We start from the raw sequence: 57671 nt of genomic DNA, 5'->3' as shown, positions 1-57671 counted from the left end.
TTGAAAGTCTTCAAATGTCCCAAAAAAAGGATTTGTTCTTTTAAAATCACGAGCCCAATATCCATGATATGAAGTACTTCCTACCAAATCATTTATTGGAGTAAAGATATTTTCTACCGGTTGAGATATCCATAATGACGTCACACCTAGTTCAGTAAAATAATTTGTATTTAATTTTTCAATAATCCCTATCCAATCTCCACCAAAGTATTTCTTTTTATTTTTCCTAGATTCATCATATAATCCCCCTTTGGGATTATATGATGGGCATCCATTATGGAATCTGTCCGTTACAATTTGATAGATTATATCTTTAGAAAAATTAACGTTGTTCCCATTCACCTTAAGCTTATCTTTTTCTTTCAAATGACAACCTCCATCCCATAGAAGCATTTACCAGCTATTTTCAAACGTTTAGCACTCTACCCTTAAGTACTATTTGAAAAATAGTTAAAATATATTTCGCCTCCTAACTAGTAACTCATGTTTCGATTCAATTTTTCATACAAAATAATGTCTACAAGTGGGTTCTATATTTGTCCTATAAACTGTACCATTTGATTTATGTCGAAGTAAGGGAAAAAATGTCATTATATAGGGGGGATAAATATAGAAAATTCTTACATAGAATTATGCTTACAAAATATAGCCCCAATAAAATACATAGACAAAACATTTTTTATTTGGTAATATTCACCTGAAAATATTTGGTAAAACTTTATGCGGAGAGGAGTATTAAAAATAAATACTAGATTATTAATAAAAATACTATTTATACTACTAATACCAATCTTATATTCCAAAATAAACTATAAAATATAAATATAGCTTTCGATCTTACAAATATTAAAAACCTAGGGAAAAGCTGTAAAGAAATTTCAAAATAATCTGGAGAAATATTTTATTTGTAAAAATCTTATATAAAATTTAAAACCGTATTGTACAGTTAAAATGTTCCTTCCTAAATGCTATTTAAAATTTTCTTAATTAAAGATGTACTTCTACAAATTTAATAATGCCATTAGTAGATATTTTCTCGTAATTTAATTTCATAACAATTTAAATCCACTTACATTCTAAGATTTCTATGGTCAATTTATATTGCGTTTTATTTTTCCAACATGTATGTACTTAAATCCATTTCATACCTACCGTTTTTACCTCAAAATAACAATATCTTATATTAATATAGCTATTTTACAATTAGATTCCATTTTATTAATCATCTAATTAACTTGATTACTAAAGTTCACCACTATTAGTTTGCAAACAAATTTTTATAAATTAGATACTTAAATTTGTGAGGTGACAATACTATGCAACAACAGGTCGAATTAGATTCCGCTCTTGCTGTTTCTTCGAAAAAGACATTATGGAAAAATCGTACATTTACTTTTGTATTTACAGGTTATACCTTATCAATGTTCGGAAATTCATTTCACAGTATTGCTTTAAACCTTTGGGTACTACAAGCAACAGGAAGTGCCAAATTAATGTCTACAATTGCCATAACTCATATGGTCATGAGCATGTTGTTTTCTTCCATTGCAGGTACTGTTGCAGATAGGGTAGATCGCAGAAAACTAATGTGGATAACAGATATAATAAGAAGTCTTTTAATACTAAGCATCGCATTTTGTATTGCAATACCCGGTACCCCCTTTATTCTTATTATTATCTTAACCGCTCTTACTTCTTGTGCAGGATTATTTCAGTCTCCTGCATTCCATGCTTCCTTAGTTGATATTGTAGGAAAAGACAAAGTTCAACAAGCTACTGGAGTATTAAATGTAGCAGATAATGTATCTCGTATTTCGGGGCTAGCAATAGGAGGAGTTGTAGTTGCAGCATTTGGTGGTAGCATTGCTATCTCAGTTGACGCAGTTACTTTTATGTTATCCGCTATTTTAGTGTTATTAAGTGGAAAGTTTCCTAATTCTACAAAGAAAACAGGAATCAAAAATTCATTTCAGGAGGACCTTGTTGCAGGCTTCAAGTATATATGGCAGAACCCTTTTGCTAAATCTGTTATTATACTCTCGCCTACTTTAATCACATTTTTCACTGCTTCATTAATGCTTATTCAAGTAATGTCTGTAAAAGTGTGGAAGGCAAATCCGATTGAATTTGGGATAATTGAATCTAGCATTCCAATAGGTTATATGTTAGGCGCAGGCATTATTATCTTTTTTGATAATAAGTTACATCGACGGGGTTGGTGGATAATCCTTAGTATGGTTTTACTAGCTCCAATCTTTGTAGGGCTATCTTTTGCTCCATCTGTTCTTTATGCAGTACCATTAATTCTCCTCTTAGGAATACTTTTTTCATTTTGTACATTGCTTGTCAATGTGATTATTAAAGTTGAGGTAGATCCTGAGTTACAGGGAAGGACTTTTGGAACACTTGGTTCTCTTACGAGTATTGCATCACCAGTTGCTTTAGCAATTTCCTCATTTTTCGCTGACATATATGGTCCACCATTAATCTTATTAATAAATGGGGTCTTATTATTTATTTCAGGACTAATTGTACTGTTCTTTCTTAAATCAATTAGATCATATAAATGATTCTTTTTCGTTATAAAAAACATTAAGTATCCAAACTTGAAAAATGCCGAAATTGTTAAGGATATCAACTCTTTCGGCATTTTTCCTATATCACTTAAGGAGGGATTTTATGCCAAAGAAAATACTTATACTCGGAACCTTTCTGATAGCGGCTAGCCTGTTAGGTTGCACAAATATAGAACACAAAGATACTCTCAACAAATTAGAAGCAACCGAAAAAGAACCAGTGGATGTAAAAGAAAAAGTTGCGCTTAAACATATGACAGCAGAAGAATATTTAAAGAACTATAATAAAATTAAGAGTAATTTATCAACACAAGGTATTGAAATTCTTCCATTTAATCTTGAACTAGAAAAGCAATCCAATACATATAGGTTTTATTACCCTAAAAAAGTAGATAAATCAGATCAAGATATGAAATGGGTAAGTGTTATGTTAGGAGAAAGCGGAAAAGTAATTGATGGAATTATGTATACTGGCTATGCAGATATACCTACGATTAAAGCAATGATTCAAGCTACTAACATTACATGGACTAATGAATTAGACCAGTTAATTGGTTCAATAGGAAATGAAGATTTTTCAAAAACAATGGAAATTGAAAAAGTGAAACTATCTGTTAAAGGTAATTCGAAAAATATTAAAGTTATGATAGATTCAATGAAATTAGATCCACCTCAATCCCTTTAAAACAAATATAGTCCCAAATTCCTATTTAATTTCTTTAATTTTACACTATATAGAAATTTATTTAGCTTTTAATAATTAAGTCTAGCTATGAGACTTTAAAAAAAAATCGTCAGCGCTTTTAAAAAGCAACTGAGGATTTTTTTATTCTCTTACATTTTTATTTAAATTGGCATCAACAATTTGACTCTGTCTATTTATTTAATTCTAACTTTCAAAACATTATTCTATAATTTCAAAAAGGTTATTGCCATTATTACCACCCGGTAATATAAATTTCACATGTTGATCTGCTGGAATAGTTATATAATGATATTGATCAGGTTTAGTTAATTTGGTTGTACTTTTCCAAGTTCCTAAAGTCCAGTACGTTACTTGTGAAAAAAATGCTAGTGGCGGGAATTTCTCTGGATCGGTTGACTTATCATTTTCTGATATAATTTCAGGCTTAATTCTAATTTTCTTTCCTGCCGCATTTTTAAATTGAAAATCATAAACAATTCCATAGTTCCCTTCAAGTGTCGGGTTAGAATTTTCTAGATACCATATAGGTGCTTCGTATTCATTAATACCAACACGAGGTTGAGGATATGCTTTACTTGTCTTTGAACCTACATAAAAGGTACTTGTTGTTACATTATCAATAACAGCATACCTCTCATCGTAATTATAATTAGCAGTTGAAGTAGTTTTATTATAATTTTTAACCTGTGTTATTTTTATAGGATCAAAAATTTCTGCTGGGCTAGAGAACTGTCCATCTGGTTTTTTCTTTGAAACAAATTGACGTAGGGTTAATTTTGCGTTCGAAATAAACTTAATTTTTCCATTAACTGCAAAAGTATCTTCTACATCTTTTTCTAATATAAATACATGTCCATCTGCTGGAATAGTAATAACTTGATCATTGTTACTATTTCCATATTGAACTATAGTACTAGATGTAATGCCCATTATATCCCATGAACCATCAGAACTAACCGGATATGCTGCATTTACAGCACTATTTTTAATTCTTATAGTTTGCGGTTGACGATCTTCATTGTGTATAGCATATCCAAATTTCAATTGACCTCCAGTATAATTTCGATTAAAAAATTCAGCACTATACTCTTGATTTGCTTCTAATATTCTTTCATTTGTGTAGTAAGCATACTTACCAGCTTCAAAATTTGATCCCATATTTGGATTATCGTATACACTTTCTGGTGCATTTGTATATATGTACTTTGCCCCTCCTTGTTTATACTTTATTTGTGTAATCATAGAAGCCTCTACTCCTCCTGAGCCAGTTACCCCTAAAAACAAAAGTGACGATAGTAAAACTGAAGAAAAAACTTTTCTGTTCAAAAACACAGCTCCCTTCCATTCATTACAACTAAATCTAGCATACGCCTTACATACAATAAATGTAAATGGGATGTATAGCTGTTGTTATTGAGAAATACTGATCCAACAAAACATACTCTTAATGATTATATATAGTAACAACGAACTCTTATAAAGTGATCTGTCTCCTTTATAAAAGACATTAAAGAAGCTAGGCAACATCAAAAAACTATTTCTGTATTCAATAGTTTCACCTTTTTTGAATTCCATTGACATCTATAATAATTATGTATGTTATATATTTCTTAATCTCTTGTTTTAATTAAATAACAGATTCGCTATGCGAACCGAACAAACAATCTCTTATTTCTCCACGATTCTACAAATGTGCTTTAAATTTTAGACAACTTGAAACTGACCCGCCAATGTCATCTTTATTTGATGAGGCCTTTTCTATTTCTAAATCATAGTGCTTTTAATATAGTTTCTTTCATGATTTCGTTTCGATTTCTCTTTTGTTTCCATTGTTCTTGAAATGAAATTGAAAATTAATTATAGTATCCCACATGGTATACACAAGCTATTTCACACAAATGATTGACCATATTCCTTAAATTGTATTTAACCATTAATTTTTGAATTACCAATAATATTTTTCTGGGTTATTACATTAAAGTTAATATTGTGATATATTTATATTCGAAATAATTATATTTTACATTTAAAGGGAGAATTTTAATGGATAACCTACTATTGAAAAAGGACTTAACAACGGATCAAATGGTTCTTGTTACTTCAGAGTTTGAGAAAAAGAAAAAATCAAAAGGACTTGCTTACCTAATTTGGTTTTTTCTAGGCGGACTTGGTGGTCACCGCTACTACGCACGTGACTTTGGTATGGCAATTGCCATGACACTGACTCTTGGCGGACTTGGTTTCTGGGCTTTAATCGATGTTTTCTTTATTGGAAGCCGAATTGGTAAGAAAAATGAAATGTTAGAACGTGAAATTATTATGAAAGTTAAAAAGATGACTGCTTCAAAACGTTTATCTTCATAAAAAACCTCCTTTGGGAGGTTTTTTATACAAACACTTCAATTTATGTTTTCACTAAATACTTTTTCCAATAACAAGTATCCTCCCCCCATAACATGTAGCCATCAATACATCATACACGTTTCTAATTCTTGTTTCTCACTGCGTGTAATCATATTCAATTTTACGTAACTTGTCCTTACTTCTCTTTTTATGTATTTTTATGTTTTAAGAAAATGACTCCACCAACTAGTAACAACAATGCTCCCACTGAGATAGACTTGAGGCTAGTATGGAATTGGTACTGCAGATATTTCAATGCAAAATTGCATTTTTAATTCAGATATATTGATGTATACTAAAAATGAACTACTCAACATTTTTATTTTAAGTTAGTATATCAAACCCTAACTACCTAAAGAACTCAAGTAAACGTATTTTATGTTTTAGAATTCCTCGATTTAAAAGATATGGATTCATATTCATTTCAGAAGAAGATTTTGAAAACAGAAAAGGATTTGACCTTTAAGGCCAAATCCTTTTTATTATTTCGCAGCAAGTTTTTCTTTCACTCTTGCAGGAAGCTCATCCTGGTTCACTTCTTCCCAATTGGATTTATTATTAAATACGGTACATGAAATTACCAATAATAAAAAAAACTCTCAAATAGGAGCATATTACATTTTCTCATTCTGTGAGATTAATCTAATGTGAACTACCCCCACTTTCACTATTAAGCTCCATTTTTGAGGAATGGTACTTCTATCCAAAAAATAAAAGAATCTTTTAATTTTGCATGGGAACATGTATATATCGTTTGGATCGGCATGTGTATTCAGCTTGCAAATTAGTCCTTGTGAGCTATCACTTTTTTAAAGAGCACATATGTATCTGTGTTTATTTATTTAATTTTGTTTACACACTTAAGAGAAACAAGCATATGATATTATATACTAATCCAAAAACCATATAGTATACTTTCTAAGAGCACTGATCTGTGTTCTTTTTTTCTGATAACGCTTTTGTTCAATTTGTTGCTTCATTTTTAAAACATTTATTACCCTTAACAAATCCTTTTAAAAATTATTACATATAAATTTGATTTTTAAAATTTTCTAGTTGCCCGGGATATCCATTAATACTATCGAAAACTTAAGCCTTGTATTTCATCCTATTCAAATATCATTCAGCACAACCCCATGTACTCGTTATTTCTCACCTTATAATTCCGATTTATACTATTTGGACCATGAATTAGCTAGCAAATAAATTATACGATATATCATTCAAAAACCTTCTGACCATAATGTATTTTTTAACTCTGAGTATTGTAGGGTTGAATAGTTTTCAAATTGATTATGAAAGGATAAAGCCGAGAAGTGACTTCTATTAGTCCAAACACTTCACATTACTATCACATACACTATAAAATGTTTGGACTTTATTATTTCAATCAAAACTTAAAGTTAGGAGGATTTAATGTGGCTGATTGTACAGGTTTAGCTTGTTTTCTATTCTCTTCATGGCCAACAGGAACAATTGTTACAGTTACTACTCGATCAGGTCAAATTATTGGACCTGCTACTTTTTCACTGTTCTTTCCAAATATCTGTGCAGTAGTATTGGTAGAAGATGATGTGATAACCCCCTCTTCTACCAATACTATATTTATAAGTTGTGAAGATATAGAAAGTGTTACTTTAACCACTCCTTAAGATAATTCATATTGTTCTCACTTAATCCATATTTAAGACATTCCAATGAATGTCTTTTTTTATGTGAAATCTAGTCAGTATACCCTAAAATGTATCATTCTATTGGACCTATTCTTTTAATAAGTTGCTTTCGTTTAAATTTTTTCTCTTTTAAAGGTTACTTGTCTACACATCATTCTACAAACTTTCATATGATATAGTATATTGTTTAAAGGAGGGATAAATTTGTTCTTATGTAATTTATTTGGTTGTTCAGGTGGAGTATGTAGTATTTTTAAAAATTTACAACCGGGTGAAGTCGTTACTGTAACTGGTAAATCTGGGAATATTATTGGACCTGCTATTTTTACAAATTTCAATCCTAATACTTGTATCGTCACATTAGAAGAGGAAAATTCAGTTACTCCTCCAACTACAAGTATAACTAAGATTAGTTGTAAAGAAATAGAAAGTGTCACGTTTATTTCATAATATATTTTAAACCTAAAGCAGGGATTGAAATATGAAACTCTTATACATTACTTCTGGTTACTCAAAAATCTATCAATATCTAGATAATAGCATACTGGAAACACTTATCGATAAAAATTTCGAATGGTTAGCAGTACAGCCAAGTGAATTAATACAGCAATTGGATTTCATTACAACAACGTTTCATCCCGATATTGTATTCACCTTATTAGGTAATCATCTACCACAAAAAGCAATTCAATATTTTAAAAAAAGGAACATTAAATTAGCTGTTTGGTTAACTGAGGATCCATTTTATATAGATACTTCTCTTCTTCTATTAAATAACTTCGATTTTATATTTACTATTGATAGCGAAGCACTTAAATATTACACAGCTTTAGGATATACCAATGTATATCACTTACCATTAGCAACTAATATAGAGGTATTTAAACCTAATCTAAAAAATCCAAAATATAAAAGTGAAGTATTGTTTATTGGATATCCTTATCCTAACCGAGTAAAATTGATACAATTTCTCTTGGAAAAAACGCCTTATCACTATACTATTATTGGTCAACACTGGAGAAATAAGTTATTAAAAAAATGGAAGAATCACCGAAGAATTAAGATTATAGAAGGATGGATTCCACCTCAAGAAGTTGCACTCTATTATAATAATGCTAATCTTATTTTAAATCCTCATCGTAGTTATCTATTTCCACAGAATAAAAATAAAAATAAAGTGAAAAATAATACCATTAATAATCGTACTTTTGATATTGCTGCTTGCCAAGGCTTTCAAATTATTGAAGAAAAATCTGACCTTTCATCTTTCTTCAATAAAGATGAAATTGTATCCTATAACAGTTTTGAAGACTGCTTAAACAAAGTATCTTTTTATTTAAATGATACGATTTCGAAAAGAGTAATGGTCGAAAAAATTCATGCAAGAGTTATTAGCCAGCATACTTTTCATGAGAGGATTCATTTTATAACGACTACTATACAATCACACATACATTAATTTATTAAATTAATAATATCTTTTCTTCTATACTCATTCTTAATAAATTAAAATGTTTTTTCAACTTTATGAAGAGGCATTTTAATTTGTTTTTTCCCGATAGAAATCAACCACAATTTTCCTGAATATGCAATTGCACCTTCAATAAGAATAGAGGATAAATACCGTTTGGATTAATTTAACAAGTTTGCTACTACATTTTTAGTATTAAGGATTTTTATATGAGCATTTCGTATCAGTGTATTCTAGTTAATTTTAGCTATTATTGAAAATGACATATCAGCGATATTTTCTTTTTTTATAGTTGTTAGCAGATTTGTTTGCAAACTTGTTAATACTTTTTTATATTTATTCTATTACATCCACCTTCACAAACGTATTGTACTTAAGTGCTAACTCTTCAAGTTTTTTTGTATTTGGCAGCCGTAAAAAATGAATCACTGTTATTTTACCGTACTATTTCTGCTTATATATTTGATGAACTCTTCGTACTTTTTTAATTTCACTTCATTTATTAAGAGCAATCTACCTCAACTGCATGAAGTATCCCTTCTTTATAGAGATAATACACGTATTCTTTGCCTAGCATTGTTTTACTCCCATTCCGCTTCAAATTTCCTAAAATACGATGAAAAACTTTATTAAAAGCGCTACTCCTACATTTCCTGTTGCATATCTTATTCCAAAAGTTATCAAATTGCATATAGAGGGTATTGGGTATGAAGAGATAGAATAGTGTTAAGCTGGTTATACTCATACTGAGGTGAATTGTATGATTTGGGCTATCATTTCATTAGTCATCGTTTTTGGATTAGGAATAATACTTAAAGCATCCGAGGTCTCTGAAGAAGAAATTCGCATGAAATACTTAAGAGAACAAGCAAATCGTGAATATTTAGAAAAAATGGACCTGCGAAAGTTTGAATATTTAATCGCTGACTTGTTTAATTCTCGAGGATACCAAGCGTAAGTTATACCCGGTTCTAATGATGGAGGAATAGACATTATTCTTTGGAAAGATGATGAAGTGAAATTTGTTGAAGTAAAAAGATATATAAAAGAATCTATTGGACGACCATACATTCAAAAGCTACATAGTGCCATCATCGATGGAGAAGCTACAGGAGGATACTTTGTTACGTTAAGTCATTTCATTGAACTACCCCCACTTTCACTTTGTTTAGAAGTGAGGGATTCCTAAGTAAAGAGTTCTATCGAACTCTAATTGATTAGGCTAACCCCGCAGTCCTTGCGGTTAGAAGCCTTATCGCTTCATGCTTTAGATTGATACTTGCGTTAATATCCCTATCATGGTTTGTACGACAAGAGGGACAGTCCCATTCACGTAGGTTTAGATTTTTAACGTCTTTATTTTGATATCCACAACAAGAACATAACTGGCTGGAAGCAAATGTTTTCGATACGACAATGACTTGTTTGCCATACCATTTTGCTTTGTATTCTAACATGGATCGAAATTGCGACCATGATACTTCACTAATTGCTTTTGCTAACTTATGATTCTTTAACATATTCGATACTTGCAAATCCTCTATACCGATAACATCGTGGTTTTTGATGATTTCAGTTGAAATTTTGTCCAAGTAATCTTTTCTAGCATTTGATATGTATTCATGAATTCTAGCTATCTTTACTCGTTGTTTATTCCAGCGAGAAGACCCTTTCATTCTTCTAGAAAGAACACGCTGTGCTTTCGCCAACGTATCTTCTAATGATCGGAAAAACTTCGGATTTTTATAGTATGTTCCATCTGACAAGATAGCGAAATCTTTTAGTCCTACATCTATTCCAATGTAAGAATGTGTTTTCGGAAGTTCTTGTACTTCTGTTTCAACTAATAGTGACACAAAATATCTACCAGAAGGGTTCCGTCTAACTGTAGCATTGACAATACGCCCCTCTACTTCGCGACTTTTGGCAAATCGAACCAGGCCTAGTTTCGGCAACTTTATTTTGTTCCCTACAACGGCAATGTTTTCATTTGTTTGTTTTGTGGTATAAGATTGTACGTTGTTCTTCTTAGATTTAAAGCGCGGTGCGCTGTTTTGTTTTTTGAAAAAGCGCGTATAAGCATCTGCAAGGTTGCGAACAGACGACTGAATCGCAATACTATCCACTTCTTTTAGCCAAACAAGCTCTTTCTTCATGGCAGGTAGTTTGGCAGAGCATGTACCATAGATCAAGCCTTTTCCTGTCTCTTTGTATGCGTGATCCCATAGGGATAGGAAATGATTGAATACAAAGCGAGAACAACCTATCGTTTTGTTAATTAGAATTGCTTGTGCTTGATTTGGATAGATACGAAACTTATAGGCTTTATTAATTATCATTTGATTCACCTCCATTTCGGTATATGACTATTATATACCGAACGTACATTCGATAGATAGTGAAGTAACACTTTATGTATGTCGAACAATTAAGATGGCTCCTTGCCATCCCTTGTTCAAAGCCAATTCATCTCCCACCTACTCACTTCGCGTTCCTTGAGGAAGGATTCTTCTTGGCTAAAATGATAAAACTAAACATTCCGTCAATACTAAAGATAGGCGAAAGCCAGAACTCATTTAACCGTCCCTGTAGTTCTTCTCTTTTCTGTATTAAGCAGCTAGTTTTCACTAGCTGCTATTTTATTTACACATATCATAAAACTTCGAATATATTATGTTTGAAAGTGCTCTGTTTTATCAAAAGGCAATTCAGCGACGATTGCCTTTTTATTTCTCAACACCAAGTACATGATATCAAAATCCCAATAATGGTAATATAAAGGTACCTTCAGTTGTTGAATGTCTTGCCCTTTTAAAAGGCGCTGTTTTTAGACAGGGCCTTTTAAATTTATCTCCTACTAAAATAGCATTTTCATTATAAACCTTTCTATAAACGGTCTAATTTCCTCGGTATCAAATTAAATCCCATGAAACAGGCGTCCCTTTTTCTATATCCTTACTCGCTTTTTTCCCGATAATTTTGGATAAGTGTTTTGGTAATAAGCCATTCCCTGGTCTAATAGCTTTAACATTTTCATTTGTAAAGACTTCTCCCGCTTTTATGTTTTCTACTACATATAATGATCTTCTAAATTTTAAAGAATTTTTTTCTATATCAGTAGGTCCATAATATACATTCCCCAAAGATTCCCATGCTTTTTCAGTTTCGCTTACTAATAATTTAAATTCAGCTGGTTCCATTGAAAATTTAGCATCAACTCCTCCATCCGACCTTGAGAGCGTTAAATGTTTCTCAATTACTGTAGCTCCCAAGGCAACACTTGCTACAGATACCCCTACTCCCAGTGTATGATCGGATAAACCCACCTGACATTTAAATAACTCCTTCATATGAGGTATGGTAACAATATTTGTAGATTTTGGAGATGCAGGATACGTACTTGTACATTTTAATAGAATTAATTCTTTACACCCTTCTTCTCTCGCAGCCCTTACTGTTTCATCTAGTTCAGCAATTGAAGCCATTCCTGTCGAAATGATTATTGGTTTTCCTGTTGCGGCTACTTTACGTATGAGGGGAATATCAGTATTTTCAAAAGATGCGATTTTATAACATGAAACATTTAATGTCTCTAGAAAGTCTACAGCTGTTTCATCAAACGGCGTACTAAATGGTATCATTCCTAACTCTATACAGCGATCAAAAATTGGTTTATGCCACTCCCAGGGTGTATATGCTTCTTTATATAAATGATAAAGTGATTTTCCTTTCCATAAACTTTTTGTATCGTGAATTAAAAAATCACCATTTTCTATATTTAAAGTCATTGTATCTGGTGTATATGTTTGAATTTTAAATCCTTGTGCCCCAGCCTCCGCAGCTGCTTCTACAATTTTCAACGCCCTATCTAATGATTGATTATGATTTCCTGACATTTCTGCAATAATAAATGGTGGCAAACTATTGCCAATCTCTCTACCTCCGATATATACATTACTCATTTTTTTCACCTTCAAGCTCTTTTTTTATAGATTCTTTTCTTTCCTCCCATTGTTCACGGGACAAGGTCATTGTAATGACATCAACATAATCATTGCCCCTATAAATATAATTTTCATATCTTCCCTCTTCTAGGAAACCAAGTTTCTGATGGAATTTTAAACTAATACGGTTTGATTCTATTATTTCTGCACATACTTTGTGTATGTCTTTGATTTCAAAAATAAAGTCTAATGCTAATAAACCTAATACAGTTCCGGCACGTCTTACACTTTGTTTTTCACCTATATAAAATCCCCAATAACAAGTTCGATCCATTTTATCTATTTTTGTAAAATTAACAAATCCAATTGGTTTTTCTTTATATGTTAATAATCTTGCAATCTTTGTATCATCCATTACGAGTTTTTCATACCACTTTAAATGTTCGTCTATTGTTATTTGATGATTTTCATACATAACCGAGCGAATTTCTTTTGTATTCCGCCACTTTAAAATAAGTTCTAAATCTTTCTTTTTTAACCTTTCCAATTGAAAATCCCCAATATCTAACATACTATCCTCCTAAAATAATTTTTGCTATTTCATTTGTATTACTAGCACACTGTATAGAAAGAGCTTTATTAGACATTTCTTTCACTATGTTAGAATCTGATAAAAGTTTGTTTAGACATTTCGTAATTGCTTTATCCGAAACACTTTCAGCTGTACCAATATTCCATGTAGCTCCAACCTTCGCTACAGCCTTGGTTACTTCAATTTGATTTTGGGCAGTTGTAATTGTTATAGAAGGTAATCCAAGAAAGCATCGTTCCCATGTGGTTGTGCCCCCAGCTCCTATCCCTAAATCCGCTCTTACGAGAAGCTCTTCCATATTCTCTATTTGACAATAATATGAAGCGTTAGTAACACTCTTACAATAAGTTTGAATATCCTCTTTATGAGGATTTTGGCTACCTACCACAACATCTATTTTTAAGTTATCTTTGTTTATATTTTGTAAAGCTCTTAATGTTTTTAATGTCTCATTTGTTACATCATGGCCACCAAAAAAAATAAAAATCCTCTCAATTTTCCCTGTTCTTTTTCGTGAAATCTTCTTAACTGAATGAAACTCTGGTCTTAATATAGCGTATTTAGGCCCCAATTTTACTAATGAGTGCTCTGGTATTAAATCTTTATAGCGATCATTGAGGTTATCGTATAAATTTTGGTCTAGTAACAAATCACAATCATGTATTCGATTTGCAAGATCATCGATTACCATAATTTTTCTTACACTTTTTCTTAAAGCAGACTCCCACTTATTATCTAATCCATAATGATCAACAATTAACCAATCACACTTGGGAAGTTGCGACAAAATCTCATTGGTCTGCTGCGCATCAACAAACCAATGAGATTTTAGCCAATTTAAATAACTCCCGTTTTTTGCACTTAAGAAATTCGTATTTTCACCATCTCCATCTAATACATACACATGAAATCCTTTATTTAAAATATATTGATGCAAATCACCTTGCAGCTTACGACAAATGAAATATACTTGAGCACCTTTATTTCGCAATTCTTGGGCCAGTGTTAAACAACGCATAATATGACCGGTACCTATTTCAATAGATGCGTCGGCGCGAAAGGCAATTTTTTTTTCAAGCAAGATACTCCCTCCTCACTAAAAGCACTATAACTTATTAACTTATAATTTCGTTTCTCTATTTAGCTCATCTACTAATGATTGTTGATTTGCCCATTTCAATTTCACATGATTATTCATTTCAATAAGTTCAGGATTTTGAAGGATATAATCTTTTATTTGATAAAAAAATAAAGGTTTAGATTTTACATTCAGACCTTTATAAAGTTCATTGAACATATCTAAATCCGGTTGTTCATCTAATGTTAACCTCCAAGTAGGGTAACAAAATGGTGGGGGAAGTTTCACTATATTGATACGAAATAAATGTGGATTATTAATAAAATAAAACGGAAGGTATTCTGCATAGGTTAAAGGTTTTGGGGTTTGTAGTAGTCGTTCAATTGCCTCTAATGTAAAAATATCGCCTGCTGTTCCGACAGGTAACGTACTTAACTCTGCCTGTGTATAATCTGCACCGATTTTCAAATGTTCATCTAGTAAAAAAGTATTAATTTCTGGTGACACAGCTGGGCAATCTCCTGTAATCCGTATGACAATGTTTGCACTTTCTTGTTTTGCAGCTTGGAACATGCGATCAGCGGTATTTTCTGGATCACCTCTGAAAATTTTTACTTTCCCATTTAAATCAAACTTTTCCAAAGGATCATCTTGTGCAATATCTGACGTAGCAAGTACGACCTGGTGCTTCCCTGGAATAGCTAATGTATTTATAAGACATCGTTCAATGGAAGGAACACCTTGTATTGGCAATATTGCCTTTAAAGGTAACCTAGTAGATTTTAACCGGCAAAGCACAATTATTACTACCTTTGGAGGTTCAATAACCTCTTTTGTTAATGGGGTACCTGCAGGCAAACTATATACAGCTACCTGAGGTAATAATTCCTCTGCTTCAAGCTCGTTCAGCGCATTTTCTATTACGTTTAATTCCATTGTTACTTTATTAGCTGTAATAATCTCTCCTTTTTTAATGTCAAATTTTGTAACTGCTCTTAACAATTTCTGATTTTGCAATTTTATTAACCCCCCTTTCATTTAATTTTTAGCAACACTATAAAACAAAAGAACTTTTCTCACAGCTTGTATTACATCCCACACATCAGCTTCTGTCATTTTAGGAAATAGAGGCAGCGTAATAATTTCCTCATATACGTTTTCTGCTTGCGGACAAATACCTTTTTCATAACCTAATTTTTGATAAAACGGTTGTAAATGTACGGGTATATAGTGCACATTCACACCGATATTTTCTCCTTGTAACGCTTCGTAAAATTCTTTTCGATTACATTTTAATAACTTAGTATTTAATCGAATAATATAAAGGTGCCAGCTCGAACTGGTTTGAGGCAATTGCTTTGGTATGATGATTTCAGATAAACAACTAAATTCTTTACTATAGATGTCTACATATTTCTTTCGAATCCTAATAAAAGAGTCTAATTTACTTAACTGTGATAAACCAAGAGCAGCTTGTATATCCGTAATTCTATAGTTGTAACCTAAGAATTGCATTTCATAATACCAAGGTCCATGATTTTCAAGAAGTTTTTGGGGGTTCCTTTCAATTCCATGTGTACGGAATTGAACAAGTTTTTCATAAAAAAGAGGATTATTTGTGGTAATTACTCCGCCCTCTCCGGTAGTAATATGTTTCACCGGATGAAAGCTAAACATTGTCATATCACCAATTGAACCAATCTTTTTATTTTTATAAGTGGCTCCTAATGCGTGGGCTGCATCTTCAATGATAATCAAATCATTTTTTTTTGCTATTTTTTTTATTGCTTCTAACTCTACAGGCTGTCCAGTAAAGTGTACGGGAATAATGGCTTTTGTTTTGTTTGTAATCTTTTCCTCTATAGATTTAGGACTAATGTTATATGTTTCATTGTCAATATCGGCGAATACCGGCTTTGCACCCTGGTATAAGATACAATTTGCACTTGCTACAAATGTCATTGGAGTTGTAATTACTTCATCTCCCTCAGTTATGCCAGCTGCATAGCAGGCAGCATGCAATGCAGCTGTACCATTTGAAAAGGAAACAGCGTATTTTGCTCCCACATATTTTGCTATAGCCTCCTCAAATTGTTGAACCATAGGTCCTGTTGTTAAAAAATCCCCTTTTAATACGTCTACAACAGCCTGAATGTCATATTTATCAATTTGTTGCTGACCATATGGTAAATAAGTTTCTCTAACAGGCTTTCCTCCATGAATACCGAGAATCCCCCTTACCATTACTCTTTCTCCTTAGGGTTAATTTTTAAAGATTTAATCCACTCTTCTGTTTTAATAACTCCATCTTCTAAAGAAACTTTCGGTTCCCAGTTTAATATTGTTTTTGCTTTTTCATAGTTACATAATAATTTTTGGATTTCACTTTGCGGATGGATATGAGTTACATGTTGAATACTTACTTTATTTCCCGAAATCAATTCTGCTAATTTATTAATGGATATATCTTGTCCTGTTCCAGCGTTGATAATATGACCATTTGCTTTTGCAGAGTATCCTGCTGCCACAACAAAATCTGCACAATCTTCAACGTATAAAAGGTCTCTCGTTTGTTTTCCATCCCCATATATATTCAATGGTACATTATCTAATTTATTATTTATAAAAATGGCAACAACCCCACCTTCCCCACCTGTTTTCTGGAATGGACCATACGTATTAAATGGGCGAATAACCACTACAGGTAGCTTATAAGCATAATAGTAAGATAAAACCATGTTTTCAGCAGCAATTTTTGATCCAGCATATGGAGAAGCTGGTTTAATCGGGTCTAATTCTGATATCCCTTGTATATTAGTAGCTTTATCATATACCATACAAGTACTCATAAAGACCATTTTGACGTCATACTTAAGACATTGTTCTAACAAATTAAAAGTACCTATTGTATCATTTTCAAAAGTTGATCTAGCATCATCTATACTATCTTGAACATTGATACTCGCTGCTAAATGATAACAAAGGTCAAATGAATTATTTTTAAATAATTCAGCAACTAATTTTTTATCTTTAATATCTCCTTGAATGCATTGCTTTAAATTTAGATCGTGTGCAAACTCGGTGATATTTGCAGTAGTTGAATTTGCTAAGTTGTCTAATATCCATACTTCATGCTTATCCTGCAATAATCTCTTTACAACCCACCTACCAATAAAACCTGCACCACCAGTTACTAATATTTTCATAGTTTCTCCCCTCCTGTTAATAGTTGCTGGTTTAATATTAAATTTCTAAGCTCTTCTTTTGAAATCGCATTTTGATGATCAGAACGGTAAAACCCAACCTTCGCCCTTTTTGCATTTTCATATTGAGTTCCCTTTTTTAAGGGGCTAGGAATGATAAACATATCTGGTAATTCAAAAGCCTGTAAAGATTCATCATGCGTCATAAGTTCTTCATACATTTTTTCACCAGGTTTTAAGCCAATTTCTTCAATTTTTATATTCTCCTTGGGCAACCCATATAACTTTGTAACTTCTTCTATCATCACTTCACTTAAATCTTTTAATGAAATAACTGGCATTTTTAATATAAAAGTTTCACCACCCTTTGCTATTTTCATTGCTTCAATTGTTAACATAGTTGCTTGATTTAGTGTCATCATAAATCTACTCATACTAAGATCTGTTACAGTTATTTTTTGGTTTTCTTTAATTTGGTTTTCAAATAAAGGAATGACAGAGCCTCTTGACCCCATCACATTTCCGAAACGAACACTTGCAAATATTGTTTCACTTGAACCTTTTGAATATTCCGCTGATGTAATCAATCTTTCAGCAGTCAATTTTGTTGCACCGTAATTATTTGTTGGTGAAATCGCTTTATCAGAGCTTGTAAAAACTACCTTTTTTACTTTCTGAGCAATTGCCGCTTTTATTACATTTTGTGTTCCAAAAATATTGGTCAAAACTGCTTCAAACGGATTATATTCACAAAAAGAAACATGCTTCATCGCGGCCACATGAAATACATAATCAATATTTTCCATCGCACTAAATACTCGATCATAATTGCGTATATCCCCAATTAAATAACGAATATTTTGACTTTTATCCCTGAATTCTTCTTGTAATAAAAATTGATTATATTCACTTCTACTAAAAACCCTTACCACTTTTGGCTTTTCCTGTAGAACATTAGAAAGAATACTTTTTCCAATTGTTCCTGTTCCACCAATAATTAAAACGTTTTTATCTTTAAAAAACATGAAAATATATACCTCCTCATATTAAAAAATTAATTTTAGCCAAGAAAAACCTCTCTTCAATTTGTGTGTAGTTCCATTAGCAAGCCATTTGTTGAGAGATAAACTGGTTTATCGGATATTAAAACACACGTTTCCATTGCAAGTTTAAGATACATATTAATCATTGAAAACTGAGGATATAATCTTTTACTTCAAATATTTATAAATGGTGAGGAGTTTAATCTTTTTCACCTTGAATTAAATTTATTAATCTTTTTGTACATGCTTCTTGCGGATAGTTTTCATTAATAAATTTTTTTCTTAATTCTTTTGCTAATTTAGATTGTAAAGGATCATGTAGAACCTTTTTAATCGTACTAGTCACATCCTCCATAGAATGGTTTACAAGCCAATCTAGCGTATCGTAATATTTATAATCCCTTTCCTCTAATAAAGATTTATAAACAACTACAGGTATGTCTAATAACATTGCCTCTAATCCTACTGTTGAATTTGAGATAACCACAAGATTTGCATGTAAAATAACATCATACATGTTCACTTCATTTGTTATATATTTAACATTAGGATATAAGTTACTTAACTTAATATATTCTCCCACTAAGTTACGCCCTTTTTCCCAAGGATGAGGCTTTATAATAACCGTAATATTTTTGTCTTTTACTAACTTTTCTGTCAGTTCAGTATAAAATAAAGTTTTAAATGGCTGGGTTGCAATAAAAACTACTTTTGTAGAGGGGTCTATTTTTAATTTATTAAATAAATTCTTTTTATCCATATATACCCTATCAAAGATTTCGTCATATCTAGGGTGCCCTAGTATTTCAATTTGAGATTCACTGACCCCTTTTTGAAGGTACCAAGCTTCTTCATATTTCCCATATACGACCTGTTTTGTTGCAAAAACCGGAAAATATGCTTCTTCTCCCATTATTGCACCATGTTGCAGACATAAACTTGGTATACCCTCACTACCAGAAAGAAAAGTAAGTGCTCTACTTGTTATGTCTTCCGTAGTACCAACAACCACACCAGAAATATCTTGTTCTTTAAAAATAAAATGAGCCATGTTAAGCTTCTCAATCATGATAGGAAGGTCGCTGAGTAATTTTTTTTGAAAAAACGTGTTTGATAGTAGTGGGTGTTTATTAAACCTTAAAAAGATTTCTTTAGCTTTTTCTATATAAACATTCGCGTTATTAGGGGCTTTATTTATATAATCTGGTGTACAAACTGTAGGAAGACCATAAAGTTCTGGCTTTTTTGATCTTGTTAATATCTTAGTTTGATTTGGATGAAAGTGGGTAAAATTACTTACTGAAAAACGGAGATAATCTGAATTTAGCAGGATTGTTCCATCTTTATTTTTTCTTTTTATTTTTGATTGAAATGCAGAAATTATTTTTTCAAACTCCAACTGTAACTGTTTTTCCGCTATTGGTTCAATTGACAATTGCTTGTAAAACTTATCATCTTTCATTTTATTTTTTATATCTTCATCTAAATATTGATAAAAATTACTGAGTAATGGCAAAGGAATGTTATGATGCTTTAACTCTGAAAAAATATTTATATAATCTAAATTTAATAGCCAGTAATTTTTTAAATAAATGTCACTCAATTTTTCACCCTCTTTTTCTTCTTAGATCTTCTCTTAATTCTTTGCATGTTCTTTGTGGTGGTAATAATTGCACAAATTCATTTTTTTCTTCTGCAAATAACTGTGCATGTATTGAATGAGGAGTAATATAATTGATATCTAAAATTTCATCTAAGGGATAAAAATCCCAATAATGATTTAATCTCCAAAAGAAGCGTGCATCTCCTATCCGGTAAAACTGAGGATCTTCATCCCAGTAAGAATTCCATCTTTTTTCAAGAATTGGTAAAACTGATGCTCTATGCATAATAGAACAATGATCAATGGTACATGGAGCATTATTTGTAATTTTTTTGGCAGGTCTTTCAACCGTTTTAATAGGCATATCTGATTCATCTATATGAATCGTTTTTGATGCAGAGTAAATAATTTGAACATCTTCATTCTCATCAAGATAACTAGACATCTTTTTCAGGCGTTCTTCTTCATATTGATTATCATCTGTAATATAAGTTATATATTCCCCTTTAGCATGCTTAAGTGCTTCATTAATTAAAGCCGCATATCTGACTTTTTTTGTCCTTTCAGAAATATGAGCTACATTACTTTTATAAAAATGTACATTTTCCTTATTTATAAATGGTTGAATCACCTTCTGGGTTATTTCATCTGAATCATCATCCATTATAAAAAGCTCGAAATCTTGAAAAGTTTGGTTTAATACACTTAATATCGATTTTTTAACAAACGCAGGCTTATTGTAACTTGTCATTATAACTGAAATTTTAGGCAAATATCCCTCTCCTCCTTATCAACAAATACAAAAACAGTTACGTTATTATATAAATAGAAAGGACAAACCGTTCCGATAATTTTAAAAAAGATTTCTTTATCTGTAAAAAATTAATAGCAGTATTTATATTCACCTATATCCTTTTTTCTCCACTATAGTCCATACCATATCTATGAAAAAGTAATAAACTACTTAAAATAAAAAAGAAAGTGTTGATAAGGCTTTAATTATTATATTTCACTAGAAAAAACACATTCAATATTCTTAATAGAGGTGAAGACTTTGCAACCCAAAATATCAATTATCCTTACTAGCTATAATAAGCCGTCATTAATTAATCAAGTTATTGAAAGTGTTCTAAAGCAAACTTATAAAGAATGGGAACTTTTTATTATGGATGATAATTCCTGTCCAGAAACTATAAATGTCATAAAAAATTATCTAGAGGACCCTCGAATTACTTATAAGAATAGTTTTATACAAGATGGTGAACGATATAAAACTACAAGATATGCAACACTTATCAATGAGGCACTTCCATTAACATGTGGGGATTATATTTGCTATCTAACGGATGATACTATATACCTTCCAAACAGATTAGCTGAAATGTTATCTTTCTTAGAAAAACATCCTGAAATTGATGTAGTGTACTCTTCCCAATACGTAAAACATGTTGATTATAACTTAAAACCTACAAATGAATTTGTGAGAGAAGCTTCGAAAATTTTATATACAGCTGCTAACGTTGTAGATCACTGTTCAGTTATGCATACTAAAAGAATATTAGTAAAAGTCTATGAAAAGTACCGTGGATATTGGGATACAAATCCTTTATATTGGTTTGTTGGAGATGCGATGTTTTGGAAACGCCTAAATACATTCCAACCTTTTTATCCCATTAACAAAGTTCTTGATATTACTTTTAAAACACCATTCTCTTTCCAAAACCTATATGCTAACCTCCCTTCTAAAGATTTAAATGGTATTTTGTTTAGTAATTCACACGGTGAAGTATTTTTAATTGATAACTTTAAACGCAGGCTTATTTCGAAAGACATGCTTTCTTACTTCAAATATAATCAAAATGAAATTGTCTTAATTCCCGATCCATTTATCTACAAATATACAGATGGTCCTCCCATAACCCTTACAGATTCAATTCCAAATCTACGGGTTGTACAAAACGAAAAAAAAGAGTTATTTTATATAGAAAATAATCAAAAACGTCCTTTCATTAACAAGATAGCATTTCGCAAGTTTAAATTTACAGTTCAAGAAATCATTAATGTTTCACAAAATAGTTTAGATCATTTTTCGGATGGACCACCTATTCATCCAAATCTATCCAATCAAACAATCCTCCCTGAAGGAAAAGTATTTATTTATCATCACAATTATTTTATTATGACAAATCACATGCTTCATCCAATAGATAAAGACATTTTACAAAAACTTTACTTATTAAAGAACTGTATACCAATTTCAAAGAGCAATTTATCCCACTTTAAGATCGGTCCTCCTATCACATCATATCCCTCTCACTTAGCTGAAAAATACAGAGAAGAATGACAGGAATTTTATAATTGAACTACCCCCACTTTCACTTCGTTTAGAAGTGAAAGTGGGGGTAGTTCAATTGCCCTCATTAAGAAACGTTTAGATAAAAAAGAAAGAAATCTTTATCAGTTATGTTTTCCACCACTACTCACAATACAAATACATCACAATAACTCCAAAACAAACGGCATACTACTGGCCAAAAAAGCGTTCACAGCCTTGCCATATTTCCTGAACTAACAAATCGTAATTAATCAGCGTTCTCCAACACTTTTCTCATCTTTAAAAACACCCTATGTCTTTATTAAACTCTTTTTCTTCATCTCACTCTTGTATTTCTTCATACATTCGCTGCCTTTCTTTGTTAACATCTCTAACTTGATCGTAATCGTAGTCAATCGATTCCCTTTCTTCTGTTCTACGTTGTATTTCTTCGTACATACGCTGCTGCTCCTTGTAAGCTGCATCCCCCTGATCGTAATCAATTAATTCCTGTTCTTCGCCCCTAATTTGTCTTTTTCGCTCTTCTCTCTTTTGTTGTAGTTGATATCTTCTATATGCCTTTTTATCAGTAATTTTTTCACAGTCGTGCGCTAGCTCCTTCGTTTCGTCATGTCCATGTCCGCAAAAATCGTTTGGAATTATAACACTAGATTTCTTAACAGATTCAGGATTAGGGTCTTCATGTTCTTTGCTAGCCTTCTCATCTTTAACTGCAGTATTGCTAAGACCATCTTGCTCTTTGTTCGTTACATTTCTATTAGAATCAAACTTTATAGTCATCGAACCGTGTCCACCGTGACCTAAATATATGTAGATAGAGAACAATTTAGTTGTTTCGCTGGATCCAGGCTTTCCTGCTATCTCTATGACTTTGTCCGCAGACATTCCAACCTTGATTTGATTATACTGTTCTAGTGATACTGTTGATGCGTCCTCATTTACATCTTTATAATGCGGATATTTGTCATTAATTTCCTCATCTTTATTCTTAGATTCCTCCACTTGTTGTACCTTTTTTTTCTTCTTATGTTCTTCCGTACCCTCTTCGATCTTAGGCGGATTGGACTTCTCCTCTTCTCCCTTTGCAACTTCTATAGAGTCTTGTTTCTTATATGGCTTGTAATCCCCATCTTCCTTTGCAGAGCAGGCACTGAAAATTGATAAAGACGTTGCGCTTAATAAAAGTAATTTCTTTAATAATTTCGTATTAAATTTCATGATATTATTCCTCCGTTACATATATTGAATTGAACCCTCATGCATCCTCCTATAAAAGTTATCCTTTCCCTTCACATATACATTCTCATATAACTTTGCATAAGCCACTTCGTTATTTAACTTACTCCAGTAATCTTCGGCTAAGCTTTTAATTATTAATATGTAAAATTTTTCATCTTTTTATTACATTAATAGATATATATTACATTATAATAATATCTCTTTCTCTTTTTAGCAAATTTTGTTAATTATTTCGACATTGATTTAAAAGGGGGAGTAAAAAATGAATAAGTTGCATTTTTTAGGAGTAAAGATAAAATTTCGTTTGCGAATTAACATAATTTTCATACATTAAAACTCAACATGTTAATAATAGTTATATAATGAGGCCAAACCTTAAGTAAGATCGTTTCCCTGTTACGAGTAATGAGATAGTTTGTTTCATCTTTTTGCTTTTTTATAGAGATTACTTATATTCTAAGCACATTCGACATAAATTGATTATTTTTTATGAATTTTCTTGAAAAATATTGTAAAATCACTCCATTTTTCCTTCTATTTTGCTATGATAGTTACAATTAAATAGGATTAGGATATTTCTATAGGATGGGGGCGTATATTATGAGTGTCTCAGTAAAAGAAAATGAGCAGTTAACCGCTCTATTGAACGACTGGTATCGATCTATGCTATCTCAACAAGTTATAAAAGCTACTAATCTAAAAAAGAAAATTGATGAAAAAATCAGCAAATTAAGTACTGAGCCAAATCAAGAACATCAAGATCAAAATTTGTTACTATATTACTCACTACTTGAATTCCGTTACAATGTCTTAACAGATAGCCTAGGTATCCAACAAAATAGCTTTGATGCTATTAGCGACTATGATATGCCTGCAGACCATTTTCTACGCTTCTATTATCACTTTTTTAAATCCATTCATTCCACTTTTATATCAAATTATACTGAGGCAGAGGAACATTATAAACTGGCAGAAAAGATATTAGTAGACATACCAGATGAACTTGAACAAGCTGAATTCTACTATAGAATTGCTACTTTTTATCATCATACCTATAACATGCTTGCTTCTATCGAATACGCAAATAAATCGAGAGCAATCTTTTCAAAGTATGAAGGCTATGAAGTAAAAACAGCCTTTTGTAATAGTTTGTTAGGTGGTTGCTGCATCTATTTAAAACAGTACGAACAAGCTGAAGAATATTTACAAAGTGCAATTGATTTACTACAAAAGAATAAGGAAGAAGATTCTTTGTTATACGTAAAAAGTACTATGGGGTGGCTGTACTCTGATCAAAGTATGTCTACTTTAGCTATTCGTCACCTTTCAGAAGTAACAGAGAAAATCTCTACACACTTCAAGGCTATCTTCCTACAAGCTAAGGAACATTATAAATTAGGAGAACAATCAACGGCTAGCAAACTCATTGTTAAGGGATTAAAGATCTGCAGAGAAATCCATAACGAAGAATATCTACATCACTTCTTTATTTTAAAAAGATTAAACGAAAACATTCCATTGGAAGAATTAGAAAAAATCATTCAAGAAGGAATCTTATACTTTGAGAAAGAAGAGTTATGGGAATATGTTGTCGAATACGCTGAATTATTTGCCACAAAATGTAGACAATTAGAGAACCACAAAAAAGTAAGTGACTATTTCCATATTTGTTATCAAGCAAGGCGAAAATTAATCGAAAAAGGAGTATTAAAATAATGAAAAAAATCAGTTTATTATTATCAGGCATTGCTTTCATTGGGACGTTAATGGTGGGAATTTCTCAGTTTTCTAAAACAGATCAGCTTGCTACTCATGGGCATTATCCTACTCCTTCATATAGTGTTGGCGATTATGGTGGTGCACCACCACAAATTTAATGTACATGTATTTAAAAACCCTCCAAATGGAGGGTTTTTAAATGGCTTATCTGCCTGTTCAATACGCATAGAGAGTACAATACTTATTTACTATGTTATAAGATTTTTCATTTCCACTCTGTAACAAGATTCTAACATTCTCTCCTAGAATCTCAACTTAAATCTTAAATCCACCAATTAACTCTTGAAGTTCTTCCGCCATCTGTGCTAATTGTATTGCTGAAGAATTTATCTCTTCCATTTAATACTTATATTTAACTGCCTTTAACATTTCTAATTGTATTACTTCTTTGATTTATCTATTTATTACAACCACTTTTGTTTTAGTGAATCACTAAAACATAAATACTAAATAGGAGAATAAAATAAATTAGAGAATTACATTGTAACATGTATATATGAGTTTTTAATATTAAAATTTAAAACTTTACTATTTTTCATATGCAATATTACATGCGAAAAGCCTTATTTTTTTGTTATACTATGCATGTGGATTTTTCATCCAAAAATCTACCCAAACGCATATTTATCTATATGCCACCCTAATTGATGAGAGTGAGAAGAATGTTTATCATTTTTCTCACTTTTTTATATTTTAAACGTTTGTACAAAAATTCTTTAGATTTTTTAATAATCCACACATGTAAATAAAATTATAAAAATAAACTTAAAAAGGGAATTGCAACTCCAAATTTAACCTTTTGAATCATTTATTTTCTAAAAAACAATTCCACATCTTTATCAACTCATTTTAGAATATTTAAACAATAATTTTATATACATTCCCTGCATAAATTATTCATTTTCTTTTATATAACACCTACTTTTTTACTTCTAATAAATTATTAAACATTGGATTATTATACATACCCCCAAAAACATGAGGTATTTTGTAGAAATTTGTCTATCAATATGTATGTACACCCTTTTGTAGTGGATATAGACTGTGAGGTGTAAGGAGATACCTTACAAAATAATAAAAAGGAGATTATAGAATGAGTAGATTAACAAAATTCTCAAAGTTAGCATTTGCAACTTTAATCGTGGGAAGTAGTTTAAGCACCTTTGTTTCGTCACACAGTGTACAAGCTGACACCTTAGATACTAATTACCAAGATTCTGTAAAATTCATACCACCTTCTAGTGCTAGGCCAACATTGGAACAAAAAAACACTATTGTTCCAGAAGCAAAAGTTGTTAAAAACCATTATGTAAAGTACTCTAAAGCACATTTCCAAACTAAAGAAAGTATACCAAAAGAGATTTATTATTCTTCAGAAGGCTTTAAGGGCTATATACAGGCAAGTACCGTTTGGGATATGGGAGATCATTTCGCAACACTATATTCCGGAACCGTTATTCGATGTTAGACTTTTAATCCATTCTTTCCTAATGCTTAAAATGATCAATAGCTCACTGCCAATACTGTAATATCTATTGTTCATAAAATAAACCACAAAATCTTTCGATTTCATGGTTTATCAAATATAAAGATAATGCTAAACGAATACTCTAACATTACCTTCCCCAAAGTTAATTATAGAGTATTTTCAAAAAAAAGACACTCTTGTAGTGTCTTTTTTATAGTATTTTTCAAAAAATTCCGCCTACTAACACGCTATGGTTGCGGCTATTCATTCATTTCTATATGATACTTTTCCATCTCGTATATGCAATAGACAATGATAGCTAAACTCCAACTGACACCATAATAATCATGTGTGTAGAAGTCATATCCCGCCTTAATACCTTTCTCTATTACAACCAATGTAAATCCTAAAGCCACCCATTTGTTAATTTTCATCTTTATAAACGTTAAAGAGATAATGATTAAAAATAAAATATTTGTAAGATAATTTATCATTAGCTCATATTTTTGAATGTATACTGTCATTATACAAGCAACGCTATTAGTCGCAATACCAAAGGCAACCACCGTTCTCCAAATCCTGTCCGAAAGTCCCACTCCTGAGTCAGTCCCTTCCTAAACAAATATCCCTTTCTTTAATTCGTTCCTACACCCTATTCAAGATATGCTAAATTATCCTTGTCTGATGAATATCTATTTATCTTTTCATATAGAGCAAACAAAATTTCTACTCATAATTTTTTCTTTATTAGACAAACTATGTCTAAGCCGTTTGAACTAGCGGCTTCACTCTTCTGGTAATGGGATAGCACAATTTATTGAATTGACTAACTCATTCAACCCACTGGCACCAGCAGACAACAAAATAGTTGTCTGCCATTTTTATGTATACTTTTTCTAATTTCATTACAAACCAAGTGTGTGCTGTACTGATTTCAAAAAGGACGGAATTTCATTTTTGAAAATGTAAAAAAGATAAGATCCTGTCTACTGTTGGTATAGGACTTTTTCTTTTCACATATACTATTTTTGAACCTGTTTACCAATACGTGTCCTAATGGTGTCTTGAATTCCTCCTAATAAGGGCTGCAGATACAAATGCATGCCCTTTTTATTTACGTTGCTGCTCTATATTCCATAAAATCATTAAAAACTAAAAATGTATTATTACATATTTTTTCTGTTCAGATTATGTTAAAATTTACTTCATAGTCGAATTATGGTTTCGTATCTAATTTAGCAATATGTGAACTGTTTACCTAAAGAAAAGACACCTAAAAGGTGTCTTTTCTTCTTTTCATCTAAAAAACATTTTTCCTTTTCTGTAAGATCCAATTATCCCTCTAATCTAAACCTCATATTTAAAGGCAATTCGATTACGGTACTCAAGATCTTTCATCTATTTCAATATGCTTATACCTTAATTCTAAATTAAATTTCCAGCACTATATTTGCTTTTTTACAGATTTTCTGTCTTGTTCTTAATTTTGTCAAAATCCTCATATAACTATACCAAAAATACATGCTATTATGGTTTTAAGAAACTATGCGTTCCCTTAACCCTGTATCCGGCCCTGTATTTTTACAGGGCCTTTGTTTATGCAATTTATTTATATTTTGCTTATAACAACTAATCATATCCGCTTTCATTTTAAATTATTTAAATGTCTATTATATTTCCAATGGATTTTTTTACTTGTTTTGTAATATAACAAACTCCAAATTGGAATTATTATTGGGTATCTAAATAAATACTGCTCTAAACAAACCTTAACACTATATACATAGTGTTAAGGTTGTTAATTGAATATTAGTAATAGTAAGTATAAATATTATCAATTTACTATATCTTACATTTATGTAAAAATAGATTTATGTTAAGCTTTTTCTAAATCTTTCCCCTAATAAAGATTCGAAAGTAGCATTTCATGATTCTCCTTACTGTTAATATGCCAGGAAAAAGAACCCGATAGGGTTCTTTTTCTGTTCATTACAACCTATTTCTACGTAATACTACTATCTTACGTATCGCTATGCATATCTTGGGCAATTCCTTTCACCTCAAATCGATAATCTATATTATGTAAAAAAGTATTTCTATTAATACATCTTGATTCATTTAATCGTTATACATAAAATTATAGTTATATTCATCTAGCTAATCTACATTCAAATAGATTCTCATTTTACCATGACATAATTTCATTAAATATATAGGAGTTTAATATGACTGAAACTACATACAATTTATACGAATACAAAGATTACTGGAATAATTTTGAGATCCGTGAATACTTAGAGTTTCTAGATCTATTTAAAGCAAGATTAAAGTTCTACTGTGATTGTGGGTTTTACATTGGTATAGATACAAATTTAATTATGGATTTCCCCGTTATTTTAGATTTAATAAGATCAAAAGATAAGTTATTAATTAGCCGCAAAGTATATGATAAGTTAGATGGTTTGAAAAAATCCAGCATTGAACTTCCCCCACTTTCACTTCGTTTAGAAGTGAGGGATTCCTAAGTAAAGAGTTCTATCGAACTCTAATTTGTTAGGCTATCCCCGCAGTCCTTGCGGTTAGAAGCCTTATCGCTTCATGCTTTAGATTGATACTTGCGTTAATATCCCTATCATGGTGTGTACGACAAGAAGGACAGTCCCATTTACGTAGGTTTAGATTTTTAACGTCTTTATTTTGATATCCACAACAAGAACATAATTGGCTGGAAGCAAATGTTTTCGATACGACAATGACTTGTTTGCCATACCATTTTGCTTTGTATTCTAACATTGATCGAAATTGCGACCAAGATACCTCATTAATTGCTTTTGCTAACTTATGATTCTTTAACATATTCGATACTTGCAAATCCTCTATACCGATAACATCGTGGTTTTTGATGATTTCAGTTGAAATTTTGTCCAAGTAATCTTTTCTAGTATTTGATATGTATTCATGAATTCTAGCTACCTTTACTCGTTGTTTATTCCAGCGAGAAGATCCTTTCATTCTTCTAGAAAGAACACGCTGTGCTTTCGCCAACTTATCTTCTAATGATCGGAAAAACTTCGGGTTTTCATAGTGTGTTCCATCTGACAAAATAGCGAAATCTTTTAGTCCTACATCTATTCCAATGTAAGAACTTGTTTTCGGAAGTTCTTGTACTTCAGTTTCAACTAACAATGACACAAAGTATCTGCCAGAAGGGTTACGTCTAACCGTAGCATTTACAATACGCCCCTCTACTTCGCGACTTTTGGCAAATCGAACAAGACCTAGTTTCGGCAACTTTATTTTGTTCCCTACAACGGCAATGTTTTCATTTGTTTGTTTTGTGGTATAAGATTGTACGTTGTTCTTCTTAGATTTAAAGCGCGGTGCGCGGTTTTGTTTTTTGAAAAAGCGTGTATACGCATCCGCAAGGTTGCGAACAGACGACTGCATCGCAATACTATCCACTTCTTTTAGCCAAACAAAATCTTTCTTCATGGCAGGAAGTTTGGCAGAGCATGTACCATATGTTAAACCTTTCCCAGTTTCTTTGTATGCGTGATCCCATAGGGATAGGAAATGATTGAATACAAAGCGAGAACAACCTATCGTTTTGTTAATTAGAATTGCTTGTGCTTGATTTGGATAGATACGAAACTTATAGGCTTTATTAATTATCATTTGATTCACCTCCATTTCGATATATGACTATTATATACCAAACGTACATTCGATAGATAGTGAAGTAACACTTTATGTATGTCGAACAATTAAGATGGCTCCTTGCCATCCCTTGTTCAAAGCCAATTCATCTCCCACCTACTCACTTCGCGTTCCTTGAGGAAGGAGTCTTCTTGGCTAAAATGATAAAAAGCATGTTTAGCTTATCTCACAAAAAATCTCTTTTATCCTTTCCACTCTCATGATATACAAATCAATTAATTCATTTGTTCTTTCCCCTAAACAAAATTTCTTTTTTTATTTGTTATAGTAAAAACAACTCGATGTTCTGATCTATTTGAAACCAAATAAAAAAAGCTTCCCTAAGTCGATTAATTATGCACATAGCAAAATAAGCTATTTACACTAATCGGCTCAAAGAAGCCCTCTCAAAATTAAAGTAAGAACAGAACTTACTTTTACAACTCAACCATTACACAAGGTATGGGAATAAACGGAATCAAATAAACTGACTTTACAACTATATATTACGTTATAATATTATCGTTTTCAAGCGTATTGTATTAATTCCTATAGCGATTCTACTGTAGGAATATCAGCTGGCGCCCAATATAAATTATTTAAATCTTTAACACGAACCCATTTTAACTCTGTATGCTCAAGAGCTTTAGGTATACCTTCAAGGATTTGCGCTTTATATGTAGTAAGATGAACAATTATAGTTTCATACTCGTATTCAATTTCCTCTACTTTCTCATCTACAGTAATACTACATCCCAGCTCCTCTTTAATCTCACGAACCAGTGCTACTTGCGGCTCTTCACCGTTCTTTATCTTACCACCTGGAAATTTCCGGTAATTCGGTAAGGTCATTGTAGGAGAACGTAATGCACATAAGACTTCATTGTTTTCATTAAAAATCACCGCACCAACAACTGATATCCTTCTCTTCATAATTACTTATTCACTTCCTTATACAATTTAGTTAATACTCAATATCTTATTTGGATTAGGATTTTTGAGAAATAACTTTAGTGATACATTAATTCTTCTACTAGTAGATACTTGAAACAAACCATTTTAAAAGTTGAAGCAGCTGGAACATCTCTTCATATTAGCGTACCATCCTTTAGAAAAGAATAAATGCGATTATTAGATATTATACACAATGCTTTAGCAAAGAACATAGACTAACTATTTTTTAAGAATCACAATCAATGTTTTATATTAAAAATATAACCTTATAATTGAATTATAAGGTTATAAACCATATTTAAATTTAACTACTAAGTTTACTCCATGTGAACGACTCCCCACATAGCAAAGGTTGATGTCAGAGCTTCTCAGTTCCACGACGAAAGTAACCTTTCGTCTCCCTGAGTGTTAATGCTGATTGTTCCACTCCTAAATGTACAACGCTTTGACGCTCTTTTGGTACGGTTGGTATTTTAGGAAACTTTTACGTATTACTAACCTACAGCCCTAAAATTTCTACAATCTGACGAGCTTTAGTATTATCAATATAATAATGCATCTCTAACCCCTTTCTTTCTGCACGGAGTACGATTCCTCTTAACTTTCCTAAATGTTGTGAAACGGTGGATTGTGGAAGTTTTAATACTTCTGTTAACTGTGTTACATTGCACATTTTATGATTCATTAATTCACTTATGATTTTTAATCGAACCGGATGTGCCATTACCCTTATTACATCTACATCTTCTTCGCGAATTTTAGCTAGATCATTATTAGATATTACTGTTAACATTTCACATTCTCCTTTATTATTAATTTCTATTTTCCTATTATCCTTATAAGTAATACTTATAGATAATTACAATTTGTCCTGTTGAGAAAATATATTCTTCCTCAATACAAAAAAGACACCTATTCCGAAAACAGTTTTTACTGTTCCAATGAATTGGTGTCTTATAATTTTTTGACCAAACTATATTTATTCATATTATAATCTATACATGATTTTGAATGATGCTTTCTAAGAAAAAATAATACTTCCACTCCTCGTTTCAAGATAACTTTAATCGAGATATTTTCTTTCTCATATTGCTAAACCTATAAGAACCCTCTACTCATCTCACCTTTTACATCATATATTATTTATTTCTCAACACAAAAATATGGAATAAAAATCCCAATAATGGTAATGTAAAGGTATCTTCAGTTGTTAACTGTCATCCCTTTTTAAAAGCCCTGTCTTTAAAAACAGGGCTTTTAAATTTACTCAATTAAAAATATCCTCGAACTAAACTGGCTATTAATTATAAACCTAAAACTTCAATAAGCTGATACTATAGTAGATATAGGCTTTCACCATCCAAGTGTTCGTTAAAAGTGTATTTAACGAACACTTGGATGGATTTCATAGAATTGAGTATAGTAGAGGTATCAATCATATATTGATACCTCTCTTCTTTTTCAAAACTAGTATGGTATCCATATATGTAATCAAGCTATTTATTAAAATAGTATTCTAGCTCAAAAATTTGAATAGTTAGTTTAAATATCGGTTTAAGTATTGGTTTAAAAATTATTTTACATTATTTGATTTGAGGTGTACAACATGAGTAACCAAGAAAAAGAAAAGTTTAAAATACTAATAGATAAACATAAAAGTAAAATGCCCTGGTATATCATAGAGTATGCAGAAATGAAAACAGCCCTCTCCCCCGCTACATTGTATGCTTACATTACTGAATTTGAAAAGTTTCTAAAATGGCTTATAAGTAATCGATTAGCCGTTGAAAACGGTAAGGTGGTCACTAATATATGTGATGTACCAATTACAACACTAGAAAATCTACCATTAAATGAAGCTAGAACTTTTCAAAGATATCTCCAGGGAGAAGGTATTGAGACAAGAGCTATTAACAGAACTTTCTCTGCTTTAAAATCCCTATTCAAGTACTTAGCTCAAAATACAGAGAATGAACATGGGGAAAATTACATCTCACGTAATGTAATGGAGAAAATTGAACTGCATAAGGAGAAAGTAGATGCAGCAGCAAGAGCAGATGACGTTGCAAATATGATATTTAATGAAAAAGATGATGTAGCTTTTCTTCAATTTCTAGCAAATGATTATGGTGAAATGTTGAAAGATATATCACCAAAAAAATATAGTTTTTTCCAGCGTGATAAAGAAAGAGACATAGCTATTATAAGCCTCATTTTAGGCACTGGGCTTCGAGTTTCTGAGGTAGCTAGTCTTACTATATCTAGTATAAACTTCCGTCAGGGGAAAGTAAAAGTGACGCGTAAAGGTAATAAGAGATCTTCCGTATTAGCTACTCGCTCTTGCTTAGATGATATTCAGGAGTACATTAAGGTTCGCCCTAATAAATATAACTGCCCTCAAGATGAAGACTTACTTTTTGTAACAAACTATAAAGGGAAGTATACGCAGCTAACTGTTAGAGCTATACAGAAGTTATGTGACAAATATTCAAGTGCATTTGATGAGAAGCGTAGCCCTCATAAACTACGACACACATATGCAACAAACCATTATAAAGAAAACAAGGATCTTGTATTGCTGCGAGATCAACTTGGCCACACCTCTGTAGAAGTTACTAGTATCTATACGAACATCAATAATGAGAAGAAACGTGAGGCGATTGAACGTTTAGAAAGAAGACAATTTGAATAGTATCAACTCATCAATTTTTATTAATAAAACTTTCATATTTTACGTAATACGAAACGTATGTTACAATGTCTTCTTCATCACTAATTAACTAGGGCTTTTATATATTTAGAAAACCATCGTAGAGAAAATCACGATGGTTTTCTTATATTTTATCATTTTCCGATATTAGGTGTTGGTTTGGAATAAAGATTAATCAAAAAGCGTGGGTTTAATTTTCTATTGTTTGCTCTACTAAAGGTAAATCATAAAATGTGTCACAGTGAATAAATTTTATATATTGTTCAATTATGCCTAATTGAGTCAATTTATCTCTAAAATTTTCAATATCATTCTCAATGTAATAATAAACATGCCATTCTGTATTTTCATTAACTCGTTTCTTAACTTCTTTAAAATATGGCAAATCCACATCACCTAAAGAATGTCCAATTATAATTACTCTTTCAACAGCATCAAAGTTCAATGAAGATAGTTTATATATATAATCATTTACATTTTTATATGTTTTAGAACAATAGTCAGTTAAGACATTATATATTGGTGCCATTTGTTCATCTAATCTATTTTGATAATCTATATACTTTTTGTTAAAGTAATCTATTCTAGACGAATTTGAATGCCCTAACACTAATTCATTATCTGAATCTACTACACCGTGTATATGTAAAACATTTCGTCTTGAAATATTGTAAATATCCTCCAAAGTAGTAGTGTAATTAAAGTTTATAAATATATCTTGATGGCTTTCGTTGATTAAAGATGTCCTTCTATTTACACCGTCCAACACTTGATTTACTACTTCAATCCATTCTTTTAAATAGATAGTTAATTCTTCAATGTACTTAAATTCGTCTTCGAAGTAATAATTCAAAGTTTCTTCTATACCAATATCCCCACTTTCCAGCCCTAAATCCGTACTTTGAAACATTTGTTCAGTCAATACAATTTCATCAATATTAGCTAAATTAAATTCTAAATTATTCCACAGACAAGTTTGTAACTCTTCTCCCCAGAAATAATATTTCTCTTCGAAATCCCTCAAGAAGTCTCCTCGATGTTCTTCTAAATAGCAACGAAAATTCCAATACCTCGTACGTAAACCATGTCCTAAATCAAATCCATTCCCAACAATATACAAATCCACTTATAACACCATCCCAATTAAAAATCTGTAATAAAATTAAAATAAAACGTACAAATTACGTAAAAAAAACAACTTGAACGTTTACAAACGGTTTATAATTTACTCCGCGCCCTTTTCCTCGTCCTTCTTTTAGCCACTTATCAATTTTAGATGTTCTAGTTCTTTTAGACAATCCTATCTAAAGGGGTAAAACGGTACGACTTTATTTTAAATCCACATTAGGATTATAAAATCACTAATTTCCGAAGAATTCCTCGAGCTCTCTAGATAAGACATTCTTCCTATAGTTATTTACTAACTCAGGGAGAGTTGATTGTATAAATAACCAAAATGATTCAACATGCGCTGCTACAATTTGATTACCTTTAGAATGTACACAATCGTTTCTCAAAGTCCTCCAATATTCCATTTGATTAATTATCGATTCGCTAAATTCAAAATAACCACTATGTGATTTTCCTGTAGTAATTAAGTCGAATACTTTTCTTTCCCAGAATTCATCGTTTGAAATTTCGTCTGTTTTCTTCTTCCGTTCTATACCATACCCAATAAGAGCATATGAACTTTCTAATTCTCTGTGCTTCACTACACTTAAGAAAAAAAATATGACATGATATACGCTGACCTATAAGCTCCTGCTTTATAACATAATATCCCCTCTTCAATAAGACTCATAGCAGCTTCCGGAAATTCCATTTCACTAATAAACTTTTCAATCTCTAATTTCATTTTCTTTTCTCCTTTAAATTTTTCATCATCTGAACAACATTTATATAAGTTTCCCTTTATAAAAATATCAAGAATATAGGATACTAATATGACAACTCATCTTTTAGCTCTTCAAGATATACATTCCTAACTAATTTACAGAAACCTATATATTCTCCGAAATAATCGCTAAATTGCTTTATAAACCCTTCTCTTTCTTCTGTAAAATGAGACCATATTGACATACTCCCCATCAATTCACCTGGCGATATACCTTGTGGGTAATCATTAAACCATTCCAACCAATCTGCAAGTAGCTCCTCCACAGTGGATACTCCGGATTCTGAGCAGAAATCAAATTCCCTTTTTCCAGTTGTAATAAATATGTCTAAATCATTTAAAATTAGACGGATTATATATGAAGTACTCACACTTCCGATACTATGTTTCATATGTTCTCCTCCTTTTCATTTTTTTCTTCTAATGAAATATGTTTGTTATACCATTTATTTATTTTTCCTTTGTAATACTTTTCGACCTCGTAATCCGGAATCCAAATTTCACGATCACAGATTTTACTCATAACGCTATCTAAAACATCCTCATGTTCTCTCGGTTTCAATCTACGGTTATGAACCTTAATCTTTTCTATCATGCCTTTCGAGAGGACTCCCACCTCTAAACGTAAGTGAAGGTGGTGAGGTGAATCGAAAGAAATATTTTATTTTCAAGAAAAGAGCAGAAACATACGTTCTCTTTCTGCTATAATATCCTTAACAAGGAGGTGAATAAAATGACAAAGGAAAATCCATCAAACTATAAAACTCTTCAAATCTGGATTAAAAAAGGGCATCGTATGTATTCTTATTTTCAAGAATGTTGTCATAACGCTAAGAATATGTACAACACCACAAACTTTTATATACGCCAGGTGTACACTGGATTAACACAAGAAAAAGAGTTGCAGCCTTTGCAAAAAGAAGTTCTGGATAATATTCATAAAAATATTGGTAAGATGAATGACACACAACTTCTTGCCTATCAGAAGAAATTGGAAAAAGAGAAATTAAAGCCTAAAAAAGAACAGAAAGAGATTAAATGTAATTTGTTTTCAGAACCTAATTTTAAAAAACCTTATGTAGATTACAACTTTCTAGATGCACTATTTAAGGCTATGATTCAAAATGATTATCGAGCTTTGCCTACGCAATGTAGCCAGTCAATCATGAAAGGTTTGTTCCAAAATTGGAAATCTTTTTTTGCTAGTTTAAAAGACTATAAAAAGAATCCAAACAAATATGCTGGAATGCCTAGGATTCCAAAGTATATTCGTTCTTCTGAAAAAGAGATTCTGTATACAAACCAAGATTGCATCATTAAAAACGGTAGATTTTTAAAGTTTCCAAAGACGAAATTGCAATTAAATATTGGGAAACTAGGTTTCACTGAAGGTAAACTGAAACAAGTTCGTGTGATTCCAAAATACAATGAATATGTAGTGGAATTGGTAATTGATGTTCCTTCTGAACAACAAATTATTGAAGAGAATGCTCGTTATATGAGTATTGATTTAGGGATTGATAACCTTGCAACCATCGTAACAAACACAGGTATGAAACCTGTCCTTGTTAAGGGCAAACATGTCAAAAGCATAAATCAATATTACAATAAAATGAAGAGTCATTTTACAAGCATTCTTAGAAATGGAAAACAAACGAATGAAGGACCTTTTACTTCTAAAGGGATAGAAAAACTTCATCAAAAACGTTACTTGAAAATAAAAGACGTCTTCCATAAAGTTAGTCACCATATCGTGAAACTAGCTCAAGAAGAAGAAGTTTGTAAAATCGTTATTGGTCAAAACAAAAATTGGAAACAAGAAACGAATATGGGAAAAAGAAATAACCAATCGTTTTATCATATCCCACATAGTTTACTGATTCAAATGATTACATACAAAGCAAATGCTGTAGGCATTCAAGTTGTTGTAACTGAAGAATCATATACATCGAAAGCAAGTTTTCTGGATAACGACTTCATTCCAACGTATGGAGAAAATGACCAAAATACAATTTTTTCAGGAAAACGAATAGAGCGCGGCATATATCGTTCAGCAAATAAAACTTTAATTCATGCAGATGTAAATGCTGCGGCTAACATTTTACGAAAAGTAATCCCAAATGCATGGACAAATGGGATAGAGGGGTTAGGCGTGAAACAGCTCGCTAATGTGTTAACTCCCCTGACGTTAATCGTCCGTTAGGTCGAAACGTTAGAAACCCCCACTTCAAGCTTTGCTAAGCGGGGGAGTGTTCATATAAGCCTCTCTCAGCCAATTTGATATGGTTTCACGCTGTTTTTGCTTTAGGTGAGACCATTTCTTATTTGTTTGTAGTAATTGACCTTTAGAATTCTTTATGTGATTCTTCATTGATCGCTACCTCCCCTATTTTGTTTACTTCTTATTCGAACCGAAAACACAGCGCATTCCAAATCGAGTTACAGCATATGTAGTGCCAATTTTACGGATTGAGCCTTTTGGGAAATCATTTATTCTTTTACGTAATGTTGATGATTCAATTCCCCACTCTTCTATTGTATCCGTACTACTCATAATTTCGTTATCCAATAGGTTAAGGTCTCCCCAATCAACATCTTCAAAATTAAATCCATCCATCTCTAACTGCTGCAGCATGTCTCTTTCGTCCTCTTTCACCTCAAATAAATTATGATCCTCTCCCTTATGGACTTCTTCTAATACTCCTACATTTAGCTAATCATGTTCAGTTGCCTCAATTGTACTATTCTCAGATATATATTAATAGATATCTTCTTTTAAAATATAAGTGGGCTGCATTTATTAACTTATTTTTCTGAATTTTGTTGAAAAATAAATATAAAATAGTTAAATACAAAGGTGGTTTTGTTACAATGGTAATATATAACATTAGCATACTTCTATAGGATGGGGGAATATATAATGATTGTTTCAGTAAAGGGGAACGAGCAAGTTACCAAAATGTTAAATGACTGGTATATAGAGATACGTGCCAGACATGTAGGAAAGGCACATAATTTAAAACTTGAGATTGATCAAAAAATACATAACATTGAAGAAGATCAAAACCTACTTTTATATTATGCTCTTTTAGACTTTCGTCATCAATATATGCTTGATAGTTTAAGTATTGGAAAAGATAGTTTTGATAAAGTAGATTCATTGGGTGTACCTGCAGATCAGTTTCTACAATACTACTACCACTTCTTTAAAGCTATTCATTCAAATATTACAGGTGATTTCACATGTGCAAAAGAACATTATAATCAAGCTGAATTACTCTTAAAACACATTCCAGATGAAATTGAACATGCTGAATTCTATTATAAATTATCAACTTTCCATTATCATATTTATAAACCTCTTGCTGCAATCAAAGAAGCTACCAAAGCAAAGGATATCTTTAAAAAGCATGCAGGATATGAAACTAATATTGGATTATGTGATAATTTAATTGGATTAGCTTGTACTCATTTAAAACAATTTGAGGAAGCTGAAGAACATTTCATTACAGCTATTAATACATTCAAAAAATCTGGTGAAGAAAAGAATATCACGTTTGTACGCCATAACTTAGGTTTAATGTATTCAGGTCAAAATTTATCTGAACTAGCAATACGATACCTCTCTGAAGTAACACAAGAACTCCCTAAAGATTATAAAGCAATTTTTATTAAAGCTAGGGAGCATATGAAAATCGGTGAGTCCAAAGAAACTTCTAACCTTATAGTGAAAGGCTTAGAGATTTGTAAAGAGCTAAAGAATGAAGAATACGAACATCACTTTTTAATTTTAGAAAAATTAAATCAAAAGGTCTCAGCTGACGAATTAGAGAAGACAATTAAAACAGGAATCTCTTATTTTGAGAGAGAAAACCTACATGAGTACGTACAGGAATACGCTAAAAAATTAGCAGTTTTATTCCACCAAGAAAATAACCGTTCAAAAGCAAGCGATTATTTTTATCTTAGCCATCAAGCAGAAGAAAAAAACTTTGAAATGGAGGCTTTAAAATGAAAAAAGTAATGTCTAGCTTAATTGGATTAACAGCCGTATTCACGTTTATGTTTAACGCTAGCAATGTAACTGATACACAAAAAGCTCTTAGCGAGGATAAAATCGTACAATATGCTCACGGTCATACTGGTGGATAATAAAAAAACAAAAGTCTTCACTTCATTGTGAAGACTTTTGTTTTTATATGGGGTCCTCTTGTAAGAATAACAAAATATTAAAATCATAAAATTTTAATATATCGAAAACGTTATAATTAAACCGTTTTTTTTTGCATCCATAAGAAGGATCTAAAAAGATTAGAACATTTAAAGAGAGGAAGAAACTATTAATGCATACACAAGAAGATTTTTATAAGAAGTTAATAGAGGGAAAAAGATTAGTAACGATATTTTTAATAAACGGAATAAGAGTGCCAGGAATCATTATCGGTGTTGATAAATTTTCTGTGCTAGTTTCTAGTCATGGAAAGCAACAATTCATTTACAAACAGGCTATTTCAACAGTTTCTTTATGAATTAGTTAAAAATAAAAAAGGAATCCTAAGTAAAAGGATTCACCCCAGGAAATATGCATAAATAAAAAGAACTAAGTTGATTATAATATAAAAGTAAACAAAGCATATTGAGAAAAAATAAGGTTGATGTAGCTTTGAAATAAAGTTTGATCAAAAATACCTCGCAATCCAAAGTTTTACGATAAATAAAAAGAATCCATTTTGAAAAAGATTGATCAAAATGGATTCTTCCCCAGCAGATTTAAGTTTGGTTTTTATAAAAAAGTTTAATCATTTCTACCTATGTTGTTCAACAATCACGCCCGTTTGTGAAATTGGCAAAGGCAGTCTAATTATCGAATAGCCCTCTTCCTCTCAGATTTGCTGAAACAGGCTCCTTTCCTATTTCACGTGCCCATATAGATAACTGGCCAATATGGTGGATTTCGTGGACAATGACATGACGTATGATCTCTCCGTGTGTACATTCAATGACTCGGCGCCTGATTGGTGCGTCTCTAGAGCTAATCGGTTCTTCATTGAAATCAGTTTCTGAAAGTTTCCGAGAATCCATTTCATTTGTCCAAGATGTCACAAATGGCTTCACTTTCTCATGGTATTGAGCTGAAAGATTTTTCAATTTTTGTAAGCTAGCATAATCCTCAAACAATGGCTCCTCAGGTACTGGCTCACCTCGCAAACCTAAGATCCACATATATTCCACATCTACAATGTGAAATAGGGTATGTAGTATACTGCCGAACCCACCGACCCGTTTCTTTAATAGTTCTTCATCTGGTATGTCTTCGCACAATGTAAACCAATCATCACGAACTTGCCAGTTATATTGAAACAGTTTCAACATCACAACAACCTCTATCTTTTATAGATTTAATATTTAATTTTCACCAAAAGACTTCAAAATCCTTTTTTAAATAATAACTCTAAAAAACCTGTTAAAATCCTCCACAAACTGGCCCTTTAGTTGAGTAACTTTATTGCTCCTCAACGGTTCCTTAATCCGCCTTTCCGCTCAGATCTTCTTTTCACTTTTTACTATAAAAACACTCCTTTAGATAAACAGATCCAAAGGGGCAAAACATCGCAACTTTTTTATAAACGTCGCGACTTTATTCAAAACATCGCGTCTTTTTTATAAACAGTTAATCTTTATTTCAAATCAATAGTTGAAGTTTGATAGGAAAGAAAAATGTTTCTTATACTAAATGCGCAAAAATATATGCAAAATCACAAATAAAATAAGGGCAGCCATATCAGGCTGCCCTTATTTTATTTTTAATCTTATAATCTGCTATTTAGTTTGAGCTAATTATAAACCTAGTACACTAACAATCTGGCATGCTTTGGAATTTGCAATATGATAGTACATCTCTAACCCTTTTCTCTCCGAGCGTAGAATCTTGCCACGCATCTTAGATAAATGCTGAGATACAGTTGATTGCGGTACTTTTAATAGATCTGTTAACTCTGTTACATTACAAACTTTGCGACGTTCTAGTTCTTTCACGATCTGTAATCTAACTGGATGGGCCATAATCTTTAATAATTCTACATCCGCCTCTGGGATTTTGTACATGTCATTACTTACTTGCATTATTGTCATTTTAATTTCTCCTTTTATAATTATTTTTTATTTTAATTATCTATTTTTAAATATGTTTTGTTTGCTTGAATACATTGTTCATAACCACTATGTTGTTTGTTCTTTTGTCTCCCTATCAGATTTAATATATAGAAGTATTATGATGGCTAAAAACCCAACAAAAGATAGCATAGGAATCGAGATGAAATCAAACAAATTCAAATGATCTTCTGTACAAGAAACACCTACTGAACATATCTTCAGTTTACTTGTTGGAAAAGCCTGAATCGTAATTTGATAGACAGCTATTATTAATCTAATACATGCAAATGGAAATGCATATACACTTACATTAGGATCTTTTCTATACATTCCTATTCCCAATATTAACACTAATGGATACATGGCCATCCTTTGATACCAGCACAAATCACATGGAGGCAGCTTCATCCACTCACTAAAAATCAAACTTATGAGCATTGCACTAGTAGCTATCGTCCAAGCAATTGCAATGTGATACTTTTGAATGATCGACATCTTATTTTCGCCTCACGTGTTTTTTTAAATGCAAAACATTTGCTAATATATGACTAGTTTATTTCCGTGTTTCGAGTACCCTGTTTCAATAGAAAGTATCCAATCATTAATATCTTCCCAGTCGTATCCCCTCTCTTTTAATTCTAGAGGAAGAAGATTTTCAAAATCATCACGCATTTCGTACATGGTTTCTAATGCTTTTTCAAGCGGACCAAATCCATATACCATGTGTGTATGTACTTTTTTGTTTTTCTTTTCTGCTACAACTAAATATACATACCGTCTTTCTTTCGCTAAAACAAACTTCAAAAATCCAGGTACTTGACTCACATTTCACAATCCTTTACGGTTTTCCTTACCAAGCTTAAAAAGATATAAGTAAGGAAAACTACTAAGTTTTAATTCACTAATTTAATAAATGTCCCGTTTTTTTGCTTTGAAAATACAAGAAAACGCTCATCATCACAATATTTATTACACCAGCTGCAGCACCAATTTTGGAGATAACATACACATATTCATTATTACTAAATGGCAATAGACTCACAAAAATAAATAAAATTGAAATGATAAAGGATAAGAGCATATTTCTTTTGTTTTCATCCATTCAAAAAACCTCCATTTTGCACAAATATTTGTATTGCAATGGATTAGGGTGCTAAGCTGCATCATTACGGTTATAATGACGGTTCTTTTCATCTACAAATCCCTTTATGCTCCACACGCCAACCTTTGCTTCTTTTGCTTCTTTTTCTGCCTCTAGTATTTCGGGTAGTAATGTAGTATTAGGTTTAGAAATATAGGCTATAATCCCATAACCCGACTTGGCCATTAATTCATTGATGTGTATACCCTTACAAAATACATAAGCCAATTTCCTACCGTACTTGTCTTCTTTTGGTCCTTGATCATAAACCAAGGTTACACTTTTCCCATCTAGCTGTTTCTTTAAAAAGAAAGAAGCTTCTTTTCCCATCTTTTGTGGTGGGATTTTTTGAGATACAGACTCAGGGGTATCCAATAACAGTAACCTTACCGTCTGTTTCTGCCCCTTTACGTTCACGTCTATCGTATCTCCGTCTTTTATATGTAATACCTTCCCTTTAACGGTCTCTAAGCCTTTTAATTTCCTCTTATAAGCTTCTGGAATATCTACAATAGCTTTCCCTTCTACGTGCTGTTGTATTCCGTTTTGTACTGCTTGGGCAGGTCTCGAATCATTTTTTGTTTGCGTAGAACTGCTGCATGCTGACATTTGAATTAAGAATGATGTTATACAAATGGCTTTAATCCATATTTTCATATCGAAATTTCTTCCTCCTACTTAAAATACGTAAATAGCTGCATCTAATAAACAAACGGACTTTCCAATGTATTTACTTCTTGATAATTACAACATAGGCAAAACTTTATCCATTTTGGATGATCATTATAAAGTGCTGTATATGACCGTTCCTTACACTGCGGGCATATTGACACCATACTTTTTTCATTCTCTTCCTGACTTTTCAATTTTTCAAAAGATACATTAGCAGATGCTATATTACTGGTACACAATATATATCCCCCTTTTGAGTCTTGAAATCTTAAAAATACATAAAAAAGGACACACCTATGGCATATGTATGCGTAGGTGTGTCCTTTTGCAAGATAGTTTTAGAAGTATTTTGTTACTTTCATCATATCATAGTTCTTATTAATTTTATATATGAAATTTAAGATTTCGCGATATTATTTCTTCTTATATATAAACGTGACTCTCTTCTGTGTAGAGTCATATGTTAATTTTGCATCGAATGATTTCCCTGTTTTTTTCGATATAAATCCTTTTATTGTATCCGTCATATTCTTTTCTAATAATTTGTTGATTTGACTAGCTGTAATTCTTTTTTCAAGTATCATTCCTGAAATAATGAAATCAAAGTCCTTCTTGTATTGTTCGCCGCATGGTCAACATCAGGTCGTTGCAGCAGTTTAACAAGGATTTGTAATTGTTCAGCATTTTCTTGTTTCACCTTATAAGCTGGCTCATAAATTAAGGGTGAATGCTCTAACTTAAACATTTTATACTTTGGATCCATCTCTTCCGGATTTTTTAGTTCCAGCAGATGTCCGCGGCACCAACTTAAAATATAATTATCATTTTCATAATAACCGTAATAAGGTTTGCTACCGATGTACTTTTGTGAGTGACGGAATCGTGGCGATTTCATAATTTCATTGGCCACTTTTGGTTTTTCTGCAATAAATAACGTTTTCCCCATACCTTTTTCCTCCTTAAACAAAAAAAGGACACACCTACGCTATGGTTATGCGTAGGTGTGTCCTCTTGCAATCTGATTTTTTTAGTATTAGATTACTTATATCTTAACATTTCCTTCTTTTATATACAAATTGTAGCATTACTTAATGAAATTTCTAGATATTAATACAACTATTGGTTTGTTTAAGGTTAACTTTTATTTAAAATGGATTTTTCCTCTCGAAAAAATCTTTCACTTTACCTGGCATAGTTTTTATATCTTCCCTGGCGTTAGTTAATATTTCCTGAGTTTTGTTAAGGTTTTTCGATGCAATTTCTGTTGAATTAGCAACAGCTTCTTTTAATTGATCTATTACCTTTTGGCCTTCTCCACCTAAATTTTGAAGTCCTGCAGTAACCTGATCAGAGAGCTTTTCAGTGTCTATTCCTAATTTCTGTGCTAACTCTTCATAAGATCCAACGCCCGGAAGGAATAGTTGAACAAGGGCAAATTGTGCAAAAGATAAACGATCAAGCATTTTGAGGATATCTCTACTTGTTAGTGGTCTCCACCTTCCATCTCCCCGTGTCTGCTCATGATACACACACAGTCGAATTTTCTTACTTTTCAACAATCCATTTAATTCAAATTTCTCAGCCAAACATTGCTTAAAAGTTGAAGTTCCTTGTTCTAAGGCTATTTCAATAGCTTGGGGAAGTAATGCTGGAACTGTTTCCGGTTGATCAATCATAGCTGCTATTAAAGGCCCCGCAGCAAGTAGTGCTGCTGCCATTGCATCATCAAAACACTCTTTCACATCTTTTTTAAGCTCTTCTTCTAAGTTACTTGGATATATTACTTTTCCTAATAAGCGCAAAGTTGATTCTCTAGTGGATAAACAAAAGCCAAATTCATTCCCGCATTTTTCAGCTTTAAACTCCGGAAAGTGACTATATTGACCAAACTGAAAAACAAATTCTTCTTCATTCTCGTTACGTTGTTGACATTGTGGAAATAACGGTTCTGGACCAACCGCATGACAACAATATACCCATTGACATTTAAACCTTTTACCATTTGCGTTAATGATTTCTTCACTTTCTGTAGATTGAGGTGGATTTATTACATCTTCCTGGCTTGAAGGTGATGGTGAAGTTGAGGGAATTGTGGCCAAAATCCGTTCTATTACTTGAATGTTCCGAGGATTAAGATTATACGATCTATAACATCTGCTTTTTCCATGCTGTCGAATACATTCTAGTATATTTATTATTAAATCTGGAGTAAGTGTTACTGTAGGGGACCATGTACTACCAGGATAACTACCGCTTGGATAACCACCACTTGGATAACCACCGCTTGGATAATTACCGCTTGGATAATTAGCACTTGGATAACTAGGGGGATTATTAACATTTGAATTGGATAAATTATTTCAAGAGGGTTGCTGATAAAAATAATTCATTTTATGACATCTCTCCTTTATTTTTTAATGAATAAATTCTAGATTATTTTTTTAAATAATAATATCTTATTGCTTTAGTTAAATTGAATTAAGATAAATAGAGTTTTAATTTAACACTCTTTCTTTTTATTAAAAAACAAAAATCATATTAATATTTGCAATATGATATTTTTAATATCTTAATTTTTATAAAAGGATTATATTATTTTTAATTTAGATGTTATATCCACGGTTATATGCATTACATATCAAAATGGTGAATAGTTAAGAAACAAATTCATATCAGCTAAGTTTCCCTAAATGACCGATAGCTAATCGTTTTATAAACTTTTAATTTAATAAAAATTCCATTCAATTTAAGTTAAATTATTGAATCGTTTATAAAGTGTTTTTTTAATTTAGGCATTTCTATTATAACTTTGGACATCTATACCTAATAAAATGCTTTAAATGCTTAAATTTTATAGGAGGGATTATGGTGACAAATTTTTATATTCAACCTGAATTTTCAGGTTATGGTTATGAACGTGATGATCATTCACATCACCCACATTATCGGTGGAAATTATGTATTTATAAAAATGGTTGGACACAGCAGTATTGGCATAGATTTGTTCCTTCTTGGCAGTCATGTCCAACTATGACTGATAATGAATTAGTATATCAAGTATTAATTCCATAAAAAAACAGAAACTACTTATTTTTAAATAAGTAGTTTCTGTTTTTAAAGAAAAACTCCTAGCCCATTTTCAATTGCGCTTTACTTATATAATTCTGTCCCCTGAAGTTTTCCGATTAGATTTTATATTCATATAGTTTACTATTTTCAACTACTTATTTACTCGTTTCACAAAGTCTTTCGAATCTCCTTTTAATTTGTAATACTTCATGTTAAGACGAATAGCTACTATGGAGATTACTAAAAACCCTATTACATATAACATGTCTCTATCTCCATTTATTATTGTTTAGCAAACTTATTATGTAAATACTTCACATGTTTCTTTTCAATACTCTTATCCGTAATGTTTGCTCGCAACATAGTTTGATAAATATGTTGGACCTCATCATTTGTTAGTTGCACCTCAGTATATGATTCAATACAACTTTTTAAATCGTTATAATATAGAGCGTGTTTACCTTTAGAATGAACATCTACTCTTTTTAAACTGCATTTTGGATGAAATGCTGCTATAGAGATGCACGGCAGCTGTTGTTCCATCACCCATTCAATTGCTTTTATATGCTTATAGTTTTGTCGAAATGGATTTTGAAAAGAGGATTTCTTTCTAAAAATACCCTTTGTCCACCTTGCCGCTTTCTCATTTCCATAGATCCATCCCTCGTAGTTTTTCGTCTCTACAATAAATACACCTGTTTCAGCGATAACAATATGATCAATTTGCGTTGTATCACCGAACTCCGTATAAACCGTCACATTATGTAACACAAAGTAACTTTTTGGATCTAATTTACTTAGTATACGTTTTACCAGTTTCTCTCCAGCTTTTCCTTTCCATTTTGGTACATGTTTTTTCACAACACTATTCAACGGTATTAGAACCACAATAAGAATCAATTCGAATATCAATACTTTCATAATAAGGTCCTTCTTTTTACACCCTTGCGTTTCTGCGCGTTAAACGATAGACATGAGTTTCTAATCCTAAAATAAAATATGAGATACATAAGCCTTTTATCACCATCTCTACGAAGCCTAATGCTAATGAAACAAGGAGCCCACCTCGAAACTGAAAAGGTCTAGTCACTCTTCGATTTACTGGTTTTTCAATGACGCCAAAGTTGGCCCAGGTAGGCAAACGTTTTTCCACATTTTTCACGGTACCTATTAATCCGTATTTTAACGATAGAATGAAACATCCGATTAATAAATAAACAACAGAAGAAAAATAGATAGATAGGCCTATTACGATGCATGTCAGTAACCAGCCTATTAATATAGAATTTCGCAAAGCAATATATTCTCGATTTCTATTCAATACAAACAGTCCTTTCAAAATTAATAAGGTTATTTTTATTTGGAATATATTTACATTTTTTTATAAGCATGATATGATACGTCTTATTAATTTACGAACTAACCTAAAAAGGATTGTGATAGACATGTTAAAACTTGTAGTAGATAATACCGTAACAGAACAAGAAACAGATTCAGCTTTTTCAAACTTTTTCACTTGCAAAGACTGTGTATACTATCTCTCAAAATCAGATTCTTGCAGTCTAAAATTAGCAGCTGATTCAAATAATCCACTTATCCCTTATGAGTGTGGGAATTTTGAGGAAACCTATGAAATCGGAACGGAAGATCCATTAAATTCACACATACATCAGCAACTTCGTGAAGAAAAAGCGCAAATACTAGCTGAAAGTTATCCAGCACAACCTTCTATTGATCCAATTCACAAAGACGCAATATGGTATGGATCAGTAAACTATGGTTGTTGGATTATAAATGATTCGAAGAAACGTTTTGCACTTGCAGGACAGGTACCTTTCGGTGATAATAATATGTCATCTAAAAAATACGCATCTCCTTTTCCTTTACATGACCATGGTGCAAAAGAAGGTATCAGGCACTATATGTGTTGGTACGTAAATGAAAAAGGAATTGGCGAATACCATCTTCTTATTGGTGGTGTCATCATGAAAATTGCAGAAGGAGTTAAGAAACTTGGATTCAATTACTAATCGTATCTACAAGAAAAGAATGTTAGAACATACCATATTATTTAGTTTGGTACAGCTGGTACCGCTGATCGTATCTACTGGTATCATATATATATTGCTGGAACTTACTGATACAGAGTGGAAAACCTGGTTTAGTTATGAAGGAATCTTTGCAGCTCTTTTCCTTATAACGAGGTTCCAAGTTTTCCAGAATAAGAAAAGTATTATTTCTTTAAACCAATATGAAAAGTGGTTTTCAAAGTTAAATATTTTCTTGGTCTCTATATTTCTAGTATTATTTGCATCCATACCAACTCTATTAAAGATTGCCTTCATTCTACAAATGACTGTTATTCTATTTCTACTAGAGTACCTTTGTTTGTATATTAATCGTTTACCGATACATAATTTATATAGAGTACAAGAGATCATTTGTGATAAAAAGCAACTCAAAATTGAACGAATTATTCCAAACAATGAGGAACACGGTACTCATACAATTAAAACAAGAGATGGGCAATACTTTTTATATACCGCGGTGTATTTGAGCGGCATACTATCGCCAATTTCAGAAGAAGTATTTGAAGAATATGAAAGAAATAACCTAATGGGGAGATAAAAGGTACTGAATGTAGATTCAGTACCTTTTCTATCTTTATATATAGTTCTTTACATATTAGCAAATAACCATGGAGCCAGTACGGCTAACATACATAGTAAACAAGATCCCGTTATAACGCGATTAGACCAACGATAATACTCAGGTTGTTTTGTACTCTCATGAATTCTTCGTAAACGAATTCCTGCAATTAACATAAAGGGTGTAAAAATAAGTGCTGTTGATTTAAACAGGTCTAAAAAATCCGTAAAAATGTTCATAAACGAAAATACATCCGAACTAAATAAGAAATATACACTTAATCTCATCGCCATCATACTAACGAACGAGAAAATCATACTCCCTGTTGCCCATTTCATCCATTGACCATTCTTTGTAATTAACGCCATAACCATGACAATAACACCTAATATGAAAGAGATAGAAAAGATATTTACCCCTACTTTAAAAGCTGGTGCATACATACCCTCAACTTTTTGTATAATTGATGACCCAAATGAATCGTCTTTCTCTGTCGTTTTTGTTCGATTGTTTAATCCTTCTTTAAAAGATGAAGAAACATCATTTCCTTTCAATTCATTAAAATCCACTTTTACAGATGCATGAGCTGTATGTAAAGGTATGAGTACTAAGATCATAAAAACAAATGTACATAAAACTCCAACCATCCTTTTTTCTCGCTTCACAACACATCACCCGCTAATTTTGGTTTGATGCTCTTTAATTTGATTTCATTTCCTTCTGCAACATAACGGAGATCTGCGGAATAATAGATATTGGCTTTTGTATACGCCCCCATAATCGCATTTGCAATTTCTTCTTTTTCTACTGCTACATATATTTCATTTTCATTATAAAACTCTATTTCAATTCGATTAATAGTATTATTTAATACTGTTATATGTAACTCCTTTAAGCTATTCAAACGATTTCCTAAACCACACACTAGCTTAAATACCTTACTCGCAAGTGTAGGTGGCTTTACATACGTCGTATTAAAATGAATCGTTTCATCATCTATAACACCATCTTCCTCAACTGCGCACGTCATAATGAAAGAATGATTTTGTTTTTCAATTTCTTGCTGATTTAACTTGCGGTCAATGACATATTTCAGACTTGTTGAAAGGTTTTCTATATATTCATTCAGTTCGGTATTTGAAATTTTAACCTCTGAGAATTCTGGGAAAATCATATAAGCGTGCATATTAGAACTACTTTTACTTACACGTAATACCTGTACCTGTTTCTTTTCATAGCGCACCGTTTGTTCCAATTTTTTTACTACATTGTTGCTTATATGATCTATTATCATATTTCATCAGCCTCCAGTAATTTTAATAAAATAATTTTTACAATCTCATGTATATAAAGCATTGCAATATTTTGCTGAGGTCTCGAAACTCATATTTTATGACTAATAATCACTTTAATCTTAAAACATCTTAATATTACAATGACGTACAATGCTTCATTATAGTCGAATATTCTTATATGGTGAATCGTTCTGTTTCACTCATTTTTATAAAAATAAAAAGATATTTTATCTTTATAAAAATGAGTGAGAACATACTATATTTCATTCTATTTATCTAAGAAAATTCAACTGAGAAATGGATGTTAGATAATCCTGAGTTATCTACTATTTCATTCAACTAATGTATAGAAATTGGGTAGATTCACCTCAAATTTTACATACATTCATATATTTTCTAGTAATATTCCTCCTTCTGTATAAATCCGATAGCACTTCTTATTAGATATGTTTATAACTAATGTTAGTCCTTGTTCTCTTTCTGTCACTTTTCCAGTCCGCTTTAACGTTTTTATCTCTTCTGCTTCTAATTTTCACTATTTAACAAAAAGAACAATTTCTATTATTGGTGCAATCACAATTGTTCAAGTTCTAGAAATGTCGTTCATGTTCTCACTTAGCATTTACTTCTCCATCCAAATTCTTTTAGACCGATGTAACAACTAAATTGTACACACTGACAGACCCTTTTCTAATGTAATTTCCTTTATAAGAGTAGTAATACGCTCTTACTCTTCACTAATCAGTCTGCATTCTCTTGGTCAGCATGAAACAAGACGTTTCACCAATACATTTTCCCTCTCGATTATGCAAATGAATCGTACTTCAACTAGCCCTTTATGAATTTATTTTTCCTTTTTCTTCTATTTATTAAAATTTAACGAAATCTTTCCGCTAAATCATTTTTTATATTCATAATCATTCCCTCTAAATTTCTAGTTGCAATAAAAAAGGAAGATCCAAGTATTCCTATCACTTAGTTCTTCCTTTTCCCCTGTATAAACTACCTTCACATGATTAAAATCGTAGTTCTTCAATCGTACTCTCCGCTAACTTATCTATATCAGTAAATATATCATTCGGCTCTTTAGATTACTCTTTGGATCAACTAATACTATTCAAACATTATCTCTTTTCATCTTGTTATGTTATGAATCATAAATAACCCCACCTGCAAACTTGAAAACAACAAAAAAAGGCTTCTTCAAGTCGATTAAAAATGTGCATAGCAAAACAAGCTATATGTGCACTAATCGGCTCAAAGAAGCCCTTTCACAATTGAAACAAGAACAAAACTTGCTTCTACAACTCAACCACAACACATAAGGTGTGGGAATAAACAAAATTAAACGCAATAATAATATACCTATATATTATACAATTTAGATTTTCATATCAAGATTTTTTTAATATAAATGCACTCTTCTCTTAAGAGCTACCTTAAAAATTCTTATCCTACACCACTATATCAAAAAATTTCTAATTGAAGACACTCAATTTCTTAAATTACATGTAGGCTTATGCCTACCAAGATTCATCTCTCCGCTAAAATTGGTGTTTCACCCCTTCACATTTTAAAGAAGAAATCTTATGTTAAAAAAAGGATAAATAAAAACATGCTATTAATTACAATCTATAGCTAAGAATACAAAATCATATTGTCGATAAGATTTAAAAATAAATTAAGGAGAAAATTATGCAAATTCATTGTGGAACATTTAACTTATATCAATTTTCCAAACCACCCATGGCATGGTATAAGCCTGGTTCAGTTTATTCAAGTGAAGCATGGGAAAGTAAGAAGAAATGGATAAAAGACCAACTTTTAAATATGAACTGTGATGTTATAGGTTTTCAAGAAGTATTTAGTGTCGATGCTCTAAGAGAATTAATTAAAGAGGCTGGATTTACTTATTTCTCAACAGTTGAGATGCCAACTACAGATCCAGCAAATAATACAGTATATACCTCTCCTGTAGTTGCAATTGGTTCAAAATACCCTATTACTTCTGTAGATCCAGTAATAGTCCCACCTTTCACTAGAGACGATCTCCCTATAACACATGATTTTAAATTTAGTCGAACACCAATCAAAGCAAAAATAAATATTCAAGATATTGGAGACATTATTTTTTATGTGGCTCACTTAAAATCTAAGCGTCCCGTAATTAAAACTCCCGATTTTATACCTAACGAAGCGTGGGATAAAATCGTATTGGACACACTAAGAAGCAGATCCAAGGACATATAGCCTCCTTATTACAGAGAGGTTTAGAAACAACAATTTTATATCATGACGTAACAAACGTATTACAAACGCATAACCGCATTCCAATTGTAATACTAGGTGACTTAAATGACGATGAACATTCAATTCCTTTAGAAGCGTTAACAAATAGAGAACGTGTGTATGAAATAAATGGGATACCCTATAATAATCTTACATTGCAAGCAAAACAAAGTATATATAGTTACACAATTTATGATGCTTTTGATATAGCCCCTAACCCTAGTGGACAAAAAAGGATACCAACACATTATTACAATAAACTTGGTAATGTTTTAGACTATATCCTTGTATCTAATGCTTTTAATGAAAGAAACCCTTATAAGGTTGGCCGAATTACAAACTATAAAGTTTTAGATGACCATTTAAAAGCTGATGGGATTAAGGATGACAAACAATCTGATCATGCTCAAGTCGTTATAACAATAGAAACTATCTAGCTGAATTACTTACCTCTTCACGACTTTTAACAAATCAAACGAGCTCAAAGTCAGTTTCGTTCAATTATCTATCCTGACAATATTCCACTTTCTTTGACTTGTTGTATAAAACCAGACTTTTGTTCGTTTAAGATTCAATTGTGAAGAGGTATGTTGTTTCTTGGAAAAGCAGGTAACAATATCTGCTAGTTATTTTCATATAGATTGATATGCAAGACTGTTTACTTCTATTAACTATACCCTATTTTTATTCTTTTTTAATTTAGTCATTTAGGAGAAGCAAGAATTAACTGTTGATCCGATCCAAACTCATTTATCTTTTTCCACATAGCCAGAAAATAATTTAATACTATATACTTGCAAGAGCTGCAATGAAAGAGTAGCCGGAACAAAAAATCCCGCTAAACAAGATTTCGGATATCACAAAGCTGGATCCGATTTAGTTGATACTTCAAAAGCTAGGCTTGTGTTATAAAATGAAATAACACCACTTCAAAATGAAATTTTTCAAGCTTCCATACTAACTTTATTTTATACTTTTATTGTTTGGATCATCATATGTTCGGAAGAATTCTTTCCCTACCTGTTTGCCAGATGTTATTAATTTCTCTTTTAAATCCTGAAATGAGTAGCTGTAATTGCTCCTGCAGACATATCTCCAAACCTTTCAATGCTTGATAATATATTTTTACAGTTTCTAAATATTCTAAAGCTCCTACATATCCAATGCCTTTGATTCCCCCTCCCTCAAAAACTAAATTTTCAAAAGGGATAATTCATTTATATACCTCCTGAAAGATTTTCAAATAATCACGTAATGCCAATAAATATAATCGCTTTATTACAAAAATAAGTTAACTATTACTAAAATGGTTTACGGCTATATAGACACCTATAAACCAAATTTGTATATTCATATTTTTATATGTTCAACTTTGAATCTCTCTTCACTTATTTTTATTAAATACGCATCTGGTGAAGTTAAGCTCCATGCTTTATCAAAGCCAAATTGCTTATCAAAATAATGTAATAAGAGTAAAGCGGGAATTCTGTGTGTTACTAAAATATAATTATTTTTATTATTTTCATTTATTATGTCCCTTATCACTTGATGTGTTCGTTCCATAACTTGATGAATTGATTCTCCGCCTTCGCCTTCAAATTTTGAATTTACACATTCAAAGCGTTTTTTTAATTCTTCCTTCAAATTTTCTTTACTACTTCCGATATTAATTTCATTTAATCTCGGATCTTTACAAAAATCCAAATCCAAATGTTTAGCAAAAATTCCAGCTGTTTCCACAGCCCTTTGATATTCACTAGAAATTATTTTGCATTCTTTTATCTCTTCTGTTTGTAGAAGAGATACTACCATATTTTCCACTTGTTTTAATCCCTCTGATGTTAATGGACAATTGAAATCATTATCTTTCGCTTCACCATGACGAATAATAAATATCTTTTTTTCACGCATTATTCTTTCCTCCAATATATGTTGATTGAGCATATCAACATATATACTCACCCTCTTTTAATTTTTATATTCATATGTAACTTAACAAAGCCAATTTTTAATTTAGATTGTCTAATAGTACACACTTATACTTTCCATCTCTGTATTAATTTTTATCCTAATCTATTTTTTGAGAAACATATAACTGATTATTCAAACAGGTATATTCGGTTATTTTCAGGAGATACTGGGGGCTGAATCTTAAATAAAAAGGAGTGTTTTATATGTGTCAAAATCACAAGGGAGTTAAATGTAGTTTTATTCCCCCATCTATCCTAGCCCATATGGCAAGAGCTGGCGTAGACGGATCACAAATGAGCATTAAAGAAAGTAAAGACAGTCGTACAAAAAGAAAACAAAAAACGATTCATGTAACAGAATTAGAAGCAGGTTTTACTGATAATACAACTGTATCATTACAATCAACTGGCGGATCTAGACGTGAAATATATGATTGCCAAAATCAATGGGTACAACGAATAAAATTAGTTCGCTCTGAAGGAGAACCTGATACTCAAGATGACATAGTTAATAAAGTATATGAGTACTCTGGTATTGTACGCGATTATTTTAAAAACGTTTTAAATCGAGATTCCATTGATAATCGGGGCTTAGATTTAATTTTAAATGTACACTATGGCACTAACTTTCTAAACGCCTTTTGGGATGGAGATGAAATGACTTTTGGTGATGGGGATGGTAACATCTTTATTAATTTTGCTAATTCTAAAGATGTAATTGGTCATGAATTAGCACATGGAGTAACACAATACACTGCAAATCTAGAATATTCTTGTCAATCTGGTGCTTTAAATGAACATTTCTCTGATGTTTTTGGCACCGCTATTAAACAACATTCAAACGGTCAAACAGCTCACGACGCAGATTGGTTAATAGGAAATGATATTATGGGCCCTAGTTTATTTGGTGAGGCATTACGCTCTATGAAAGCACCAGGAACAGCATTTGATAATCCATTAATGGGCACAGATCCACAACCAGATCATATGAAAAACTATTATGACGGATGTTCTGATAATAATGGGGTTCATATTAATAGTGGTATCTTTAATAGAGTTTTCTATTTGGTTTCTATGGAAATTGGTACTGATAAGGCTGCAAAGCTATGGTACCAGGCATTACAGAATCTATGGCCAACTGCCAACTTTAAAGATGCTGTAAAAGTATTGGTCAGAGTCGCTCAAATACTTACGAAAAATGGAGATGTTCCTTTTGGTACAACACAAACAGTGCGTTCTGCATTTAGAGAAGTAGGTCTATAGAGAGTGCATTAATAAAAATAGAAGATTATATTTTTGAACTCCCCCCACTTTCACTTCTAAGCGAAGTGAAAGTGGGGATTCCTTGCGGTTAGAAGCCTTATCACTTCATTTTTTGAATTGATACAAGCAAATCCCCTATACCAATAACATTGTGTTTTTTGATGATTTCAGTTGAGGCTTTGCCTAATTGACACTCCCACGGCTAAAGCCGCAAGTCCTACACCTTACGGTGTAACGGATGGGATTCTTGAATGACTAAGCATTCGCAGTCCATTTCTGTTTTGAACAGCCTTCAAGATGAGGGTGTGCCATCACCCCTCCTAAGACAGACCATATAGGCTCTTAGGCTGATTGACTATTACCGCCAACCACAGTTGCGTAGCGAATATTCATCGCTCCAACGATATCACGATGTTTCTCAAACCCACATTGGCATTTGTATTTTCTATCTTGCGCCTTGTTCTTATCAGAACATTTCGGACATGTTTGACTTGTATAAGAAGGGTTCACATATTCGACCTTTATACCAACTAATGTCGCTTTGTACTCGATGAATTGTGCTAAACGATGGAATGACCAAGTGTGTAGATTTTTTTCGTTTTTACGGCTTGTTCGTGCCGTCTGTCTAATGTTTGTTAGTTGCTCTAATCGAATGACAGAAATATTATTATCCGTTGCAAAATCAACGATTCCACGACTTACTTTGTGGTCTTGGTCTTGCATCCATCTTTGTTCTTTATCATCAAGTTGACGAAGGGCATTCAGTTTCTTAGCTTCTCCTAATTTCTTGCGAACACTGCGAA

At 31.8% G+C, this 57671-nt stretch carries 57 protein-coding genes and 7 pseudogenes (1 of these 64 running past the window's edge); 23 read left to right on the top strand and 41 right to left on the bottom strand.

Going from position 1 to position 57671, the window contains the following annotated elements; all coding sequences use genetic code 11:
• Positions 1-366 carry the 5' portion of an alpha-amylase family glycosyl hydrolase gene (locus ACS2FK_RS25940; protein WP_063549985.1) on the bottom strand. The gene continues 1719 nt to the left of window position 1, outside the view, so only the first 366 of its 2085 coding nucleotides appear in the window; it begins with the start codon at positions 364-366; the stop codon falls past the left edge of the window.
• Positions 367-1316: 950 nt separating this feature from the next.
• Here ACS2FK_RS25940 and ACS2FK_RS25935 point away from each other — a divergent pair.
• Both ACS2FK_RS25935 and ACS2FK_RS25930 read left to right on the top strand, forming a co-directional pair.
• Positions 1317-2570, top strand: a complete 1254-nt coding sequence (locus ACS2FK_RS25935; RefSeq protein WP_001187351.1) for an MFS transporter — start codon at positions 1317-1319, stop codon at positions 2568-2570.
• A gap of 109 nt (positions 2571-2679) precedes the next feature.
• Positions 2680-3261 (top strand): hypothetical protein, encoded by a 582-nt coding sequence (locus ACS2FK_RS25930; RefSeq protein ID WP_063549983.1) that lies wholly within the window; start codon positions 2680-2682, stop codon positions 3259-3261.
• Between the two features lie 219 nt (positions 3262-3480).
• On the opposite strand, the gene ACS2FK_RS25925 is transcribed toward ACS2FK_RS25930, so the two are convergent.
• Together ACS2FK_RS25925 and ACS2FK_RS25920 are read right to left on the bottom strand one after the other, a co-directional pair.
• On the bottom strand, positions 3481-4614 hold the full coding sequence (locus tag ACS2FK_RS25925) for a copper amine oxidase (protein ID WP_230392596.1): 1134 nt from the start codon (positions 4612-4614) through the stop codon (positions 3481-3483).
• A 339-nt stretch (positions 4615-4953) separates the two neighbouring features.
• Positions 4954-5213 (bottom strand): annotated as a pseudogene (locus tag ACS2FK_RS25920) (IS3 family transposase); the annotation flags it as partial.
• A gap of 112 nt (positions 5214-5325) precedes the next feature.
• Here ACS2FK_RS25920 and ACS2FK_RS25915 point away from each other — a divergent pair.
• The 5 genes and pseudogenes from ACS2FK_RS25915 to ACS2FK_RS25895 all read left to right on the top strand — a co-directional run.
• Positions 5326-5646: a TM2 domain-containing protein gene (locus ACS2FK_RS25915; RefSeq protein ID WP_000369371.1), complete on the top strand. Its 321-nt coding sequence runs from the start codon at positions 5326-5328 to the stop codon at positions 5644-5646.
• Positions 5647-7103: 1457 nt separating this feature from the next.
• The gene (locus tag ACS2FK_RS25910; protein WP_000752668.1) at positions 7104-7337 is read left to right on the top strand and encodes a hypothetical protein; all 234 of its coding nucleotides are present in this window, start codon (positions 7104-7106) and stop codon (positions 7335-7337) included.
• A gap of 225 nt (positions 7338-7562) precedes the next feature.
• Positions 7563-7808 carry a hypothetical protein gene (locus ACS2FK_RS25905; RefSeq protein WP_000477970.1) on the top strand — a complete coding sequence of 82 codons (246 nt, stop codon included), beginning with the start codon at positions 7563-7565 and terminating at the stop codon, positions 7806-7808.
• A gap of 31 nt (positions 7809-7839) precedes the next feature.
• Positions 7840-8817 carry a CgeB family protein gene (locus tag ACS2FK_RS25900; protein WP_063549979.1) on the top strand — a complete coding sequence of 326 codons (978 nt, stop codon included), beginning with the start codon at positions 7840-7842 and terminating at the stop codon, positions 8815-8817.
• A gap of 772 nt (positions 8818-9589) precedes the next feature.
• Positions 9590-9970: pseudogene (locus tag ACS2FK_RS25895) on the top strand (restriction endonuclease); the annotation flags it as partial.
• Positions 9971-10046: 76 nt separating this feature from the next.
• Here ACS2FK_RS25895 and tnpB (ACS2FK_RS25890) read toward each other — a convergent pair.
• The 10 genes from tnpB (ACS2FK_RS25890) to ACS2FK_RS25845 form a co-directional block, all read right to left on the bottom strand.
• On the bottom strand, positions 10047-11168 hold the full coding sequence (gene tnpB / locus ACS2FK_RS25890) for an IS200/IS605 family element RNA-guided endonuclease TnpB (RefSeq protein ID WP_063549978.1): 1122 nt from the start codon (positions 11166-11168) through the stop codon (positions 10047-10049).
• Positions 11169-11741: 573 nt separating this feature from the next.
• A complete protein-coding gene (pseI, locus tag ACS2FK_RS25885) occupies positions 11742-12791 on the bottom strand; it encodes a pseudaminic acid synthase (protein ID WP_063550086.1) in 1050 nt (349 codons plus the stop codon).
• Positions 12784-13344: a UDP-4-amino-4,6-dideoxy-N-acetyl-beta-L-altrosamine N-acetyltransferase gene (gene pseH / locus ACS2FK_RS25880; protein ID WP_063549976.1), complete on the bottom strand. Its 561-nt coding sequence runs from the start codon at positions 13342-13344 to the stop codon at positions 12784-12786. The genes pseI and pseH overlap by 8 nt, the downstream gene beginning before the upstream one ends.
• 1 nt (position 13345) lies before the next feature.
• Positions 13346-14446: a UDP-2,4-diacetamido-2,4,6-trideoxy-beta-L-altropyranose hydrolase gene (gene pseG / locus ACS2FK_RS25875; protein ID WP_063549974.1), complete on the bottom strand. Its 1101-nt coding sequence runs from the start codon at positions 14444-14446 to the stop codon at positions 13346-13348.
• A gap of 39 nt (positions 14447-14485) precedes the next feature.
• Positions 14486-15481, bottom strand: a complete 996-nt coding sequence (locus tag ACS2FK_RS25870) for a glycosyltransferase family protein (RefSeq protein WP_063549972.1) — start codon at positions 15479-15481, stop codon at positions 14486-14488.
• Positions 15482-16687, bottom strand: coding sequence for a UDP-4-amino-4,6-dideoxy-N-acetyl-beta-L-altrosamine transaminase (gene pseC / locus ACS2FK_RS25865; RefSeq protein ID WP_063549970.1), 1206 nt, complete (start codon positions 16685-16687; stop codon positions 15482-15484). It lies immediately after the preceding gene.
• Positions 16687-17649, bottom strand: coding sequence for a dTDP-glucose 4,6-dehydratase (locus ACS2FK_RS25860; RefSeq protein WP_000699374.1), 963 nt, complete (start codon positions 17647-17649; stop codon positions 16687-16689). The genes pseC and ACS2FK_RS25860 overlap by 1 nt, the downstream gene beginning before the upstream one ends.
• The gene (locus ACS2FK_RS25855) at positions 17646-18671 is read right to left on the bottom strand and encodes an SDR family NAD(P)-dependent oxidoreductase (RefSeq protein ID WP_000465157.1); all 1026 of its coding nucleotides are present in this window, start codon (positions 18669-18671) and stop codon (positions 17646-17648) included. The genes ACS2FK_RS25860 and ACS2FK_RS25855 overlap by 4 nt, the downstream gene beginning before the upstream one ends.
• A 217-nt stretch (positions 18672-18888) precedes the next feature.
• Entirely contained in the window at positions 18889-20292 is a 1404-nt protein-coding gene (locus ACS2FK_RS25850) for a CDP-glycerol glycerophosphotransferase family protein (protein ID WP_063549968.1), read from the bottom strand.
• A 4-nt stretch (positions 20293-20296) separates the two neighbouring features.
• Positions 20297-21064, bottom strand: a complete 768-nt coding sequence (locus ACS2FK_RS25845) for a glycosyltransferase family 2 protein (protein WP_063549966.1) — start codon at positions 21062-21064, stop codon at positions 20297-20299.
• A gap of 282 nt (positions 21065-21346) precedes the next feature.
• On the opposite strand from ACS2FK_RS25845, the gene ACS2FK_RS25840 reads away from it, so the two are divergent.
• Complete coding sequence (locus tag ACS2FK_RS25840; RefSeq protein WP_063549964.1) at positions 21347-22636, top strand: glycosyltransferase family 2 protein; 1290 nt, start codon at positions 21347-21349, stop codon at positions 22634-22636.
• A gap of 312 nt (positions 22637-22948) precedes the next feature.
• Here the strand turns inward: ACS2FK_RS25840 and bamE are convergent, their stop codons facing one another.
• Entirely contained in the window at positions 22949-23845 is an 897-nt protein-coding gene (gene bamE / locus ACS2FK_RS25835; protein ID WP_063549962.1) for an outer membrane protein assembly factor BamE domain-containing protein, read from the bottom strand.
• Between the two features lie 621 nt (positions 23846-24466).
• On the opposite strand from bamE, the gene ACS2FK_RS25830 reads away from it, so the two are divergent.
• From ACS2FK_RS25830 to ACS2FK_RS25820, 3 genes are all read left to right on the top strand, one after another.
• Positions 24467-25582, top strand: a complete 1116-nt coding sequence (locus ACS2FK_RS25830; protein WP_063549960.1) for a tetratricopeptide repeat protein — start codon at positions 24467-24469, stop codon at positions 25580-25582.
• A complete protein-coding gene (locus tag ACS2FK_RS25825) occupies positions 25582-25743 on the top strand; it encodes a Phr family secreted Rap phosphatase inhibitor (RefSeq protein WP_000724104.1) in 162 nt (53 codons plus the stop codon). Before ACS2FK_RS25830 ends, ACS2FK_RS25825 begins: the two co-directional genes overlap by 1 nt.
• Before the next feature lie 995 nt (positions 25744-26738).
• Positions 26739-27113, top strand: a complete 375-nt coding sequence (locus ACS2FK_RS25820) for a hypothetical protein (RefSeq protein WP_063549958.1) — start codon at positions 26739-26741, stop codon at positions 27111-27113.
• Between the two features lie 260 nt (positions 27114-27373).
• On the opposite strand, the gene ACS2FK_RS25815 is transcribed toward ACS2FK_RS25820, so the two are convergent.
• Positions 27374-27709 carry a hypothetical protein gene (locus tag ACS2FK_RS25815; protein ID WP_063549956.1) on the bottom strand — a complete coding sequence of 112 codons (336 nt, stop codon included), beginning with the start codon at positions 27707-27709 and terminating at the stop codon, positions 27374-27376.
• Positions 27710-29338: 1629 nt separating this feature from the next.
• Between ACS2FK_RS25815 and ACS2FK_RS25810 the strand changes: the two genes are divergently transcribed.
• Complete coding sequence (locus tag ACS2FK_RS25810; protein WP_063549954.1) at positions 29339-29638, top strand: hypothetical protein; 300 nt, start codon at positions 29339-29341, stop codon at positions 29636-29638.
• A 28-nt stretch (positions 29639-29666) separates the two neighbouring features.
• On the opposite strand, the gene tnpB (ACS2FK_RS25805) is transcribed toward ACS2FK_RS25810, so the two are convergent.
• From tnpB (ACS2FK_RS25805) to ACS2FK_RS25795, 3 genes are all read right to left on the bottom strand, one after another.
• A complete protein-coding gene (gene tnpB, locus ACS2FK_RS25805; protein ID WP_063549952.1) occupies positions 29667-30788 on the bottom strand; it encodes an IS200/IS605 family element RNA-guided endonuclease TnpB in 1122 nt (373 codons plus the stop codon).
• A 570-nt stretch (positions 30789-31358) separates the two neighbouring features.
• Positions 31359-31742, bottom strand: a complete 384-nt coding sequence (locus tag ACS2FK_RS25800) for a (deoxy)nucleoside triphosphate pyrophosphohydrolase (protein ID WP_063549950.1) — start codon at positions 31740-31742, stop codon at positions 31359-31361.
• Between the two features lie 520 nt (positions 31743-32262).
• Complete coding sequence (locus tag ACS2FK_RS25795; protein ID WP_000958630.1) at positions 32263-32556, bottom strand: ArsR/SmtB family transcription factor; 294 nt, start codon at positions 32554-32556, stop codon at positions 32263-32265.
• A gap of 813 nt (positions 32557-33369) precedes the next feature.
• Here ACS2FK_RS25795 and xerS point away from each other — a divergent pair.
• Complete coding sequence (gene xerS / locus ACS2FK_RS25790) at positions 33370-34455, top strand: tyrosine recombinase XerS (protein WP_063549948.1); 1086 nt, start codon at positions 33370-33372, stop codon at positions 34453-34455.
• Between the two features lie 208 nt (positions 34456-34663).
• Here xerS and ACS2FK_RS25785 read toward each other — a convergent pair whose 3' ends face one another.
• The 5 genes and pseudogenes from ACS2FK_RS25785 to ACS2FK_RS25765 all read right to left on the bottom strand — a co-directional run.
• Positions 34664-35599 carry a bacteriophage abortive infection AbiH family protein gene (locus tag ACS2FK_RS25785; RefSeq protein ID WP_063549946.1) on the bottom strand — a complete coding sequence of 312 codons (936 nt, stop codon included), beginning with the start codon at positions 35597-35599 and terminating at the stop codon, positions 34664-34666.
• A gap of 235 nt (positions 35600-35834) precedes the next feature.
• Positions 35835-36185, bottom strand: a complete 351-nt coding sequence (locus ACS2FK_RS25780; RefSeq protein ID WP_223618556.1) for a hypothetical protein — start codon at positions 36183-36185, stop codon at positions 35835-35837.
• Positions 36186-36190: 5 nt separating this feature from the next.
• Positions 36191-36328, bottom strand: coding sequence for a hypothetical protein (locus ACS2FK_RS25775; RefSeq protein ID WP_223618554.1), 138 nt, complete (start codon positions 36326-36328; stop codon positions 36191-36193).
• A gap of 83 nt (positions 36329-36411) precedes the next feature.
• Positions 36412-36759 carry a hypothetical protein gene (locus tag ACS2FK_RS25770; protein ID WP_063549944.1) on the bottom strand — a complete coding sequence of 116 codons (348 nt, stop codon included), beginning with the start codon at positions 36757-36759 and terminating at the stop codon, positions 36412-36414.
• Positions 36756-36974, bottom strand: a pseudogene (locus tag ACS2FK_RS25765) (transposase); the annotation flags it as partial. The pseudogene ACS2FK_RS25765 and the gene ACS2FK_RS25770, both read right to left, overlap by 4 nt.
• A gap of 126 nt (positions 36975-37100) precedes the next feature.
• On the opposite strand from ACS2FK_RS25765, the gene ACS2FK_RS25760 reads away from it, so the two are divergent.
• Complete coding sequence (locus ACS2FK_RS25760) at positions 37101-38570, top strand: RNA-guided endonuclease InsQ/TnpB family protein (RefSeq protein ID WP_063549940.1); 1470 nt, start codon at positions 37101-37103, stop codon at positions 38568-38570.
• Positions 38571-38621: 51 nt separating this feature from the next.
• On the opposite strand, the pseudogene ACS2FK_RS25755 reads toward ACS2FK_RS25760, so the two are convergent.
• Together ACS2FK_RS25755 and ACS2FK_RS25750 are read right to left on the bottom strand one after the other, a co-directional pair.
• Positions 38622-38738: pseudogene (locus ACS2FK_RS25755) on the bottom strand (transposase); the annotation flags it as partial.
• Between the two features lie 24 nt (positions 38739-38762).
• Positions 38763-39125, bottom strand: a pseudogene (locus ACS2FK_RS25750) (helix-turn-helix domain-containing protein); the annotation flags it as partial.
• Positions 39126-39287: 162 nt separating this feature from the next.
• On the opposite strand from ACS2FK_RS25750, the gene ACS2FK_RS25745 reads away from it, so the two are divergent.
• From ACS2FK_RS25745 to hfq, 3 genes are all read left to right on the top strand, one after another.
• Positions 39288-40382: a Rap family tetratricopeptide repeat protein gene (locus ACS2FK_RS25745; RefSeq protein WP_063549938.1), complete on the top strand. Its 1095-nt coding sequence runs from the start codon at positions 39288-39290 to the stop codon at positions 40380-40382.
• Positions 40379-40519: a hypothetical protein gene (locus ACS2FK_RS25740; protein WP_000757474.1), complete on the top strand. Its 141-nt coding sequence runs from the start codon at positions 40379-40381 to the stop codon at positions 40517-40519. Before ACS2FK_RS25745 ends, ACS2FK_RS25740 begins: the two co-directional genes overlap by 4 nt.
• Positions 40520-40710: 191 nt before the next feature.
• Positions 40711-40896: an RNA chaperone Hfq gene (gene hfq, locus ACS2FK_RS25735; RefSeq protein ID WP_063549936.1), complete on the top strand. Its 186-nt coding sequence runs from the start codon at positions 40711-40713 to the stop codon at positions 40894-40896.
• Between the two features lie 328 nt (positions 40897-41224).
• On the opposite strand, the gene ACS2FK_RS25730 is transcribed toward hfq, so the two are convergent.
• The 9 genes and pseudogenes from ACS2FK_RS25730 to ACS2FK_RS25690 form a co-directional block, all read right to left on the bottom strand.
• The gene (locus ACS2FK_RS25730) at positions 41225-41740 is read right to left on the bottom strand and encodes a DinB family protein (RefSeq protein ID WP_063549934.1); all 516 of its coding nucleotides are present in this window, start codon (positions 41738-41740) and stop codon (positions 41225-41227) included.
• Positions 41741-42205: 465 nt separating this feature from the next.
• Complete coding sequence (locus ACS2FK_RS25725; RefSeq protein ID WP_063549932.1) at positions 42206-42499, bottom strand: ArsR/SmtB family transcription factor; 294 nt, start codon at positions 42497-42499, stop codon at positions 42206-42208.
• An 87-nt stretch (positions 42500-42586) separates the two neighbouring features.
• Positions 42587-43015: a disulfide bond formation protein B gene (locus tag ACS2FK_RS25720; protein ID WP_063549930.1), complete on the bottom strand. Its 429-nt coding sequence runs from the start codon at positions 43013-43015 to the stop codon at positions 42587-42589.
• A gap of 42 nt (positions 43016-43057) precedes the next feature.
• On the bottom strand, positions 43058-43345 hold the full coding sequence (locus ACS2FK_RS25715; RefSeq protein WP_063549928.1) for a hypothetical protein: 288 nt from the start codon (positions 43343-43345) through the stop codon (positions 43058-43060).
• Between the two features lie 76 nt (positions 43346-43421).
• The gene (locus tag ACS2FK_RS25710; RefSeq protein ID WP_063549926.1) at positions 43422-43622 is read right to left on the bottom strand and encodes a hypothetical protein; all 201 of its coding nucleotides are present in this window, start codon (positions 43620-43622) and stop codon (positions 43422-43424) included.
• Positions 43623-43673: 51 nt separating this feature from the next.
• On the bottom strand, positions 43674-44318 hold the full coding sequence (locus ACS2FK_RS25705; protein WP_063549924.1) for a thermonuclease family protein: 645 nt from the start codon (positions 44316-44318) through the stop codon (positions 43674-43676).
• A gap of 428 nt (positions 44319-44746) precedes the next feature.
• A complete protein-coding gene (locus ACS2FK_RS25700) occupies positions 44747-44917 on the bottom strand; it encodes a topoisomerase C-terminal repeat-containing protein (RefSeq protein ID WP_063549920.1) in 171 nt (56 codons plus the stop codon).
• Positions 44918-44952: 35 nt separating this feature from the next.
• Positions 44953-45279, bottom strand: a pseudogene (locus ACS2FK_RS25695) (type IA DNA topoisomerase); the annotation flags it as partial.
• Positions 45280-45478: 199 nt separating this feature from the next.
• On the bottom strand, positions 45479-46432 hold the full coding sequence (locus tag ACS2FK_RS25690; RefSeq protein ID WP_063549916.1) for a hypothetical protein: 954 nt from the start codon (positions 46430-46432) through the stop codon (positions 45479-45481).
• A gap of 766 nt (positions 46433-47198) precedes the next feature.
• Between ACS2FK_RS25690 and ACS2FK_RS25685 the strand changes: the two genes are divergently transcribed.
• Positions 47199-47405, top strand: coding sequence for a hypothetical protein (locus ACS2FK_RS25685; RefSeq protein WP_063549914.1), 207 nt, complete (start codon positions 47199-47201; stop codon positions 47403-47405).
• Between the two features lie 279 nt (positions 47406-47684).
• Here ACS2FK_RS25685 and ACS2FK_RS25680 read toward each other — a convergent pair whose 3' ends face one another.
• On the bottom strand, positions 47685-48323 hold the full coding sequence (locus ACS2FK_RS25680; protein ID WP_063549910.1) for a nuclease-related domain-containing protein: 639 nt from the start codon (positions 48321-48323) through the stop codon (positions 47685-47687).
• A 16-nt stretch (positions 48324-48339) separates the two neighbouring features.
• Positions 48340-48723 carry a hypothetical protein gene (locus ACS2FK_RS25675; RefSeq protein WP_080469970.1) on the bottom strand — a complete coding sequence of 128 codons (384 nt, stop codon included), beginning with the start codon at positions 48721-48723 and terminating at the stop codon, positions 48340-48342.
• A gap of 124 nt (positions 48724-48847) precedes the next feature.
• Between ACS2FK_RS25675 and ACS2FK_RS25670 the strand changes: the two genes are divergently transcribed.
• Both ACS2FK_RS25670 and ACS2FK_RS25665 read left to right on the top strand, forming a co-directional pair.
• The gene (locus ACS2FK_RS25670; RefSeq protein WP_063549908.1) at positions 48848-49432 is read left to right on the top strand and encodes a hypothetical protein; all 585 of its coding nucleotides are present in this window, start codon (positions 48848-48850) and stop codon (positions 49430-49432) included.
• A 19-nt stretch (positions 49433-49451) separates the two neighbouring features.
• Positions 49452-50030: a hypothetical protein gene (locus ACS2FK_RS25665; RefSeq protein ID WP_080470026.1), complete on the top strand. Its 579-nt coding sequence runs from the start codon at positions 49452-49454 to the stop codon at positions 50028-50030.
• Between the two features lie 50 nt (positions 50031-50080).
• Here the strand turns inward: ACS2FK_RS25665 and ACS2FK_RS25660 are convergent, their stop codons facing one another.
• The gene (locus tag ACS2FK_RS25660) at positions 50081-50716 is read right to left on the bottom strand and encodes a hypothetical protein (protein WP_063549904.1); all 636 of its coding nucleotides are present in this window, start codon (positions 50714-50716) and stop codon (positions 50081-50083) included.
• Complete coding sequence (locus tag ACS2FK_RS25655) at positions 50713-51345, bottom strand: hypothetical protein (protein ID WP_063549902.1); 633 nt, start codon at positions 51343-51345, stop codon at positions 50713-50715. Before ACS2FK_RS25655 ends, ACS2FK_RS25660 begins: the two co-directional genes overlap by 4 nt.
• A 1696-nt stretch (positions 51346-53041) precedes the next feature.
• Here ACS2FK_RS25655 and ACS2FK_RS25650 point away from each other — a divergent pair.
• Entirely contained in the window at positions 53042-53596 is a 555-nt protein-coding gene (locus ACS2FK_RS25650) for a hypothetical protein (protein WP_230387369.1), read from the top strand.
• Positions 53560-54072, top strand: coding sequence for an endonuclease/exonuclease/phosphatase family protein (locus tag ACS2FK_RS25645; protein WP_320561289.1), 513 nt, complete (start codon positions 53560-53562; stop codon positions 54070-54072). Before ACS2FK_RS25650 ends, ACS2FK_RS25645 begins: the two co-directional genes overlap by 37 nt.
• A gap of 630 nt (positions 54073-54702) precedes the next feature.
• Here the strand turns inward: ACS2FK_RS25645 and ACS2FK_RS25640 are convergent.
• Together ACS2FK_RS25640 and ACS2FK_RS25635 are read right to left on the bottom strand one after the other, a co-directional pair.
• Positions 54703-54848 (bottom strand): annotated as a pseudogene (locus ACS2FK_RS25640) (patatin-like phospholipase family protein); the annotation flags it as partial.
• 137 nt (positions 54849-54985) lie between these two features.
• Positions 54986-55546 carry a histidine phosphatase family protein gene (locus ACS2FK_RS25635; protein ID WP_063549900.1) on the bottom strand — a complete coding sequence of 187 codons (561 nt, stop codon included), beginning with the start codon at positions 55544-55546 and terminating at the stop codon, positions 54986-54988.
• Between the two features lie 263 nt (positions 55547-55809).
• Between ACS2FK_RS25635 and ACS2FK_RS25630 the strand changes: the two genes are divergently transcribed.
• On the top strand, positions 55810-56868 hold the full coding sequence (locus ACS2FK_RS25630; RefSeq protein ID WP_063549897.1) for a M4 family metallopeptidase: 1059 nt from the start codon (positions 55810-55812) through the stop codon (positions 56866-56868).
• A gap of 342 nt (positions 56869-57210) precedes the next feature.
• Here the strand turns inward: ACS2FK_RS25630 and ACS2FK_RS25625 are convergent.
• Positions 57211-57671: RNA-guided endonuclease TnpB family protein (locus ACS2FK_RS25625; protein WP_438899865.1), on the bottom strand; the 461-nt coding region annotated here is incomplete at its 5' end.

Source organism: Bacillus cereus group sp. BceL220 (assembly GCF_051776965.1).
GTDB lineage: Bacteria > Bacillota > Bacilli > Bacillales > Bacillaceae_G > Bacillus_A > Bacillus_A cereus.
This window is presented reverse-complemented; position numbering and strand designations above follow the sequence as displayed.

Excerpts from the sequence above, each read along its gene's own strand:
- tnpB (WP_063549978.1), bottom strand. The coding sequence starts at position 11,168 with ATGATAATTAATAAAGCCTATAAGTTTCGTATCTATCCAAATCAAGCA.
- ACS2FK_RS25830 (WP_063549960.1), top strand. The coding sequence starts at position 24,467 with ATGAGTGTCTCAGTAAAAGAAAATGAGCAGTTAACCGCTCTATTGAAC.
- ACS2FK_RS25630 (WP_063549897.1), top strand. The coding sequence starts at position 55,810 with ATGTGTCAAAATCACAAGGGAGTTAAATGTAGTTTTATTCCCCCATCT.
- ACS2FK_RS25810 (WP_063549954.1), top strand. The coding sequence starts at position 29,339 with ATGACTGAAACTACATACAATTTATACGAATACAAAGATTACTGGAAT.
- ACS2FK_RS25915 (WP_000369371.1), top strand. The coding sequence starts at position 5,326 with ATGGATAACCTACTATTGAAAAAGGACTTAACAACGGATCAAATGGTT.
- ACS2FK_RS25930 (WP_063549983.1), top strand. The coding sequence starts at position 2,680 with ATGCCAAAGAAAATACTTATACTCGGAACCTTTCTGATAGCGGCTAGC.
- pseI (WP_063550086.1), bottom strand. The coding sequence starts at position 12,791 with ATGAGTAATGTATATATCGGAGGTAGAGAGATTGGCAATAGTTTGCCA.
- ACS2FK_RS25670 (WP_063549908.1), top strand. The coding sequence starts at position 48,848 with ATGTTAAAACTTGTAGTAGATAATACCGTAACAGAACAAGAAACAGAT.
- ACS2FK_RS25740 (WP_000757474.1), top strand. The coding sequence starts at position 40,379 with ATGAAAAAAGTAATGTCTAGCTTAATTGGATTAACAGCCGTATTCACG.
- ACS2FK_RS25685 (WP_063549914.1), top strand. The coding sequence starts at position 47,199 with ATGGTGACAAATTTTTATATTCAACCTGAATTTTCAGGTTATGGTTAT.
- ACS2FK_RS25760 (WP_063549940.1), top strand. The coding sequence starts at position 37,101 with ATGACAAAGGAAAATCCATCAAACTATAAAACTCTTCAAATCTGGATT.
- ACS2FK_RS25825 (WP_000724104.1), top strand. The coding sequence starts at position 25,582 with ATGAAAAAAATCAGTTTATTATTATCAGGCATTGCTTTCATTGGGACG.
- ACS2FK_RS25775 (WP_223618554.1), bottom strand. The coding sequence starts at position 36,328 with ATGAAATTAGAGATTGAAAAGTTTATTAGTGAAATGGAATTTCCGGAA.
- ACS2FK_RS25855 (WP_000465157.1), bottom strand. The coding sequence starts at position 18,671 with ATGTTTTTTAAAGATAAAAACGTTTTAATTATTGGTGGAACAGGAACA.
- ACS2FK_RS25700 (WP_063549920.1), bottom strand. The coding sequence starts at position 44,917 with ATGATACTTGAAAAAAGAATTACAGCTAGTCAAATCAACAAATTATTA.
- hfq (WP_063549936.1), top strand. The coding sequence starts at position 40,711 with ATGCATACACAAGAAGATTTTTATAAGAAGTTAATAGAGGGAAAAAGA.
- bamE (WP_063549962.1), bottom strand. The coding sequence starts at position 23,845 with ATGAAATTTAATACGAAATTATTAAAGAAATTACTTTTATTAAGCGCA.
- ACS2FK_RS25860 (WP_000699374.1), bottom strand. The coding sequence starts at position 17,649 with ATGAAAATATTAGTAACTGGTGGTGCAGGTTTTATTGGTAGGTGGGTT.
- ACS2FK_RS25665 (WP_080470026.1), top strand. The coding sequence starts at position 49,452 with ATGTTAGAACATACCATATTATTTAGTTTGGTACAGCTGGTACCGCTG.
- ACS2FK_RS25650 (WP_230387369.1), top strand. The coding sequence starts at position 53,042 with ATGCAAATTCATTGTGGAACATTTAACTTATATCAATTTTCCAAACCA.
- tnpB (WP_063549952.1), bottom strand. The coding sequence starts at position 30,788 with ATGATAATTAATAAAGCCTATAAGTTTCGTATCTATCCAAATCAAGCA.
- pseH (WP_063549976.1), bottom strand. The coding sequence starts at position 13,344 with ATGTTAGATATTGGGGATTTTCAATTGGAAAGGTTAAAAAAGAAAGAT.
- ACS2FK_RS25705 (WP_063549924.1), bottom strand. The coding sequence starts at position 44,318 with ATGAAAATATGGATTAAAGCCATTTGTATAACATCATTCTTAATTCAA.
- ACS2FK_RS25680 (WP_063549910.1), bottom strand. The coding sequence starts at position 48,323 with ATGAAAGTATTGATATTCGAATTGATTCTTATTGTGGTTCTAATACCG.
- ACS2FK_RS25900 (WP_063549979.1), top strand. The coding sequence starts at position 7,840 with ATGAAACTCTTATACATTACTTCTGGTTACTCAAAAATCTATCAATAT.
- ACS2FK_RS25870 (WP_063549972.1), bottom strand. The coding sequence starts at position 15,481 with ATGAAAGGGGGGTTAATAAAATTGCAAAATCAGAAATTGTTAAGAGCA.
- ACS2FK_RS25730 (WP_063549934.1), bottom strand. The coding sequence starts at position 41,740 with ATGTTGAAACTGTTTCAATATAACTGGCAAGTTCGTGATGATTGGTTT.
- ACS2FK_RS25635 (WP_063549900.1), bottom strand. The coding sequence starts at position 55,546 with ATGCGTGAAAAAAAGATATTTATTATTCGTCATGGTGAAGCGAAAGAT.
- ACS2FK_RS25710 (WP_063549926.1), bottom strand. The coding sequence starts at position 43,622 with ATGGATGAAAACAAAAGAAATATGCTCTTATCCTTTATCATTTCAATT.
- ACS2FK_RS25720 (WP_063549930.1), bottom strand. The coding sequence starts at position 43,015 with ATGTCGATCATTCAAAAGTATCACATTGCAATTGCTTGGACGATAGCT.
- ACS2FK_RS25770 (WP_063549944.1), bottom strand. The coding sequence starts at position 36,759 with ATGAAACATAGTATCGGAAGTGTGAGTACTTCATATATAATCCGTCTA.
- xerS (WP_063549948.1), top strand. The coding sequence starts at position 33,370 with ATGAGTAACCAAGAAAAAGAAAAGTTTAAAATACTAATAGATAAACAT.
- pseC (WP_063549970.1), bottom strand. The coding sequence starts at position 16,687 with ATGGTAAGGGGGATTCTCGGTATTCATGGAGGAAAGCCTGTTAGAGAA.
- ACS2FK_RS25935 (WP_001187351.1), top strand. The coding sequence starts at position 1,317 with ATGCAACAACAGGTCGAATTAGATTCCGCTCTTGCTGTTTCTTCGAAA.
- ACS2FK_RS25800 (WP_063549950.1), bottom strand. The coding sequence starts at position 31,742 with ATGAAGAGAAGGATATCAGTTGTTGGTGCGGTGATTTTTAATGAAAAC.
- ACS2FK_RS25725 (WP_063549932.1), bottom strand. The coding sequence starts at position 42,499 with ATGACAATAATGCAAGTAAGTAATGACATGTACAAAATCCCAGAGGCG.
- ACS2FK_RS25820 (WP_063549958.1), top strand. The coding sequence starts at position 26,739 with ATGAGTAGATTAACAAAATTCTCAAAGTTAGCATTTGCAACTTTAATC.
- ACS2FK_RS25745 (WP_063549938.1), top strand. The coding sequence starts at position 39,288 with ATGATTGTTTCAGTAAAGGGGAACGAGCAAGTTACCAAAATGTTAAAT.
- ACS2FK_RS25655 (WP_063549902.1), bottom strand. The coding sequence starts at position 51,345 with ATGATAATAGATCATATAAGCAACAATGTAGTAAAAAAATTGGAACAA.
- ACS2FK_RS25795 (WP_000958630.1), bottom strand. The coding sequence starts at position 32,556 with ATGTTAACAGTAATATCTAATAATGATCTAGCTAAAATTCGCGAAGAA.